The 57671-nt window shown below is 58.7% G+C and carries 49 protein-coding genes, 1 tRNA gene and 1 riboswitch (1 of these 51 only partly in view); of the genes, 36 read left to right on the top strand and 14 right to left on the bottom strand.

What is annotated here, in order from left to right:
• Positions 1 to 107 precede the first annotated feature (107 nt).
• Positions 108 to 710, bottom strand: a complete 603-nt coding sequence (locus tag FHK95_RS02835; RefSeq protein ID WP_150303089.1) for a lipopolysaccharide kinase InaA family protein — start codon at positions 708 to 710, stop codon at positions 108 to 110.
• A 200-nt stretch (positions 711 to 910) separates the two neighbouring features.
• Here FHK95_RS02835 and msbA point away from each other — a divergent pair, with 200 nt between their 5' ends.
• Positions 911 to 2698: a lipid A export permease/ATP-binding protein MsbA gene (gene msbA, locus FHK95_RS02830; protein WP_150303088.1), complete on the top strand. Its 1788-nt coding sequence runs from the start codon at positions 911 to 913 to the stop codon at positions 2696 to 2698.
• 40 nt (positions 2699 to 2738) lie between these two features.
• On the top strand, positions 2739 to 4169 hold the full coding sequence (gene hldE / locus FHK95_RS02825) for a bifunctional D-glycero-beta-D-manno-heptose-7-phosphate kinase/D-glycero-beta-D-manno-heptose 1-phosphate adenylyltransferase HldE (protein WP_150303087.1): 1431 nt from the start codon (positions 2739 to 2741) through the stop codon (positions 4167 to 4169).
• 18 nt (positions 4170 to 4187) lie between these two features.
• Here the strand turns inward: hldE and FHK95_RS02820 are convergent, their stop codons facing one another.
• From FHK95_RS02820 to FHK95_RS02810, 3 genes are read right to left on the bottom strand one after another with little or no spacing between them, the layout of a single operon-like run.
• Complete coding sequence (locus tag FHK95_RS02820; RefSeq protein ID WP_150303086.1) at positions 4188 to 5063, bottom strand: metal ABC transporter ATPase; 876 nt, start codon at positions 5061 to 5063, stop codon at positions 4188 to 4190.
• 14 nt (positions 5064 to 5077) lie between these two features.
• Positions 5078 to 5890, bottom strand: a complete 813-nt coding sequence (locus FHK95_RS02815; RefSeq protein WP_150303085.1) for an aldo/keto reductase — start codon at positions 5888 to 5890, stop codon at positions 5078 to 5080.
• The gene (locus tag FHK95_RS02810) at positions 5887 to 7062 is read right to left on the bottom strand and encodes an FAD-dependent oxidoreductase (protein WP_150303084.1); all 1176 of its coding nucleotides are present in this window, start codon (positions 7060 to 7062) and stop codon (positions 5887 to 5889) included. The genes FHK95_RS02815 and FHK95_RS02810 overlap by 4 nt, the downstream gene beginning before the upstream one ends.
• A gap of 100 nt (positions 7063 to 7162) precedes the next feature.
• Here FHK95_RS02810 and waaA point away from each other — a divergent pair, with 100 nt between their 5' ends.
• Entirely contained in the window at positions 7163 to 8428 is a 1266-nt protein-coding gene (gene waaA, locus FHK95_RS02805) for a lipid IV(A) 3-deoxy-D-manno-octulosonic acid transferase (protein ID WP_150303083.1), read from the top strand.
• 212 nt (positions 8429 to 8640) lie between these two features.
• Here the strand turns inward: waaA and FHK95_RS02800 are convergent, their stop codons facing one another.
• Positions 8641 to 10086: a TolC family outer membrane protein gene (locus FHK95_RS02800; protein WP_150303082.1), complete on the bottom strand. Its 1446-nt coding sequence runs from the start codon at positions 10084 to 10086 to the stop codon at positions 8641 to 8643.
• 190 nt (positions 10087 to 10276) lie between these two features.
• A riboswitch (TPP riboswitch) is annotated at positions 10277 to 10376 on the top strand.
• Positions 10377 to 10461: 85 nt separating this feature from the next.
• Between FHK95_RS02800 and thiC the strand changes: the two genes are divergently transcribed.
• The 7 genes from thiC (at position 10462) to parC (ending at position 19309) form a co-directional block, all read left to right on the top strand.
• Positions 10462 to 12345 (top strand): phosphomethylpyrimidine synthase ThiC, encoded by a 1884-nt coding sequence (gene thiC, locus FHK95_RS02795; protein WP_150303081.1) that lies wholly within the window; start codon positions 10462 to 10464, stop codon positions 12343 to 12345.
• Between the two features lie 76 nt (positions 12346 to 12421).
• The gene (locus tag FHK95_RS02790) at positions 12422 to 13045 is read left to right on the top strand and encodes an NUDIX domain-containing protein (RefSeq protein WP_150303080.1); all 624 of its coding nucleotides are present in this window, start codon (positions 12422 to 12424) and stop codon (positions 13043 to 13045) included.
• Positions 13045 to 13497 (top strand): DUF1249 domain-containing protein, encoded by a 453-nt coding sequence (locus FHK95_RS02785; RefSeq protein WP_150303079.1) that lies wholly within the window; start codon positions 13045 to 13047, stop codon positions 13495 to 13497. The genes FHK95_RS02790 and FHK95_RS02785 overlap by 1 nt, the downstream gene beginning before the upstream one ends.
• Before the next feature lie 89 nt (positions 13498 to 13586).
• Positions 13587 to 14399, top strand: coding sequence for a 3',5'-cyclic-AMP phosphodiesterase (cpdA, locus tag FHK95_RS02780; RefSeq protein WP_150303078.1), 813 nt, complete (start codon positions 13587 to 13589; stop codon positions 14397 to 14399).
• Positions 14400 to 14599: 200 nt separating this feature from the next.
• Positions 14600 to 16495 carry a DNA topoisomerase IV subunit B gene (gene parE / locus FHK95_RS02775; protein WP_150303077.1) on the top strand — a complete coding sequence of 632 codons (1896 nt, stop codon included), beginning with the start codon at positions 14600 to 14602 and terminating at the stop codon, positions 16493 to 16495.
• A gap of 72 nt (positions 16496 to 16567) precedes the next feature.
• Positions 16568 to 17050, top strand: a complete 483-nt coding sequence (locus FHK95_RS02770) for a retropepsin-like aspartic protease family protein (RefSeq protein WP_150303294.1) — start codon at positions 16568 to 16570, stop codon at positions 17048 to 17050.
• 9 nt (positions 17051 to 17059) lie between these two features.
• Positions 17060 to 19309 (top strand): DNA topoisomerase IV subunit A, encoded by a 2250-nt coding sequence (gene parC / locus FHK95_RS02765; RefSeq protein ID WP_150303076.1) that lies wholly within the window; start codon positions 17060 to 17062, stop codon positions 19307 to 19309.
• Here the strand turns inward: parC and FHK95_RS02760 are convergent.
• Positions 19306 to 20883: a hypothetical protein gene (locus FHK95_RS02760; RefSeq protein ID WP_150303075.1), complete on the bottom strand. Its 1578-nt coding sequence runs from the start codon at positions 20881 to 20883 to the stop codon at positions 19306 to 19308. The two genes, parC and FHK95_RS02760, sit on opposite strands and share 4 nt — an antisense overlap.
• 274 nt (positions 20884 to 21157) lie before the next feature.
• Here FHK95_RS02760 and serB point away from each other — a divergent pair, with 274 nt between their 5' ends.
• Positions 21158 to 22369: a phosphoserine phosphatase SerB gene (gene serB, locus FHK95_RS02755; RefSeq protein ID WP_150303074.1), complete on the top strand. Its 1212-nt coding sequence runs from the start codon at positions 21158 to 21160 to the stop codon at positions 22367 to 22369.
• Positions 22370 to 22447: 78 nt separating this feature from the next.
• On the opposite strand, the gene FHK95_RS02750 is transcribed toward serB, so the two are convergent.
• The 3 genes from FHK95_RS02750 to epmB all read right to left on the bottom strand — a co-directional run bounded on the left by FHK95_RS02750 (position 22448) and on the right by epmB (position 27591).
• Positions 22448 to 24514: an EAL domain-containing response regulator gene (locus tag FHK95_RS02750; RefSeq protein WP_150303073.1), complete on the bottom strand. Its 2067-nt coding sequence runs from the start codon at positions 24512 to 24514 to the stop codon at positions 22448 to 22450.
• 51 nt (positions 24515 to 24565) lie between these two features.
• A complete protein-coding gene (locus FHK95_RS02745; protein WP_150303072.1) occupies positions 24566 to 26356 on the bottom strand; it encodes a molecular chaperone in 1791 nt (596 codons plus the stop codon).
• Between the two features lie 212 nt (positions 26357 to 26568).
• Positions 26569 to 27591 (bottom strand): EF-P beta-lysylation protein EpmB, encoded by a 1023-nt coding sequence (gene epmB, locus FHK95_RS02740; protein ID WP_150303071.1) that lies wholly within the window; start codon positions 27589 to 27591, stop codon positions 26569 to 26571.
• A 118-nt stretch (positions 27592 to 27709) separates the two neighbouring features.
• Between epmB and efp the strand changes: the two genes are divergently transcribed.
• Positions 27710 to 28276 carry an elongation factor P gene (gene efp, locus FHK95_RS02735; protein WP_150303070.1) on the top strand — a complete coding sequence of 189 codons (567 nt, stop codon included), beginning with the start codon at positions 27710 to 27712 and terminating at the stop codon, positions 28274 to 28276.
• A 116-nt stretch (positions 28277 to 28392) separates the two neighbouring features.
• Positions 28393 to 29352 carry an EF-P lysine aminoacylase EpmA gene (gene epmA, locus FHK95_RS02730; RefSeq protein ID WP_150303069.1) on the top strand — a complete coding sequence of 320 codons (960 nt, stop codon included), beginning with the start codon at positions 28393 to 28395 and terminating at the stop codon, positions 29350 to 29352.
• 287 nt (positions 29353 to 29639) lie between these two features.
• On the opposite strand, the gene asd is transcribed toward epmA, so the two are convergent.
• A complete protein-coding gene (gene asd / locus FHK95_RS20010) occupies positions 29640 to 30512 on the bottom strand; it encodes an archaetidylserine decarboxylase (RefSeq protein WP_178114690.1) in 873 nt (290 codons plus the stop codon).
• Positions 30513 to 30522: 10 nt separating this feature from the next.
• Entirely contained in the window at positions 30523 to 31332 is an 810-nt protein-coding gene (locus tag FHK95_RS20005) for a rhodanese-like domain-containing protein (RefSeq protein ID WP_178114689.1), read from the bottom strand.
• A gap of 290 nt (positions 31333 to 31622) precedes the next feature.
• Between FHK95_RS20005 and motA the strand changes: the two genes are divergently transcribed.
• Both motA and motB read left to right on the top strand, forming a co-directional pair.
• Positions 31623 to 32477 carry a flagellar motor stator protein MotA gene (gene motA / locus FHK95_RS02720; RefSeq protein WP_150303068.1) on the top strand — a complete coding sequence of 285 codons (855 nt, stop codon included), beginning with the start codon at positions 31623 to 31625 and terminating at the stop codon, positions 32475 to 32477.
• Between the two features lies 1 nt (position 32478).
• A complete protein-coding gene (gene motB, locus FHK95_RS02715; RefSeq protein WP_150303067.1) occupies positions 32479 to 33522 on the top strand; it encodes a flagellar motor protein MotB in 1044 nt (347 codons plus the stop codon).
• Positions 33523 to 33561: 39 nt separating this feature from the next.
• On the opposite strand, the gene rsgA is transcribed toward motB, so the two are convergent.
• On the bottom strand, positions 33562 to 34587 hold the full coding sequence (gene rsgA, locus FHK95_RS02710; RefSeq protein ID WP_150303066.1) for a small ribosomal subunit biogenesis GTPase RsgA: 1026 nt from the start codon (positions 34585 to 34587) through the stop codon (positions 33562 to 33564).
• Between the two features lie 84 nt (positions 34588 to 34671).
• Between rsgA and orn the strand changes: the two genes are divergently transcribed.
• Positions 34672 to 35214 (top strand): oligoribonuclease, encoded by a 543-nt coding sequence (orn, locus tag FHK95_RS02705; protein ID WP_150303065.1) that lies wholly within the window; start codon positions 34672 to 34674, stop codon positions 35212 to 35214.
• On the opposite strand, the gene queG is transcribed toward orn, so the two are convergent.
• Positions 35204 to 36292 carry a tRNA epoxyqueuosine(34) reductase QueG gene (queG, locus tag FHK95_RS02700; protein WP_150303064.1) on the bottom strand — a complete coding sequence of 363 codons (1089 nt, stop codon included), beginning with the start codon at positions 36290 to 36292 and terminating at the stop codon, positions 35204 to 35206. The two genes, orn and queG, sit on opposite strands and share 11 nt — an antisense overlap.
• 76 nt (positions 36293 to 36368) lie before the next feature.
• Between queG and FHK95_RS02695 the strand changes: the two genes are divergently transcribed.
• The 12 genes from FHK95_RS02695 to FHK95_RS02640 all read left to right on the top strand — a co-directional run bounded on the left by FHK95_RS02695 (position 36369) and on the right by FHK95_RS02640 (position 49520).
• On the top strand, positions 36369 to 37874 hold the full coding sequence (locus FHK95_RS02695) for an NAD(P)H-hydrate dehydratase (protein ID WP_150303063.1): 1506 nt from the start codon (positions 36369 to 36371) through the stop codon (positions 37872 to 37874).
• The gene (gene tsaE, locus FHK95_RS02690; RefSeq protein WP_150303062.1) at positions 37867 to 38334 is read left to right on the top strand and encodes a tRNA (adenosine(37)-N6)-threonylcarbamoyltransferase complex ATPase subunit type 1 TsaE; all 468 of its coding nucleotides are present in this window, start codon (positions 37867 to 37869) and stop codon (positions 38332 to 38334) included. Before FHK95_RS02695 ends, tsaE begins: the two co-directional genes overlap by 8 nt.
• 42 nt (positions 38335 to 38376) lie before the next feature.
• Complete coding sequence (locus FHK95_RS02685; protein WP_235906703.1) at positions 38377 to 39771, top strand: N-acetylmuramoyl-L-alanine amidase; 1395 nt, start codon at positions 38377 to 38379, stop codon at positions 39769 to 39771.
• Positions 39761 to 41614, top strand: coding sequence for a DNA mismatch repair endonuclease MutL (mutL, locus tag FHK95_RS02680; protein ID WP_150303061.1), 1854 nt, complete (start codon positions 39761 to 39763; stop codon positions 41612 to 41614). Before FHK95_RS02685 ends, mutL begins: the two co-directional genes overlap by 11 nt.
• A complete protein-coding gene (gene miaA, locus FHK95_RS02675) occupies positions 41614 to 42606 on the top strand; it encodes a tRNA (adenosine(37)-N6)-dimethylallyltransferase MiaA (RefSeq protein WP_150303060.1) in 993 nt (330 codons plus the stop codon). Before mutL ends, miaA begins: the two co-directional genes overlap by 1 nt.
• Positions 42607 to 42876: 270 nt before the next feature.
• Positions 42877 to 43131: an RNA chaperone Hfq gene (gene hfq / locus FHK95_RS02670; protein ID WP_150303059.1), complete on the top strand. Its 255-nt coding sequence runs from the start codon at positions 42877 to 42879 to the stop codon at positions 43129 to 43131.
• A gap of 17 nt (positions 43132 to 43148) precedes the next feature.
• The gene (gene hflX / locus FHK95_RS02665) at positions 43149 to 44450 is read left to right on the top strand and encodes a ribosome rescue GTPase HflX (RefSeq protein ID WP_150303058.1); all 1302 of its coding nucleotides are present in this window, start codon (positions 43149 to 43151) and stop codon (positions 44448 to 44450) included.
• A gap of 110 nt (positions 44451 to 44560) precedes the next feature.
• Complete coding sequence (gene hflK / locus FHK95_RS02660; protein ID WP_150303057.1) at positions 44561 to 45751, top strand: FtsH protease activity modulator HflK; 1191 nt, start codon at positions 44561 to 44563, stop codon at positions 45749 to 45751.
• Positions 45751 to 46623: a protease modulator HflC gene (gene hflC, locus FHK95_RS02655; protein WP_150303056.1), complete on the top strand. Its 873-nt coding sequence runs from the start codon at positions 45751 to 45753 to the stop codon at positions 46621 to 46623. The genes hflK and hflC overlap by 1 nt, the downstream gene beginning before the upstream one ends.
• Positions 46624 to 46759: 136 nt before the next feature.
• Positions 46760 to 46954 carry a DUF2065 domain-containing protein gene (locus FHK95_RS02650; protein ID WP_150303055.1) on the top strand — a complete coding sequence of 65 codons (195 nt, stop codon included), beginning with the start codon at positions 46760 to 46762 and terminating at the stop codon, positions 46952 to 46954.
• Positions 46955 to 46995: 41 nt separating this feature from the next.
• Positions 46996 to 48177: an ATP phosphoribosyltransferase regulatory subunit gene (locus tag FHK95_RS02645; RefSeq protein ID WP_150303054.1), complete on the top strand. Its 1182-nt coding sequence runs from the start codon at positions 46996 to 46998 to the stop codon at positions 48175 to 48177.
• 53 nt (positions 48178 to 48230) lie between these two features.
• Positions 48231 to 49520, top strand: a complete 1290-nt coding sequence (locus tag FHK95_RS02640; protein ID WP_150303053.1) for an adenylosuccinate synthase — start codon at positions 48231 to 48233, stop codon at positions 49518 to 49520.
• A 261-nt stretch (positions 49521 to 49781) separates the two neighbouring features.
• Here the strand turns inward: FHK95_RS02640 and FHK95_RS02635 are convergent.
• A tRNA-Leu gene (locus FHK95_RS02635) sits at positions 49782 to 49868 on the bottom strand.
• 178 nt (positions 49869 to 50046) lie between these two features.
• On the opposite strand from FHK95_RS02635, the gene rnr reads away from it, so the two are divergent.
• The 8 genes from rnr to FHK95_RS02595 all read left to right on the top strand — a co-directional run.
• Positions 50047 to 52635 carry a ribonuclease R gene (gene rnr / locus FHK95_RS02630; RefSeq protein WP_150303052.1) on the top strand — a complete coding sequence of 863 codons (2589 nt, stop codon included), beginning with the start codon at positions 50047 to 50049 and terminating at the stop codon, positions 52633 to 52635.
• A 9-nt stretch (positions 52636 to 52644) separates the two neighbouring features.
• A complete protein-coding gene (gene rlmB, locus FHK95_RS02625; RefSeq protein ID WP_150303051.1) occupies positions 52645 to 53394 on the top strand; it encodes a 23S rRNA (guanosine(2251)-2'-O)-methyltransferase RlmB in 750 nt (249 codons plus the stop codon).
• Between the two features lie 238 nt (positions 53395 to 53632).
• Complete coding sequence (gene rpsF / locus FHK95_RS02620; RefSeq protein WP_150303050.1) at positions 53633 to 54100, top strand: 30S ribosomal protein S6; 468 nt, start codon at positions 53633 to 53635, stop codon at positions 54098 to 54100.
• Between the two features lie 42 nt (positions 54101 to 54142).
• Positions 54143 to 54373 (top strand): 30S ribosomal protein S18, encoded by a 231-nt coding sequence (gene rpsR / locus FHK95_RS02615; protein ID WP_150299626.1) that lies wholly within the window; start codon positions 54143 to 54145, stop codon positions 54371 to 54373.
• Between the two features lie 39 nt (positions 54374 to 54412).
• Entirely contained in the window at positions 54413 to 55288 is an 876-nt protein-coding gene (locus FHK95_RS02610; RefSeq protein ID WP_150303049.1) for a hypothetical protein, read from the top strand.
• Positions 55289 to 55326: 38 nt separating this feature from the next.
• On the top strand, positions 55327 to 55773 hold the full coding sequence (gene rplI, locus FHK95_RS02605) for a 50S ribosomal protein L9 (protein ID WP_150303048.1): 447 nt from the start codon (positions 55327 to 55329) through the stop codon (positions 55771 to 55773).
• Positions 55774 to 55937: 164 nt separating this feature from the next.
• Positions 55938 to 57344, top strand: coding sequence for a replicative DNA helicase (gene dnaB, locus FHK95_RS02600; RefSeq protein WP_150303047.1), 1407 nt, complete (start codon positions 55938 to 55940; stop codon positions 57342 to 57344).
• Positions 57345 to 57358: 14 nt separating this feature from the next.
• Positions 57359 to 57671, top strand: the start of a protein-coding gene (locus tag FHK95_RS02595; protein WP_150303292.1) for a YgiQ family radical SAM protein. The gene runs 1901 nt beyond the window's last position; only the first 313 of its 2214 coding nucleotides appear in the window; it begins with the start codon at positions 57359 to 57361; its stop codon lies beyond the right edge, outside the window.

Below are 57671 nucleotides of genomic sequence, written 5' to 3'. Positions count from 1 at the left end.
TTGTGGATTGGCCACGGATGTAATGAGTTTTGTCAATAAAGAAGTATCCAGGAATTGCAAATATATTTCCACTAAAGAATATTGTGTTTTTATTATGTAAATTTCTCTCATGAGGATGTGTTGGTTGCTGTTATGAGATGAAGCGCACCTTGGTCAATTAAATCCAAGTCTTCCTTGTAGCGCATTAGATGCCTGTAGTTTCTTTTTCGCAGTTTATTAGATAGTGGTTTGTCCAGGCAGCGCATGTCAGAAATATCAATGAGACCTAGCTCGCCTTCGGGAGTAAGGACGATATTTCCAAGATGTAGTGACCGGAAATACACGCCCCTATCATGAAGGCGTGTAATGAATTCGGCCAGTCGAGAGGATGTATCCGCTTGGTCTAGGTCGTTATTCTCTTTGAACAATTGTCGCAGAGTTATCCCAGCCAATGGCTCGTAATGGACTACCGAACGGTATGGTGCGCTCATCGTATAGACTTGGATAATCGTTGGGCAGGCAATCGCTAAGCGTTTTAGTTGGGTAGCATTATCAGCAAAGCGTTTGGCCGGTGGGTACAGCATGTTTTTCGAAAACCAGCTTTTGCGCCTGAATAGTTTCAAAAAGGTGCCGTCAGCCAGGCGCAGAACCTTCTCACCGTACCTGTCTTTCTCCAGCACGTCGGCGCCGATGCGCCATTTCTCGTAGAGGTCTCGGCTTAGTTTCTGCATTGATGTATTCCCGAACAAAACCGAAGTCTACCGGAACCTGATGCATTGCTCATCTATCGCGCATCTTCCGATTCGATAGCGCTGGCAACGGCAGCGTCGCTTCGGGTGCTAGCAGCGGCGTTGTGTTTGCTAACGATCGAGCCCTGATCTCCTGCAGCCCTGTGATAAACTCCGGCCTGGTTCAACTGTGCGAAGAGCGTATGTCGGATACTCAGAACGAAAGCTTTGCCCGCTCCAGTGTGAGGATTTACCTCCGCTTGCTGAGCTATGTCAAACCTTACTGGATACCTTTTGCTGTGAGTATCCTGGGGTTCATGATCTTCGCTTCAAGCCAGCCGGCGATGGCGTGGATGCTGAAATACTTTGTCGACGGACTCAACGCTGGCTCGAGCGGTGAGTTTCTGGGCTTCCCGCTTATCTGGGGTTTTCCGTTGTTTATCGTGTTGGTAGCGGTCTATCAGGGCATCGGTTCCTTTCTGGGGAATTACTTCCTTGCCAAGGTTTCTCTGGGCATTGTTCATGATCTGCGCACGGCGCTGTTCAATAATTTCCTGACCCTGCCCAACCGCTACTTCGACAACCACAATTCGGGGCATCTGGTGTCCCGGGTGACCTTCAATGTGACTATGGTCACTGGCGCAGCGACGGACGCGATCAAGGTGGTGTTCCGCGAAGGGATGACGGTTATCTTCCTGTTTGGTTACCTGCTGTGGATGAACTGGCAGCTGACCCTGGTGCTGATGGGGATCTTGCCAATTATCGGCGTGATGGTGTCCAGTACCAGCAAGAAGTTTCGCAAGCAGAGCAAGAAGATCCAGACGGCGATGGGCGACGTTACGCATGTGACCTCGGAAACCATCACGGGGTATCGGGTGGTGCGCAGCTTCGGTGGTGAGCAGTACGAAACCGAGCGTTTCAACGCAGCCAGTGAAGAAAATCGGCAGCGAGGTCTGAAAATGACGCGCACTGGGGCGGTGTTCACACCTAGTTTGCAGTTGGTGACTTACGGCGCCATGGCGTTTGTGATGTTCCTGGTGCTGTTTCTGCGCGGTGATTCAACCGCTGGTGATCTGGTGTCCTACATTACGGCGGCGGGGCTGTTGCCGAAACCGGTGCGGCAGTTGTCGGAAGTCAGCGCCAATATCCAGAAAGGTATAGCAGCGGCGGAAAGCATCTTCGAGCAGCTTGACGAAGACCCTGAGTCCGATATGGGTACCTACGAGTCAGAGCGAGTCAGTGGTCGGGTTGAGGTGCGGGGTCTGCATTTCAGCTATCCCGAGACTGATAAAGCCGTGCTGGAGGATATCAATTTCTCCGTCGAGCCCGGCCAGATGGTGGCTTTGGTTGGCCGCTCGGGGAGTGGCAAGTCGACGCTGATTAGTCTGATTCCCCGCTTTTATCAGCATAACCAAGGCCAGATCCTTGTTGATGGGGTCGAGGTGTCCGATTATCGGTTGCGTAACTTACGCAAGCACATCGCCCTGGTCACTCAGCACGTGACGCTGTTCAATGACACCATTGCCAACAATATCGCCTACGGCGATCTGGCCGGCGCGCCGCGCGAAGATATAGAGCGGGCTGCTGAGGCAGCATATGCCAAGGAATTCATCGACAAGCTGCCAAACGGCTTGGATACCATGGTCGGGGAGAACGGTGTGCTGCTGTCGGGCGGTCAACGCCAACGCCTCGCGATTGCCCGCGCATTGTTGAAAAACGCACCCTTACTGATCCTGGACGAAGCGACTTCGGCGCTGGATACCGAGTCGGAGCGACACATTCAGAGCGCCCTGGATCATGTGATGCAAGGGCGTACCACGCTGGTCATCGCGCATCGGCTGTCGACGATCGAGAAGGCCGATATCATCCTGGTGATGGATCAGGGCAAGATCGTCGAACGGGGCAGCCATGCTGAACTACTGGCTCAGAACGGCTACTATGCGCGCCTGCACAGCATGCAATTTCAAGATGATGACTCTTCTCAAGCATGAGTCTCAATCCAGCCGACTGGCTGACTGAACGGGAATATTTATGAAGCTGACCATGCCACGTTTTGATTCCGCGCCTGTACTGGTCGTAGGCGATGTGATGCTGGACCGGTACTGGCATGGACCCACGCATCGGATCTCACCAGAGGCGCCGGTGCCCGTGGTCAAGGTTAACCAGATCGAAGACCGCCCAGGCGGCGCGGGCAACGTGGCGCTGAACATTGCAGCGCTGGGGGCACCTGCATGGCTGATCGGGGTAACCGGCGAGGATGAAGCGGCTGTCAGTCTGCGGCAGACTCTGAACGCGGCGGGTGTGTACTGTGATTTCCAGTCCCACGCGTCCAGCCCGACCATAACCAAGCTGCGTGTACTGAGCCGTCATCAGCAATTGATTCGCCTGGATTTTGAGGAGTCTTTTCCAACAGACGGAGCGGCGATACTTGAATCCGTCCGTGGCTTGCTCGATAAAGCCAAGGTCATGGTGCTGTCGGACTACGGCAAGGGTGCACTGGTCAATCATCAGGAACTCATCGCCCTAGCGCGTGCGAAAAATATTCCGGTATTAGCTGACCCCAAAGGCACGGATTTCTCCATTTATCGAGGGGCGACCCTGATCACGCCAAATCTGTCTGAATTCGAGGCAGTGGTGGGGCATTGTGCAAGTGAGCAGGAGCTGGTGGACAAGGGCATGGCGTTGATTGATCAACTCGAGCTGGATGCCATGCTGGTGACGCGTAGCGAGCAGGGCATGACCTTGCTGAGCAGGGGGCAGCCACCCCTGCATTTGCCTGCCAGAGCGCGTGAGGTGTTTGACGTGACGGGCGCAGGCGATACGGTGATTTCCACGTTGGCCACGGCATTAGCTGCCGGTGAATCATTGCCCCATGCGGTTGGGCTTTCCAATCTGGCCGCAGGGATCGTTATCGGTAAGCTGGGTACCGCGGCTATCAGCGCGCCGGAATTGCGCCGTGCGGTGCAGCGCGAGCAGGGCAGTGAACGCGGCGTTCTGGGTATAGAGCAATTGCTGTTGGCGATAGAAGATGCCCGCGCACATGGTGAGCGGATCGTATTCACCAATGGCTGTTTCGATATCATCCATGCCGGCCACGTGGGCTATCTCGAAGAAGCGCGTAGCCTGGGTGATCGGCTGATCGTAGCGATCAATGATGATGCCTCGGTCGCGCGTCTCAAAGGCCCTGGCCGACCCATCAATGCGGTTGATCGGCGCATGGCGGTGCTGGCAGGGTTGGGTGCGGTCGACTGGGTCACTTCCTTCGCTGATGATACGCCTGAAGAATTGTTGAAGCAGATCAAGCCTGACGTGTTGGTCAAGGGCGGAGATTACAGCGTGGATCAGGTCGTCGGGGCGTCTATCGTTCAGGCCTACGGTGGCGACGTTCGCGTGCTGAATTTTGTTGAAAGTTGCTCCACCACTGCCATCGTCGAGCGCATACGCGAAAAATCCGATAGCTGAGGATTGCTCGGCTTCATCCTATAGCCTGGCCAGACCCTCTGGCCAGGCGCAACGCTCCGCTTCGATTACCCAGCCAGTCTGCTCGGCCATTGCTTCACTCAGCCAGAGCTGGGTCGGCTTTTCGATCACCAGCACCCCTTTCTTCAATGTATAGATATGCCCGGGCTGTTGGCGGTCGTTCATTTCGCATAGATACAGGTCAGGATGCTGTTCATCCAGGCTGGCTCTTAACTCGCCACTCTTACTATCCAGGATTTCGTCCGCATGTAGAGCCGTAAGGGTGCCGCATCGCTCCGGTAGCGTCACGCGTAGGGAATAGACCAGTTGCAGCGAATTGCTCGGCAGATGGACGTAGGCGCGGGGCCGTTCGATCAACGGTTGGGTGCCGCAGCACACCGGCCGAGTGTGGCCGCGGTCAGGCATAAGCTCGAAGTTCTGATTAGGGTCCACTGGCAGGTCCGCTGCATAGGGGGTTGGCAGCCAGGTCTGCTGATAGCGCCCCTGAAGCCAGCCGTGCGAGCATTCGAGCAACAGCTCTTCGGCAATTTCGGTCATGGCCGTGAGGAGCGGCACCCGTAACTCATGCGCGGGCACGTAACCGGAAATAAGCTTGAGCACCTCGTCACCCTGGTCCAGCCGCTCCTGACGCACCAGCAGTTTGAAGTGTCGTCCTTGCCACTCGAGGGTCAGGTCAACCGATACACCCATATTGGCGACGGTAATGTCGAACTGGTGTGGATCCGCAATCGAAATGGGCCGACGCAGGGCCTGCATTTGCACAAAGCTGAGCGGACTGCCAACGGGCGTATACCGCAGCGCCTCGGGGCTTGCTTGCACGCGAATCGCCTGGGTTTTGAAGACCACAGGATTTTTTCGGGCAATGATCCGAGGCATAGTGTTTTCCGTGGCTAGGAGTTTCCGGCGATTGATTCCAGAACGGTAGCCGCAGTGGTCACGTTCTGTTTTAGATGACCCGGGTTGATGGTGCCGATGATCGCGCTGGCAACCGCGGGATGATTAAAAATAAGCCGGAGCCCGGCCGTGATCGGGTCATTGCCTGCGAGACACAAATGACCGCTGGCCAAGGCTTTTTTGATCAGAATGCCTTTGCCGTGAGCCTGAGCATAGTCGAGAACCGGCCGTTCGCTCTGCTCGGTGGCGTTATAGGTGACCATGGCGCAGTCGCCGCGCTCCAGCGCTCTGATGCCTCCGGCAACTGTCTTGCCAGAGAACCCGAATGCTCTGATCAAGCCCTCACGTTGGCAAGCCTCGAGCTCGGCGTAGGCTCCCTGGGCTAGAACGTCGAGATCTTTGCCGTCCGAATGCACCAGCACCAGATCAAGATAATCGGTTTTAAGCCGCTTCAGTGAGCGCTGGATGGACTGGCGGGTATGGTTGGCGCTGAAATCAAATGAGGAGACGCCGTCGGTAAATTCTTCGCCCACTTTTGTGCAGATCACCCAGTCCTGACGCTGGCCTTCCAGCAGTGTGCCCAGACGGATTTCGCTGGTGCCGTATGCCGGCGCCGTATCGATCAGGTTGAGTCCCAGTTCACGCGCCAGAGCTAGTAAATCGAGCGCCTGGGCGTCGGTGGGCAGATCGAAGGTGCTGGGGTATTTGACCCCCTGATTGCGACCGAATTTCACCGTTCCCAATCCCAACGGGGAGACGGCAATGCCTGTGCTGCCCAGCTGTCTGTGGTGGTTGTGCAAGGTCTTCATGGGAAGCAGATATCCCAGACGGGGGTGGCTACATGCGGTTGTGGCAATACCACCTCAGGCTGCTGAACGCTGGGTCGGATCGCCTGCCGTTCAAGTTCGGCCAGCATCTGGTCGCTCAGATTCGGTGTTAGCGCAAGCTTGGTGGGCCAGCACACCAGCACGTTGTGTACAGCCTGCATGTACGCAGTATCCGGACGCACCAGCCCACTTTGTGCCGGTTCTGCGCGGTTCACTGGCAAGGTGGTCCAGCGGGTCTGGCTCAGGTCGACCCACGGCAACAGCTCTGCCAGTTCATTTCTGGCTCGGGCGATGAGTTCGTCGGGTGCCAGTCCGACGCCTTGCTCCGCCAACTCCCCGCCCAGATACCAGCACCATTGGCCATCGGCGCAGGGGTGTGTGGTTATGGTGACACGCGGCTTGGGGCTGCTGCCCAGGCAGTGGGCATAGAGAGCCGGAAGATCTGGTCCTTTGACCAGTACCATTTGCAGAGGCCGACGCTGCATGCTGGGCTGATCGACGCCCCAGCTGTTCAGTAGACCCTCGTTGCCTTCTCCTGCCGTCAGCACATAGCGTTGAGCCTTGATCAGATAATCATGAATGGCGATTCCCGCTATGCTGCCGTCCGGTCTGCGTTCGACATGTGGCGAGGCATCCACCACGAGACTGTTACCCGACAATTCCGCAAGACGGCGAATTGCATCGGGTACGTCGAGCACCAGTTCGGCCAGTCGATAGACCTTGCCCTTGAACGCAGGATTGTCGAAGACCGACGGACGCTCAGACCCTTTAACGATGTCGACCCGGCCACGCAGCGCTTTGCTGGCAAAGAATCCCGCCACATTGCTGATCAGGCTGCCGGGTGACCACAGATAGTGGTGCTCGGAAAGCAGTCTGACCCCAGTCAGATCAAGCTCGCCGGTGCCATCCAGACTGGCGCGCCAGCGCTCGGGCATTCCGCCAATGGCTTCGGCCGCCAGACTCAGTTTGCCATGCAGCGCGTATTTGGTGCCGCCATGGATAATGCCCTGAGATTTGCTGCTTTGACCGCCTCCCAGCGCGCCCCGCTCAATCAGCAGAGTGCTGTATCCAAGCTGTTGCAGCCGAGCATTCAACCATAAACCGGCGATGCCGCCGCCAAGGATGCAGATGTCGGTTTCGAGGGTTGTGCTCATAAATTCCGTGGTTGTCCTAAAAAGGTTCCTAGTATAGACACTGCCAGCGCTTCGGGTCACATCTGCTACTCTATGCCGCATTTCGTATAGGGACATCCACATGGTTCGCCTGATCTACAGTCTGGTTTTTACGCTGCTTTTGCCAGTGATACTCGGCCGGCTGCTGTACCGCGCCTGGCGTGCGCCGGCCTATGCCCGGCGCTGGCAGGAGCGGTTTGCGCTCGGCGGGGATGTCCGCCCAGGCGGCATCTGGGTGCATGCTGTTTCAGTGGGCGAATCCATTGCCTCAGCGCCGATGATCAAGGAATTGATGCAGCGCTACCCTGATCTGCCGGTCACTATTACCTGCATGACCCCGACCGGCTCGGCGCAGATTCGCAAGATGTTCGGTGATACTGTCGGGCACGCCTATTTACCCTATGACCTGTCATGGCTGCAGCGTCGCTTTATCAGGCGGCTCGAGCCGCGCATTTGCATCATCATGGAGACCGAGCTGTGGCCGAACCTGGTCGCTTGCTGCAAAGCCGCCGGGGTGCCGGTGATACTCGCCAACGCGCGGTTGTCCGAACGTTCGGCGCGCGGTTATCAACGCATCATTGCGCTGGTCCGGCCGATGTTCGCTTCGCTGGACTGGGTGGCGGTGCAAAGCCAGCCTGAAGCTGAGCGTTTCGCGGCATTGGGCGTGCCCGGCCAGGCGATGACTGTGACGGGCAGTATCAAATTCGATCTGAAACCTGACCCGGACAAACAGGCGCAGGCCGCCCAATGGCGCGCTGGGTGGGGTGGTCGGCCGGTGTGGATCGCGGCCAGCACCCATGCTGGCGAGGATGAGCAGATCCTTGAAGCGCATCAGGCCATTCTGCGTCAGCATACCGACGCGTTGTTGATTCTGGTGCCGCGCCATCCCGAGCGCTTCGACAGTGTCGCCCGACTGATCAGCGAAGCGGGGTTGAAGACAGCACGGCGCAGCGCCGGACGCATGCCTTCGTCCACTGATCAGGTATTTCTGGGCGATACCATGGGCGAACTGATGCAGTTTTTCGGTTGCGCCGACGTTGCTTTTGTAGGCGGCTCGCTGGTGCCGAACGGGGGGCACAACTATCTGGAACCTGCGGCATTGGGCTTGCCGGTATTATCCGGCCCGCACTGGTTCAACTTTGCGGAAGTCAGCGACTTGCTGGAGGAGGCCGGGGCGCTGAAGATCGTGCAGGATGCGGCAGCGCTGGCTGAGTGTGTGTCTCAGTATCTGGCAGACCCTGCCGGACGGACTAAGACTGGTCGCGCCGGACAGGCTGTGGTGTTGGACAATCAGGGCGCCCTGGCCCGCTTGTTGACGGGCATATCCGGATTTATTGAAAAACGGTAGAACAACTAGACCCGAATCCCCTAGTTCTCCTTTTGCAGTGGGGGAGCGGGCCGGGTTCGGACTCGATGGAGAGCTCGCCGCGGCGTCGGTGCCGCCGGCCAGCCGTGGTATGAGCTGGTGCTCAAACCTCCCGGGTACTGCTTCCAGCCTTAAACCCCTAGCTCTCGACGCACCATGTTTGATGCACGAGAGCGCGCATCGCTGACTACCGACTAGAAGCTGCGGCGCATCCGCGTCTGGTCGGAGGATTCCGGCCGCTGGCCCCCCATCGACATACGCTCGACTTCCTCATCACTGAAAGGCGGGATGAAATCCCGGTCCGGATCATAGTCGGGGTTGAGCCAGCGAGACAGCTCTCTCAGATCCTGGGGGCTGAGAGTGCCGGCCGCCTGTTTCAGATTCAGGTTGTTGATGATGTAGTTGTAGCGCACATCGTTGTAATCACGCACTGAGCGGTACAGGTTGCGCTGGGCCTCCAGCACATCGACCACATTGCGGGTGCCGACTTCGTAGCCAGTCTGGGTTGCGTCCAAAGCAGCGTTGGCGGAGATGATCGCCTGACGACGTGCCTCCACCTCTTCGACGCTGGACGTGACGGTGCGGAACAGGTTGCGGGTGCTTTCAACGACACGTCGCAGTTGCGCTTCACTCAGTCGCTCGGCCTGGGTCAAGCGAAAGTTGGATTCGCGCACGCGGGAAGTGGTGGCTCCGCCGGTAAACAATGGCAGATTGAGCTCGACGCCGATTGACGTGGTATCCCGATCACCGGTGCCAGTAGCTGCGGCAGGTCCCCCAAATGAGGCGGCGTCGCTTGAGTTGCTGCCATGACGCACAAAGGCATCAACAGTGGGTGCATGACCGGAGCGGCTGCTGCGCAGGGTTTCTGCGGCACTGTCAATGGCCAGGCGTGAAGCCTGTAATTGCAGATTCTGCACCGCTGCAGTATCAACCCATTGCTGCAGCACGCCTGGCGTGGGTGGCAGGATAGGCAGGTCATGGCTGATGCCAATCAGTTCTTCGTATTGCTGACCAGTCAGACGCGTCAACGCCTGATAACTGATGTCCAGGTTGGTTTGCGCGCTCAGCCGGGCGGCTCGCGCGGTATCGAACCCGGCCAGTGCTTCAAGTACATCGGTGCGTGCCGACAGGCCAACTTCGAACCTTTCGCGCGCCTGTTCCAGCTGGCGCTCAAAGGCGGCTTCCTCCGATCGGGCTGATGCGAGATTGTCCGAGGCGCGCAGCACGTTGAAGTAGGCTTCGGCCACTTCCAGAATTAGCGCCTGCTGCGTGGCGGAAAACTCGACCTGCGCCTGCTCACTCAGCGATTTCGCTGCCTGATAGTTGAACCAGCTTTCAGCGCGGAATAAGGGCTGCGTCAGACTCGCCTGGTAATAGTGAGTGGAATACCGGTCACTGCCCATGCCATCGATATCGAGACGTTCACGGGCGGCACCGGCTGTTGCGCCGATGTTTGGCAATAACTGTGCTCGGGCCTGGGGCAGGGCTTCCTGGCGGGCCTGTGTATCTGCTTCGGCTGCCGCCAGATCGGCGCTGTTGTCTACCGCTTCCTGGTAGATAGTCAATAGATCGGTCTTGGCCAATGCCTGGCCGGACGACAGACCCACCAGTAAAACAGCAAGATAAAGGGGGCGCAGCATGCAGACTTCCTTCGCATGGATTGAATAATCCGCCAAGGCTAATGAGCGCGTGGGCCCTGGTCAAGGACGAAGCGCAGCTGGAGCGCGCCGCAACGGCGTGTTCCAGTCAGATACCGTCTGTTAATGAGCGATTGTTGCCATCGCGCCAAGCTGTGCTTGCAGCATTTCACCGCGGACCCTAAGCTGTCAGCTCATCTTGACGGGGTGCCTTCTGTTCGCAGTTGGCTGAGATAACACCCGTTGAACCTGAACCGATTAGTACCGGCGTAGGAATCGAGATGCGGCGTTCTGTTGCGTTGCTCTGGGCTGCAATTGCCTGGGCGGGCAGGTACCGCTTCGGTTCCCTGCGCGTTTTCTCAACGCAGTGGAGCGATCATGAATAATAAATTGCCTGACAATGCCATCACTACCTCGGGCGCCGACGGCGCAGCAACCCGACCCTTCCCCAACTCCCGCAAAATCTACGTGACTGGCTCGCGCCCGGATATCCGGGTGCCCATGCGGGAAATCAGCTTGGCGGACACGCCGACCGAGCTGGGTGGCGAGAAAAATGCCCCCGTGCTGGTGTACGACACCTCGGGCCCCTATAGCGACCCCGCTGTGGCAATCGACCTGCGCTCCGGTCTGGCCGATGTGCGAGGTGCCTGGATCGACGAGCGTGGCGATACCGAGGTATTGCCAGGCTTGACCTCCGAATTTGGGCAGGCACGACTGGCCGATTCGTCACTGGACAGCATGCGCTTCGCCCACGTGCGCACGCCGCGCCGCGCCAAGGCCGGTTGTAACGTCTCGCAAATGCACTATGCCCGTCGAGGCATCATCACGCCTGAAATGGAATACATCGCGATTCGCGAGAACATGAAGCTGCAGGAAGCGCGTGAGGCTGGGTTGCTCGACCAGCAACATCCTGGTCACAGCTTTGGTGCGGCGATACCGCAGCAGATCACCGCGGAATTCGTCCGCGAAGAAGTCGCCCGTGGCCGCGCGGTGATTCCGGCCAACATCAATCACCCGGAACTGGAACCGATGATCATCGGCCGTAACTTCCTGGTGAAGATTAACGGCAATATCGGTAACTCGGCGTTGGGTTCCTCCATTGATGAAGAGGTGGAGAAAATGACCTGGGGTATCCGCTGGGGTTCGGACACGGTGATGGACCTGTCCACAGGCAAGAATATCCACGAGACCCGGGAATGGATTATCCGCAATTCGCCAGTGCCGATTGGCACGGTGCCGATCTATCAGGCCCTGGAGAAAGTGAACGGTGTGGCTGAAGACCTTACCTGGGAGATCTTCCGCGACACCCTGATCGAGCAGGCAGAGCAGGGTGTGGATTATTTCACCATCCATGCCGGCGTGCTGCTGCGCTATGTTCCCATGACGGCCAAGCGGGTTACCGGCATCGTCAGTCGCGGTGGCTCGATCATGGCCAAGTGGTGCCTGGCACACCATAAAGAGAGCTTCCTCTATACCCATTTCGAAGATATCTGCGAAATCATGAAGGCTTACGATGTGTCCTTCTCGCTGGGTGACGGGTTGAGGCCGGGTTCGATTGCCGATGCCAACGATGAGGCGCAGTTCGGCGAACTCGAGACGCTTGGGGAGCTGACCAAGCTGGCCTGGAAACATGATGTGCAGGTCATGATCGAAGGACCTGGCCACGTGCCCATGCACCTGATCAAGGACAACATGGACAAGCAGCTGGAGTGCTGTGATGAAGCGCCTTTTTATACGCTTGGCCCGCTGACCACGGATATTGCACCAGGGTACGATCACATTACCTCGGGGATAGGCGCGGCGATGATCGGATGGTTCGGCTGCGCGATGCTGTGTTACGTCACGCCCAAGGAGCACCTCGGTCTGCCCAACCGGGATGACGTAAAAACCGGCATCATTACCTACAAGATCGCGGCTCACGCAGCGGATCTGGCCAAGGGGCATCCCGGTGCTCAAATTCGCGACAATGCATTGAGCAAGGCCCGTTTCGAATTCCGTTGGGAGGATCAGTTCAATCTCGGCCTCGATCCGGATACCGCCCGTCTGTATCACGATGAAACACTGCCCAAGGACTCGGCCAAGGTCGCGCATTTCTGCTCCATGTGCGGTCCGAAATTCTGCTCCATGAAGATCACTCAGGAAGTCAGGGATTACGCGGCGGCGCAGCGTATCGAGGTGATCGACTCGGCGGTGGAGGAGGGCATGAAGGCCAAGTCGCAGGAGTTTCGCTCAACCGGGTCGCAGCTCTATCAAAAGGTCTGAAGTGTTGCCGTCCGGCCTGCAGGTATGCGAGTTTAGTAGGGTCTGTTGACGCTAAATAAACCGCAATCCTTTGGGGATGATATTGAAGACCTTTACCCGTGACGATGTCGAGATAGTCAGCCGTGAATCCGGCTTTAAAGGGTTCTATCGGCTGGATATTCTGACTTTACGGCATCGTCTGTTCCGTGGCGGCTGGGGACCAGAACTGCGTCGTGAACTGTTTGTGCGGCATGACGCCGTATGTGTGCTGCCCTACGATCCCTGGCTCGACACGGTGGTGCTGATCGAGCAGGTCCGTATCGGTGCCCTGGAGAAAACCAGGCACCCCTGGCTGCTGGAGCTGGTGGCAGGCCTCATTGACAAGGATGAGGCTCCCGAGGAAGTTGCCCACCGGGAAGCGAAGGAAGAAGCCGGGCTGGATCTGCTCGATCTCGTGCCAATCACCCGTTATTTTCCCTCACCCGGAGGCAGCGACGAGCGGGTACATCTGTTCTGTGCAACGGTGGACAGCCGGGGCGCAGGCGGTATTCATGGCCTGGAGGAGGAGGGCGAGGACATCCGCGTCAGCGTTTGGCCGCGCGCTCAGGCGCTGGCCGCCGTCGAGGATGGGCGGATTGATAACGCTGCGAGCATCATCGGTCTACAATGGCTCGAACTACATGCAGAACGCCTTCGACAAACAGCGGGGACGCAGCCCTGATGGTCGCTCTAAGACCGCGCTACCACATCGATCTTTCCCAGTTGCAGGCCATCTGCGAAGAGAACTATCTGCGGTTGAAAAAACTGATGCCGACGATGGCCGTGCAGGACGAACAGCGCATCATCATCGATGCCGGCGCTGGCCCTGACCAGGCGTTGGTCATGCGCGTACTGGAGCGCTGCCGCTATACCACCATGCTCCAATTGATTCACGAGCGCAGCCACGACTGGCTAGCTCCGCCCAGCATGGAAATACGTCTGTACCATGATGCCCGCATGGCGGAGGTGGTGGCGGCCTATAACCGTCGGCGTTTCATGGGCGTGTATCCTTATCCCAATGAACAGATGCTTCAGCCAGATGAAAAGTCCCAGCTCAACCGCTTTCTTGGGGAATGGCTTGGACATTGTCAGCGCTTCGGCCAAAGTGCGCAGCCGGTGCTTGTGGGCCGTTGAGAACCGTTCGGCTGTGAACCAGTCACTGGAATACTCGTCGCGGAATTGTCATCATTCCCGTTGGGATAGGGATCAGGAGTAGGCCGTCGATGCCGCCAGTCACAACAGCCGAAGCTGGATACGTCAGTATCGTTCAGCTTACGGACAGTCATTTGTTTGCCGACCACAGCGCCAGGCTGCTTGGTCTCGATACGTTTGCCAGCCTCAATGCGGTTATTGATCAGGTACTTGGTGAAATCGACCAGATCGATCTGGTCCTTGCGACCGGTGATATCACGCAGGACGGCTCCGCAGGGGGATATCAGCGCTTTATCGATGCCGTGGCGCGGCTGCCGGCCGAGTGCCGCTGGCTGCCTGGCAATCATGATGATGCACAGCTGATGGCCTCACTCGGGGATGCGTCAGGGTTCAATGCCGAATGGGTTGACCTGTCCAGGTGGCGGATCGTGTTGCTTGATTCGAGTGTGCCTGGGGCGGTACCCGGGCATCTGGGTACGCGTCAACTAGATCGTCTCGACCGTGCCCTGGACTCGGCGGATGGGCGCCATCTGCTGGTCAGCCTCCATCACCACCCGGTGGATATCCAGAGTGACTGGATGAATCCTCTGGGATTACAGAATGCCGAGAAGCTGCTGCAGCGCATTGATGACAGCAGCAGCGTTCGCGCGGTGCTATGGGGACATATTCACCAACACCTGGACTCCATGCGCGGCAACGTACGCCTGCTTGCCACGCCTTCAACCTGCATCCAGTTCGACGCGCACAGCGCAGGGTTCGCCACTGACACGCAGTCCCCCGGCTACCGCTGGTTGCGGCTATATGATGACGGATCGATCGAGACGGCTGTGTCGCGCTTGCCGGCCGGTCAGTTCGTAGCTGATCCGGGGGCCAGTGGGTATTAGATTCTCAGCTGGCACCGCCGCCCGGCACATGCTTGAGCCTCCGCTGTCCCGCTAGGGCATCAGGCATTGGCACGTCGTCCTCCGGGCGGATACTATGCATGCAGTTTCCAATCGATGCCGCCCGGTCATTGCCGCCTGTGCCTGTTCGATACAGGCGGTCGCCGGGTATGCATACCTTGTCAAGGATAGCCAGACCGTCTATGTCGCAATCGACCTATAACGCCGACGCACTCGAAGTACTCAGCGGCCTTGATCCGGTACGACGTCGACCGGGCATGTATACCGACACCACTCGCCCAAACCATCTCGCCCAGGAAGTCATCGATAACAGTGTCGACGAGGCACTTGCCGGTCACGCCCGGACGATTAGCGTCATCCTCTACGAAGACAATGCGCTGGAAGTCACCGACGACGGGCGGGGCATGCCGGTGGATATGCACGCTGAAGAGGGCGTTTCCGGCGTTGAGCTGATCCTCACGCGCCTGCATGCGGGGGGTAAATTCTCCAATAAGAACTATCAGTTCTCCGGCGGCTTGCACGGGGTCGGAATTTCCGTGGTTAATGCGCTCTCGCTGCGAGTCGAGGCGCGAGTGAAACGCGATGGCCAGGAGTATGCGATCGCCTTCGAAAATGGCGAGAAGGTCAGCGAGCTCGAAGTGGTCGGTACTGTTGGCAAGCGCAATACCGGTACCTCGGTCAAGTTTTGGGCTAATCCTGGCTATTTCGATACGCCAAAGTACAGCATCAGTCGACTCAAACATCTGCTCAAGGCCAAGGCGGTTCTCTGCCCCGGCCTGAAGGTGGATTTTGATGACCGGCAATCCAAAGAGCAGACTTCCTGGTACTACGAGGATGGGCTGCGCGATTACCTGACCGACTCCTGTATCCAGTGGCCGCGATTACCGGAAGAGCCCTTCACCGGCAATTTGTCCTCTCGCCAGGAGGCTGTCGAGTGGGCCATGTTCTGGCTACCCGAAGGTGGCGAGCTGGTGCAGGAAAGCTACGTCAATCTGATCCCCACGGCGCAGGGCGGAACCCACGTTAATGGCTTGCGCACCGGAGTGCTCGAAGCGGTTCGGGAATTTTGCGAGTTCCGTAATCTGCTGCCGCGGGGCGTCAAGCTGGCGCCCGAGGATGTGTGGGAGCGCGTCAGTTACGTGCTTTCGCTGAAAATGGGTGATCCGCAATTCTCCGGGCAAACCAAGGAGCGGCTGTCGTCCCGTGAATCGGCCGCTTTTGTCTCGGGTGTGATCAAAGATGCCTTCAGCCTGTGGCTGAATCAGCACGCTGACATCGGCCAGCAGTTGGCGGAAATGGCGATCAATCACGCCAGCCGACGCCTTAAGGCCGGCAAGAAGATCGAGCGCAAGCGGATTACCCAGGGTCCGGCACTACCCGGCAAGCTGGCCGACTGCGCCGGCCAGGACCCCCGACGTGCAGAGCTGTTCCTGGTCGAGGGGGACTCCGCCGGCGGCAGCGCCAAGCAGGCGCGTGACAAGGAGTTTCAGGCGGTGATGCCGCTGCGCGGCAAGATTCTGAATACCTGGGAGGTTGATCCGAGTCAGGTGCTCGGCTCGCAGGAGGTACACGACATCGCGGTCGCAATTGGTGTCGATCCCGGCTCCCCTGATCTGGCCCAACTGCGCTATGGCAAAGTCTGCATTCTGGCTGATGCGGACTCGGATGGTCTGCATATCGCTACCTTGCTGTGCGCCCTGTTCGTCAAGCATTTCCAACCGCTGGTGGAAGCCGGACATGTGTTCGTGGCAATGCCGCCGCTGTACCGAGTGGACGTCGGCAAGGAGCTGTTTTACGCCCTGGACGATGCAGAAAAACAGGGCATCCTCGATCGGATAGAAGCCGAGGGCAAACGCGGCAAGATTCAGGTCACGCGTTTCAAAGGCCTCGGCGAAATGAACCCCCTGCAGCTGCGCGAAACCACCATGGCGCCGGATACCCGCCGTCTGGTCCAGTTGACTGTCGACGATATGCCGCAGACCGAAGCCCTGATGGATATGCTGCTGGCCAAGAAGCGCTCGCCGGATCGCAAGAGCTGGCTCGAGAGTAAGGGCAATCTGGCCGAGGTCCTGCTTTGATCCCCGGTCTACCAATGCGATGCGGATTCTTTGGTGTCTGAAAGGCCGGCTTCGCGTCGCTTCGGGACGGTCATGCTGGTATTGGCATGGATCGCCGGGCTGGCGCTGGCTGCCAACTGGTTTGCTGGCCTCGAGGAGCGGCAACGCAACCCCAACCAGCAGCCGGACTCGGTGCGTACCGACTCGGTGATCGAGGTGCGGCTCGATAGCAATCGGCAAGGCCACTATCTGGTTGGCGGACAGATAAACGGCACGGATGTCACCTTCCTGCTGGATACCGGCGCAACCTTTGTGGCTATTCCCGCCGAGGTGGCCGACGGGCTGGGTCTCAGGCGCGGCCGACCGGTTATGGTCAGTACTGCAAATGGTTTGGCCGAGAGCTACAGCACACAAATAGACAGCCTGGCGCTGGGCGATATCCGTTTGCAGGATGTCGCTGCCGGCATCGTTCCCGGGATGACGGGCGACGAGATATTACTGGGCATGAGCGCTCTGCGGCAGCTGGATTTCAGCCAGCAGGGCGGACAACTGATTTTGCGGCAGAACCGCCAATAGAGGGTGAGTATGAGTGACAGCCTGGATCTGAGCATGGAAGGCGTGGAGCGCCGCGCACTGTCGTCGTTTACCGAGGAAGCGTACCTCAACTATTCGATGTACGTGATCATGGACCGGGCGTTGCCGAACATCGGCGATGGCCTCAAACCCGTGCAGCGTCGCATTATCTATGCGATGAGCGAGTTGGGGCTGTCTGCCACCTCCAAGCACAAGAAGTCCGCGCGGACGGTCGGCGACGTACTCGGCAAGTATCATCCCCACGGTGATTCCGCCTGCTACGAGGCGATGGTGCTGATGGCGCAACCCTTTTCCTACCGCTACCCACTGGTTGATGGACAGGGTAACTGGGGCGCGCCGGACGATCCCAAATCCTTCGCAGCGATGCGCTACACCGAGGCGCGTCTGGCGCGTTACAGCGAAGTCCTGCTGACTGAGCTTGGACAGGGCACCGTGGACTGGCAGCCAAATTTCGATGGCACCATGGACGAACCCATGGTATTGCCCGCGCGCTTGCCCAATTTGCTGCTAAATGGCACCACGGGCATTGCCGTAGGGATGGCGACGGACATCCCGCCGCACAATCTGCGCGAGGTGGCCGCGGCCTGCGTACGCTTGCTGGATGAGCCGGGTGCTGGCATCGATGAGCTGATGGAACATGTACAGGGACCGGATTATCCGACCGAGGCGGAAATCATCACGCCGCGCAGTGACCTGGTCAGGCTCTACTCCACGGGACGTGGCTCGGTACGTGCACGCGCCGTTTGGGAGCGTGAAGACAGCGATATTGTAGTGACCTCCCTGCCGCATCAGGTTTCGGGGTCCAAGATTCTGGAGCAGATTGCGGCGCAGATGCAGGCCAAAAAACTGCCGATGGTGGCGGACCTGCGCGACGAGTCAGATCATGAAAATCCGACCCGCATCGTCATCGTGCCACGGTCCAATCGCGTCGATGCCGAAGACCTGATGCAACACCTGTTCGCCACCACTGACCTGGAGCACAGCTATCGGGTCAACATGAATGTCATCGGAACGGATGGCCGACCTGCGGTGAAGGACCTGCGCAGCCTGATCAGCGAATGGCTGGGGTTCCGGATCAGCACGGTACGTCGTCGCCTGCAGTATCGCCTCGACAGGGTGCTGAACCGACTGCATCTGTTGGACGGCTTGCTGGTTGCGTTCCTCAATCTGGATGAAGTCATCCATATCATCCGTACCGAGGATCAGCCGCGCGCTGAACTGATGTCCCGTTTCGCGCTCAGCGAGCCTCAGGCCGACTACATTCTGGATACCCGGCTGCGGCAGTTGGCGCGGCTTGAGGAAATGAAAATCCGCGGCGAGCAGGATGCGCTGGCGGCCGAGCGTGATCAGCTTCAGAAGGTGCTGGGTAGTGAGAAGCGCCTGCGCAACAAGGTCCGCGATGAGCTGATCGCTGACGCCGAAACCTATGGTGATGATCGCCGTTCGCCGCTGGTCGAGCGCCGGGAAGCCCGGGCACTGTCTGAGACCGAGCTGGTGACCGCCGAGCCGGTAACGGTGGTGTTGTCTGAAAAAGGCTGGGTGCGCTGCGCCAAGGGCCACGAAGTGGATGGACCTTCCTTGTCTTATCGTTCCGGGGACAGCTTCCTGGGGCAGGCAGCTGGACGGTCGAATCAGCCGGCGGTATTTATCGACTCGACCGGGCGAAGCTATTCGGTCGCAGCGCACACGCTGCCGTCGGCTCGGGGACAGGGTGAGCCTCTGACCGGGCGGCTGAGTCCACCGCCAGGCGCGGCCTTCGAAGCGGTATTGATGCCGGATGATCAGGCGCTGTATCTGATAGCGTCGGATGCCGGTTATGGCTTTGTCGCTCAGGGTGCGGATCTGCATGCCAAGAACAAGAACGGCAAGGCGTTGCTCAGCGTGCCGGCTGGTGGGAAAATTATCGCGCCAGTGGTAGTGACAGATCAGGCCAGCGATTCGGTGGTGGCGGTCTCCAATGAAGGGCGTCTGCTGGTGTTCCCGATTGCCGAGTTGCCACAGCTGGCGAAGGGTAAAGGCAACAGGATACTGTCGATTCCTTCGGCCAGGGTGAAGTCCCGGGACGAATTCCTCGCTGGGTTAACGGTGCTGCCTGCCAACGCCAACCTGGTACTGGTAGCGGGCAAGCGCACCTTGACCCTCAAACCCTCGGATCTGGAACACTATCGGGGTGAACGTGGACGGCGCGGCAACAAGCTGCCGCGCGGATTTCAGAAGATTGATTCAATTACGGTGGACTAGGCTGAGGGGCGGCGCTGGGTGTACAAGGCATTCAGCTGCCGTTCCAATAACGTCTGGTGTGGATCTTTCAGTCGCTCGACGCAATACACTCCGGACTGGCTAGCCAGTCGCCTGACCACCGCGCGCTGGGTGAGCGGCTCGCTGGTTGCCAGCGGCGCATCCAGCAGCAACAGGTTGCGGCTGAATTGCAGCCGCTCCAGCATCTGCTTGCAGTCCGGCTGTTCGGCATACTGGCTTTCGTCCAGCTGATCGATATTTTCGGTACGGCAGGCAGCCAGCTGCAAATGCAACGCGATCCCGGTGTCGGCAATTTCGATTTGCAGATCGTGACCCAGAACACGCAGCAGCTCGCCACAGCTCAATACCGTGCTGAGCTCTTCGGCATCGTTGTTACCGTCTTTATTAACGAATGCAATGACGCTGGTGCCGTCGTGCAGGGTGTGCAAGGTTCCCTGATAAATCTCCGCTGCCTGGCTTACGTACTCCTGATAACGCCGCAACAGTGACAACAAGCGTGGGCGGGCCAGACGACGAAGCGCATCCTGATTGCCAAGCCGTACTGCCAGTACCGCGCTCGGCACTGCTGGCGCAGGCGGCGTCACGACCGGCTCAATGGGCGTTTCTGGCTCGTCGACGGATTCTGCAGGCGTCGCCTCCGCACTGTCGGTGTCGGCCAGCAATTCGTCCGATCCTTCGGCTAAAGGTTTGTCGTCGTCAGCAATGGGTTCTTCATGCTGGGCTGTTGTGGCCTCTGCGGCAAAATCCTCATCCAATGACGCGTACGGAGAGGTTCCGAATACGGTGTCCGGGTCAGGCACCGGATCGAGCGAAGCAGCGTCGAGTGGACTGTCTAGCTCGTCTATCTCGTCCGATGCGGTGATTGTCGGTTCCCGCAGCCCGAAACCGTATTCGTCTTCCAGTTCTTCCAGCTCCCCTGGCTCTTCCTGCTCTTCCGGTTCGACAGGAGCAGGCATGTCGATTATGCGGCGTTCGGTTAATCGTCGGGCAAGCGCGCCCAGTTCATCCGCACGATCTACACCTGCTGGGGGGGGATCAATGTCCCCGCGCCAATCGGCCAGGTCGTCCAGCACTTTGCGCATTCCCCCAGCCATCCGCCAGGCCAATAGCGTGGCTAGCAGCGCGAGCCCGAGCAGGCTCCACAGCAGATGACGCAGCAGGGCTTGTCCCGGGGCGCTAAAAGGCTCGGCTGCCAGACTCAGGCGCAGCTGTCCTGCCAGCACGTCTTGTACATGTACCGCCGTGACGAAGCGGCCTTGCCCAGGTGCCAGCTGCTCGTCAGAGACCTTGCTGCCTGCCTCGGCAACGATGCGATTGTCCGGCGTGTTCAGGCTGGTGTGCGCGATAAGCGGATTCTGATTCCACTGCGCCAACAGTATATTCAGGCTCAGATGGTCACCGGCGGCGAGCGGGTCGGCGACCGAAGCAGCGACCTGGCGCGCGAGCTCGGCGCCGACAGCATCAGCCTGGGCTGCAGTGTCGCGCTGAAGTTGATACTGGCCAAACCAGATCAGTGCTAGCAGGACGCCAAATAAGGGGGTCAGGACGAGCAGCATCAAGCTGCCCCGCAACTTTATGCTCTGGTCACGCCAGGCGGCATAGCAGCGAAGGAATACATTGTCGGAGTGCGATGAGCGATTCAAGATAAAACTCGATATTGAAGGTGAAAGATCCGGCGAGCGAAGGAGCTATCCCGGTTGAATTGAACCTCGCGCCTTCGAAGGGCCTGAGTATAGCCATTCCACCAGAGGGTAAAAAGCGCGCATCTATTAAGTGGACACTTAAATCCGGGTAGAATGGCGGCCCAGTCTTGTCAGCGGAGCGGCCACCTTGAACGAAATTGTCCTGATCAACATTACGGGGCCTGACCGGCCGGGCCTGACCGCCGCGATCACCAGCATCCTGGCCCGGCAGAACGTGCGGATTCTCGATATTGGTCAAGCAGTGATCCACGATACATTGTCGTTCGGTATTCTGGTCGAGATGGCGGGCGATACCGGAATGTCTGATGTATTAAAAGACGTTTTGTTCCGCGGATATGAGCTCGATCAGCAGGTGCGCTTCACACCGGTCAGCGCTGAAGAATACAGCCGCTGGGTGACCGGTCAGGGCAAGCCGCGGCACATCGTAACCTTGCTGGCGCGGCGCATTACCGCCGAGCATATTGCGCGGGTCAGTGATATCACCGCGCGCTTCAATCTGAACATAGACCACATCGACCGATTGTCCGGGCGTATTCCGGAGGGTTTGCCAGCTGATCAGGGTAAGGGCTGTATCGAGTTTTCTGTGCGTGGCGAGCCGGGCGATCCCGCCGCTCTGCGCGCTGAATTCCTGGCGATCGCGCAGGAGCTTAACGTTGACATCGCCTTCCAGCAGGACAGCATCTTTCGCCGGAATCGTCGCCTGGTAGTATTCGATATGGACTCGACGCTGATCGATGCCGAGGTGATAGACGAGTTGGCCAAGGCCGCCGGGGTAGGGGATCTGGTTGCGGAAATTACCGAGCGGGCGATGCGTGGAGAGCTCGATTTCAAGGCCAGTTTCCGTGAGCGTATGGCGCTGCTCAGAGGGCTCCCGGTGTCAGTGCTGGAAGAGATCGGTGCCGGCTTGCGGTTGACCGAAGGTGCGGAAACCTTGATCGCTCAATTACGACGCCTGGGTTACAAGACCGCAATACTGTCTGGCGGCTTTAGCTATTTTGCCGAGCAATTGCAGCAGCGCCTGGGCATCGATTATGTCTACGCCAACGCCTTGCCCGTGGAGAATGGGCTGGTCACCGGGGAGGTACAGGAGCCGATCGTCGATGGCCAGCGTAAGGCGGATCTTCTTCGCGAGCTGGCTGAGCGTGAGGGGATCAGCCTCGAGCAGACGATTGCGGTGGGCGACGGGGCTAATGATCTGCCAATGCTGGCCATAGCAGGTCTGGGCGTAGCATTTCGGGCTAAGCCGCTGGTCAAGCAATCAGCCAAGCAGGCGATCTCCACGCTGGGCCTGGACGGCATTCTGTATTTATTGGGCTTTCGCGACCGGGACGAATACTAACCGTCATTGCGGGGAGTAGAGCTGGGATGCAGCCACTGTGTGGTTGGAATTAGGCGCCCGTTTCGGGCGCCGAGAATATCAGTCCGCCGAGAAGTCGTAGTTCATCGTTTCGCTGGGCGCTTGCAGATAGAAGCCCTGGATATAATTTACCCCCGCCTGCCACAGTGTCGGCATCATGGCGGCACTGTCGACAAAGGACACTATGGTCAGCTTACCCTTGCTGTGCAGGGTGGTGACGATGTCCTTGAGCGCTTCCACTGATTCGGGCGTGGACAGATCCCGACTGAATGAGCCGTCGAGTTTCACGTAGTCAACGTGGACGTGTTTCAGCGCCGCATAGGGATTCAGGGCGCAGCCGAAATGGTTTAAAGAAACCTTGCAATGAATGCCTCGCAGCGCCTCGGTAAAGGCCCGCGCCTGCTTGAGGTAGGTATTCACATCCGCGTCGTTGAACTGGAACACCAGCGCATCCATCGGCAAGCGTGATTCCTTGAGCAGCTTCGAAATCCAGGGCACCAGATCAAGATCCTGCAGGCTGGCGCTGTTCAGATTGAGAATCAGCCGGGTGTCGGCACCCTTGCTGCGGTGCGCCACCAGCATCCTGACCGCCTTGCTGATCATCCAGCGATCCAGTTCGCTAGCCAGCCCGGAATCGATGGCTGCCTCGAGGTACTCGCCGGCAGGCACTTCCTCGCCCTGACTATTGAGCAGGCGGAGATAGGTTTCATACAGCTCCGAACTATCCCCGCGCAGGCTTATCACCGGCTGGAACTCAAGTTTCACCGCGTCCGTTTCGATGCTGTGGCGAATCAGTGCTATGAGGTTGCCACGGTTGGCCTGGTGGGCCAGTTCATCCAGCGGATTGAACACCTTCACGGCATTGCCGCCGTCCTGGCTGATCTGGTCGGACAGGCGATGAGCGCGGTCCACGGCCTGAATCGGGTCGGGACTGGTCTCGCTGATCGTTGAGACGCCCATGCTGACGGTAATTTGCACGGTGCGCCCGTTCGCCTCGAACAGATTGCCCTCGATTTGCCGGCGCAGGGCGTCCAGCGAGTCGAGAATGCTTTCCGGCTCTTGAGCATCCAGCAGAATGCTGCAGGCGTCATCGCTGAAGCGCGCCATCAGCGTCTCTTGCGCAAAGGTCTGCCGGAGGATCTGCGCGATATCGGCCAATACCAGGTCCGCACCGCCAATGCCGACGTCGGCCTGCAAGGCGTGGAAATTATCGATGCTGAGATACACCAGCGTGCTGAGCTGTCCCTGGCGCACAGCCTGTTCGCTGATGCTTTCAAGCTGCTCCTGAAAATAGGCGCGGTTGAACAAGCCGGTTACCAGATCCTGACGGGCCATGCTCTTGAGCTTTTCTTCGAACTCGGCGCTTGCGGTCTCGGCGCGGATCACCACCTGGGTGCAGGGCTCGTTGTCATAGCTGGCCGGGGAAAAGGTCAGCATGATCGGGAATTCCTTGCCATCGACGTCTACGCCGCTGCAGCGCATTTGGTTCTGGTCGCCCCGGTCGATGTAGTGCCGCAGGAAGTCCTTGAAAACCGCCTGATCCTTCGCCGCAATCAGGCCTACCATTGGCTCTGCAGCAAGGTCATCGACGTCATCGTAACCAAACAGACGCGCATAGGAGCGGTTGGCATAGATATGCATGCCGTCATGCACATAGGCGATAGCGTCGACCGAGCTGTCGAGCAGCAATTGGCAGCGTTTTTCCGCTTCGCGCAGCGATTGTTCGGCGATGCGCTGGTGCCGTCGCGCTGCCAGACTGGTCAGTTCGCGCTGGGCAACAAGCGTCAGCAGGGCATCGGAATCGACCGGAATGGCGTCTTTCATGCCGCTGCGCAGCGCTTCAACCAGCGTCTCGGTGTCTGGCTCGGCCAGGCGGAGGATGAACGGAACGTCGCGGTCGGGCCCGATCAGGCCGAAAGCCTGCCGAGCGGACATGAAGCTGGTATCCGGGGTGGCAACGCAAAGATCCCAGGTTTGCTGTAAACATTCCTGCAAATCTTCCGCGGAGGTGATGCGATGAGCGCGGGTGGCGTGGCCTGCATTGCGCAAGACGCTGACAATGCGCTCAGCATTGTTTTGCGAATCATCAAGAATCAACAGCCGTATCGCCTGCGTTTCGGTGCCCATAGTCTTCCATGTTTAGGGGCCGGAGAAAGGCAGCCCTGACGTGACTGGAATCTACAACGTCTTCCACAGAGAGTCAAAATCATCCTCACCACCAGTCGGCGTGTTCAGGCCTTCTCCGGCGGGGCGGGTGGCACTTCCAATCGGGTCGAGGAGCCTGTGCTCGAACTGACTGAAGCTGGCAGTCGCTGTGATGCGATCGACCAACTGGGCGCGTGCTTCCTTGTGGCCTTGATAGATCACAACCTTGCTCCCGACCTGAAAGGGAAGGCGCGGCGTAATGATGGTCGGTGGGCGCTCGATGGCCGTCACTGCCGGTACCGTCAGCGCGCGCAGATACTGGCTGGGCTCTTCTGACTTGCGGATCAGTTTGATCGCGCAGGGGGTGCAGTGTGGCGCAACAAGCTCGATACCCATCTGTGTGCCGCCGCCGCGCACTTGGCGGATCCAGCGAACAACGGCGAGACTCCAGTCCTGACCATTGACCTCCTGAACACCCAGTAACTCGCCTGCCTGAAGCTGTTTAGGAACATCCCTCGGCCAGGTCAGACAGAAGCCTCCCGGGCTGTGATTGACAATATTGAGGGTATGCGTCGGATACTGCTCGTCCTCGCTCTGCCGGGTGGCCGGCTTGGAGGTGGGAGCGGTGTAGTCGATCGTCTCCATGTTCGACGGCGCCCAGTCGATGCTCTGGTCGGTATCGAAAGCGCTGTCCCAGCCTTCCTTGCGGGCCCGTCTGGCGGCATCTGAGAAGGGGTTTTGCTCTGCCTCATCGGCGGCAGTGAAATGTGAAAAGCTCATCCCGGCAATCCGGTAGTGGGTTGCGCTCATGCCGATACTCAGTCGGATTGCGCCGTTGCCGGGCACGCGATTGAAAGTCCGTTCCGCCAGGTCGCCCCAGGATTGACTGACGTGCTGCAGGAGCTCGACACCAAAGTCATCAGGTACTTGCAATGAGCTGCCGGCGTTGGCCCCATTGAGCATGTAGTCCTTGATGTCTTCGACCAGGCCGCGGGTGGCCAGCCCGACGCTGGCGCTCATGTCTTCGTCACGAATCAGCGAGCGGTATCGCGGTGCGCAGTCCATGTCGGGATTGATAATAAACAGCGCGTCCGGATCTTCGGCATCCACCAGGTGGGCCCGTCTGCTCCAGTCTTCCAGCGTGGCGAAGAGTTTGCCCATGGCACTCTGGCGCATCTGGTTGGGCCGGGCAGCCCCCATCAGCAAGGCCATGATGTAGCAGTGCCTGATGGTTAATGCGTGCCCGCCAGCGTTTTCAGCGTCAGTAATGGGCTGTTTATGCAGGCGCCGCCTGCGCGCCAGTTGATACAGTTGATGCATTTCCAGCCAGACTCCATCAGCCACCGGGCAATACAGCTGATAGGCGCGCAGCAGAGGGCCGCAGAGGCTGCGTATGGAGCGCTCAAGGGCTAATGCCATGGTCGCGGCATGATCCTTCGGGCGAATGCTTTTTTCCTGCACGACGATGATCTTGTAGCCGTTGGCCAGGTGATTTTGCAAAGACTGCGAGAGATTGGCGACCTTGCGCGGCTTGTCTTCGAGGACAATAGACTGGCCGAGATAATAGCGGGACAGTGCGAGGCAAACGTAACGTACTTCCGGACGGATAAGCTCAAGCAATGTCAGACGCTTTTCAGGCGCGATGATCAGCTGATTCAGCTCGATCAGGCCTTTGTAAAGCTGCCGGGCAGTTTCTCCGATGTTGGCCTTGGGCAAGTTGCCCAGCCATTGGGAGATTCCTTTCTCCGACGCCTCTGCAAAGCTGAGTGTTTCAAGCGTCTGCAGCGGTACGCGCAAATTGAGCTTATGCGTTGTGCTATTCATGTAATTCCCAGTATCAAGGCCCGGTTGCCGCGTTCCCGGGGAAGGCAACGCGTCAGCAGCACCGTACGGTCCAGGACACTCCCTTCGATCAGTATCAAGGCGGTCAGCTGGGCCGTAATCAGAACCTATTCGCTCACTCTAGCAGTTTATGGCCCTGCAGTTGTGCTCTTGACGATGGGAGGCCTGCCGAGTCCAGCCTTCAGCAACCCTGGTCAGTCAACAGGCTGCACAAGTAGTGGCACCTTGCTGCGTTCTCCGGCCACCTCTCGAACCAGGCGTGGAACCAGGAAGCCCGGGAGCCGTGTGAGCATCTGGCCGACCAGTTTGATGGCCTCGTGATCCTCGACAAGAAAATGACGCGCTCCTTTGACATGGTCAAGAATATGGAGATAGTAGGGCATAATGCCATTATCGGCTAGTCTTTCACTCAAGGCTATCTGATCTTCCAGCCGGTCGTTTACACCACGGAGCAGGACCGCCTGATTGAGCACCATCATCCCGGCGCTGCGCAGGGTTCGAACGGCCTGGCTCAGGCTGGCGTCCAGTTCATTGGCATGATTGCAATGCAGCACCATGGTGACCGGCAAGCGGGTGCCACATAACGCCTCAATCAGCTCAGACGTAACCCGTTGCGGGATGACTACGGGGAGGCGGGTATGCACGCGTAGACGCGCCACATGTGAAATGCTTGCGAGTTCCCGGGTCAACCAGGCCAAGCGTCGATCGTTCGCCGCTAGCGGGTCGCCACCGCTGTAAATGACCTCGTGAATGCTGATGTCAGCGCGAATGTAGTCCAGAGCATCCTTCCACTCGGCGGTGCTCAGATTATTATCGTCGTAGGGAAAATGCCGGCGGAAACAATAGCGGCAATTCACTGCGCATCCCGCGCTGACCACCAGCAGTAATCGGCCCTTATATTTGTGAATGATCCCCGGTCGGGCATTAGCATGCTGTTCACCCAGTGGATCAGTCACGTAGCCAGGTTGATCCAGGAGCTCTTCGCCGATAGGCAGTACCTGTCTGAGCAGGGGGTCATGGGGATCGCCGCGGCGCATTCGGTCGATATAAGGTCGGGGGACGCGCAAAGGGAAATCGTGGGCCGCCGCCGTGGCTGGATCGAGCAATGCATGGTCCAGTTGCAACAGATCAAGTAGCGCTGCCGGGGCGGTAATGCTGTGCGCGAGCAGAGTTTGCCAAGTGTCAGACTCAACAGGCGCTGAAGATACATGTATCATTGCGTTTTTCCGCGCATGGGTGGCAGGGCATCCGTCTGGCGTTATTGTCTACGCCGGGCTGTAACCATCGGTCAGCGCGCTTTCGGATGATTCCGTTCAAACTGTAAGTGGGAAATGTATGGCCAATTATTCTACCAATGAATTCAAGCCGGGTCTTAAGGTGATGCTGGATGGTGATCCTTGCGCGATCCTGGAAAACGAGTTCGTCAAGCCAGGCAAGGGGCAGGCGTTCAACCGGGTCAAGGTACGCAACCTGAAAAACGGCCGGGTAAACGAACGAACCTTCAAATCAGGCGAAAGTCTTGAAGGTGCCGATGTGATGGACCGTGAAATGGAATATCTTTACAGCGATGGCGAGTTCTGGCATTTCATGGCCACCGATGGCTCCTTTGAACAGGTCGGCGCGGATGAAAAAGCGGTTTCTGACGCCAAGAACTGGCTCAAGGAGCAGGTGATTTATCAGGTCACTCTGTACAACGGAGCGCCGATTATCGTGACGCCGCCCAACTTCGTTGAACTGGAAGTGGTTGAGACTGATCCAGGCGTGCGGGGCGATACCTCCGGTGGTGGCACCAAGCCCGCCAAACTGATGACCGGTGCCGTAGTCAAGGTTCCACTGTTCATCAACATTGGGGATGTTCTCAAGGTGGATACGCGCACCAGCGATTACGTCGGCCGCGCATAATTTCTGCCAGCACAAAAGCCGGGGCCTGAGCCCCGGTTTTTTGTGTGCGTCATTCGGTGCAACGATTTTGCCGAGCGAGTCCGGATCGACTCGCCGCCCTCCAAGTGAGCCTGAGAATGCACGACTGGCAACCCACCGCTTCAATCGAAAGCCTCCGACGCCGCGCCGGCATCATCAATCAGATCCGGCACTTCTTTGCCGAACGCGATGTGCTGGAGGTCGAGACACCCGCATTGTCTGCGGCGGCGGTGAGTGACCCGCATCTGTTTCCTTTCACAACGGATTTCATCCCGGAAGGTGGCGGCGCATCGCACCCTCTATATTTGCATACGTCTCCTGAATACCCGATGAAGCGTTTGCTGGCGGCCGGCAGCGGGCCGATCTGGCAACTATGCAAGGTGTATCGCAACGGTGAGAGCGGGTCGCGGCACAATCCGGAATTCACCATGCTCGAGTGGTACCGCACAGGGTTCGACCACCACAGTCTGATGGAAGAAGTCGATCAACTGGTGCGCTCTGTACTGGGTTGCGCGCCCGCGCGGCGAGTGACCTACGCAGATTTATTCAGCGATCTGCTGGTAACGGATATTCATAGCTGCGATACCCCAGAGCTGGCGCGGCTTGGACGGGAGCGCTGCGGATTTGTTGGCGAGCTGGATCGCGACGGCTGGCTCAATCTGTTGTTTTCCCATTTGATCGAACCTCAGTTGATCGAGCCGACTATGGTCTATGCCTTTCCTGCATCCCAGGCGGCTTTGGCGAAAATTGTCGATTCCGATGACAGGCTGCCGAGCGCGGCACGCTTCGAGTTATTTATCAATGGCATGGAGTTGGCCAATGGTTACTTCGAGCTGACCGATGCGCTGGAGCAGGCGCGACGCTTCGAAGCTGATCAGAAGCTGCGCAAGGCATTGGATCGGCCTGTGCTGCCGGTGGATGAACGTCTGGTACAGGCGCTGCAGAGCGGTTTGCCCGAGTGTGCCGGTGTGGCGTTAGGTGTGGATCGCCTGGTCATGTTGGCAGTGGGGGTAAATAGTATTGATGAGGTAATAGCCTTTCCTGCGAGTCGCGCCTAGCCAGGCGCCAAGAGCCAGGCGATTTGCACACCCAGGTAAGAACGCAGGCTGGGTTTGGTAATAATCCGAAGTCGGCTGCCGCGAGCCGTCAGGGCTGCGCCGACACGCTGCAAGTACATCCCTGTAAGCTCGTCGATGACATCCCTGTCATCGGACGGTCGGCTCAGTCCTGTCGCCCCGCTTCGCGTGATCATTGGCGTTTTCTGACAGGAAAATCAAAAGCGAGAGCAGTTTTTAAATCTCCGCCTCACGTCATCCTGACGACCGGCAGGCGATCAGCCCCGGCCTCATGCTGATTCAAACCCAGTTTTTTGCAGTTGTTTGCCGAGCTTCTGACCCATTTGCACGAAATCACCAGCGCTCAGGCCGTGGTCCCAGTCAACTTTTCCCGGACCAAAGAGTACGATGGCAGTGGAGCCGAGTTTGAAACGGCCCATCTCGGCGCCGCGATCCAGGCTCGGCGCTGCTTCGTTGTAGTCACGAGCATGTATCTGCCGACGGTGCGGTGCAACCAGCCCGGCCCAGACGGTTTCCACCGAGGCAACGATCAACGCACCAACCAGCACCAGACCCATGGGGCCGGCCGGGGTGTCGAAGATGCAGACTACGCGTTCGTTGCGGGAAAAGAGCCTTGGCACGTTTTCGGCCGTGATCCGGTTGACCGAGAACAGGTCTCCCGGAACATAAATCATGTCGCGCAAGGTGCCGCCCAGGGGCATGTGCACCCGGTGATAATCCCGCGGAGACAGATAGACCGTCGCGAACTGGCCGCCCTGAAACAGCTCGGCGTGTGCCATGTTCCCACCAACCAGCTCTTGCACACTGTAGTTCTGACCCTTGGCCTGGAATATCCGTCCATGCTCGATTGCCCCCAGCTGGCTGATCACGCCATCGGCAGGGCTCAGCACCGAGTCAGATTCCGGGTCAAGCGGGCGTGCGTCGGGCGTGAGCGCGCGAGTGAAGAAGTCGTTGAAGCAGGCGTAGGCTGTGGGGTCGGGCTCGACTGCCTGACGCATATCGACCTGATAGCGCTTGACGAACCAGGTGATAAACGGATTTTTTACCCATGGCCAGGTGCAGTTGGCCAGGCCGCCGGCGGCGCGGGAGAGCAAATGTTGTGGCAACAGATACTGCAGAAAAATGAAAAGACGACCTTGCATTGACGAGTCCTTAGCTTTCAATAGGGGTATCAGGGTGATTGCCCCATTCGGACCACGAGCCGGCGTAGGCTTTGACTCGCGGGTAACCGAGAATCTTTGCCGCCAGGTAAGTGAATCCGGAGCGGTGATGGGTTTGGCAGTGCGTGACAACTTCCTTGTCCGGGGTGATACCCAGCTTGGCAAGTTTGTCAGCGAGATCGGCGCGCAGCCGCAGCCCGTGTTGCGGGTCCATGCCGGCAGTCCATTCGAAGTTTATCGCGCCGGGAATATGGCCAGCGCGAGCGGCAAGCACCTTTTCGCCTCGATATTCCTCGGGCGAACGAGCGTCCCAGATTACCCGATCCGAACTCCCCTGTTCCTGGACCAGTGTGGAAAGCTCAACAGTATGGTCATGATTGAGCCGGATCTGCGGCTGAGTCGGTTCAACTGCCTCCTGTCCAGTCGCCAGAGGTCGGTTCTCCGCGTTCCACGCCTTCAGGCCGCCATTGAGGTAGGAATAGTGGATATGGCCGATGGAATCTAGCAGCCAGATGAAACGGCCGGCCCAGCCACCGCCTTCATCGTCGTAAACGATATAGTGCAGGTCCGCGTGATGTCCCAGGCGGCCGAATAACTGCTCCAGTCGCTCCTGCGCAGGAAGTATTCCGGGTACCGGCGCTGGAGCGGTAATCTCCAACGGCTCTACCGCCACGGCACCGGCTATATGGCCGGTCTGGTATTCCTCAGCCTTGCGCAGGTCGACAAGGCGGTACACTGCGGGATCCAGTTGTGCCGGCAGCTGGTCTGGTTCGATTAATAAAGGCAGGCGGGGTTGGGACATGTCTGGTTCCTGATCGATATTTTTCCAGGGTGTCTGTTGCGCCGCTCCGGCATTTATCGCTCGCTGAAAGCGTGTCGCTGGGAGCGTTAAAAAATTTGAGCATCATTGTACTCAGGGTTTTACCCGCATTGCCGATAAAGTCTCTGTAGCAGGAATCGCTTCGTTTGCTACGCACTCATCATAAGCTGGCGGTTCGGCTGATCGTCACTATAACCTGATCGCCAAGGTGTCGTCGCCTGAAGTGCGGCTGTTAAGTATCCCCATTTTTCTGATTTGGATCTCACGCGTACATGCTAAAAATTGTCGGATTTCTCGTCGTCATCGTCAGTGTCCTGGGCGGGTTCATATTGTCCGACGGTCAAGTGGCTGCGCTGTGGCACCCCTTTGAAATCCTGATCATTGGCGGCGCGGCGCTTGGCGCTTTTCTCGTCGCCAATAGCATGTCGACGGTCCGCGATACCTTCGCCAAGATCCCGCAGATCTTGTTCGGCCACCGCTTCGGTAAGCCGTACTTCCTTGATGTGCTGGGGTTGCTGTATGAAATCCTGAATAAATCCCGCCGTGAGGGGATGATGGCAATCGAGGCGGATATCGAGGAGCCGCAGGAAAGTCCCATATTCAGCAAATATCCGGCAATTATCAAAGATGAGCGCATGACCGCTTTCATCTGTGATTATCTGCGCATCATGTCCACCGGCAACATGGCTCCGCATGAGCTGGAAGCGCTGTTCGACGTGGAGATCTCCAGCCTCACCGAGGAGCTGCAGACGCCTTCCCATGCGGTCAATCGTGTCGCAGACGCGCTGCCAGGCTTTGGTATCGTGGCCGCAGTGCTGGGCATCGTGATCACCATGGGGATCCTCGGAGACGCGGATAATGCTCAGATAGGCGAGAAGGTGGCGACCGCGCTGGTCGGGACTTTCCTCGGTATTCTTGCCGCCTATGGTTTTGTCGGCCCCTTCGCTGCGGCGATGGAGCACGAGGCTACCGAGGAGGCGAATACCTATGAGGCGGTGAAGATGTGTCTGGTCGCCAGCGCCCAGGGCTTGCCGCCTGCACTGGCGGTTGAGTTTGGACGCAAGGCTCTGCTGTCTGCCCACCGTCCAAGCTTTGTCGAGCTGGAAGAATCGGTGAAGGGCCGCTGAGATGAGCAGTGATCAGCCGATAATCGTCAAGCGTATCAGCCGCAAGGCGGCCGCTCATCATGGCGGATCCTGGAAGATTGCCTTCGCCGATTTCGCGGTGGCGATGATGGCCTTCTTTCTGGTCATGTGGTTGGTCACTGTCGCCACGCCGGGGCAACTATCGCTGGTCTCAGGCTATTTCAATGACCCGATTGGATTCTCCGAGGGTGGCAGTCCCCACGCGATTGATCTGGGCGGCTCGCCGACAGTGGCTCCGCAGAAGACGCTGAATGATATTCCCGAGGATGTTGCGCCGCCGTCACTGGACAGCGAAACCATCGCTGATCTGGCCGAGATGGCCGAACAGAAAGAGCTCGATCTGTTGCTGCAGGAGCTGCAGAACAAGATTGATGCCGAGCCTGTATTGCAGCGGTTCAAGGATCAGATATTGCTGGAAATCACTCAGGATGGCCTGCGCATCCAGATCGTGGACGCGGAGAACCGGCCCATGTTTGCCAGTGGAAGTCCGCGGTTGCAGCCCTACTTCGAGGATATTCTGCTGGCCTTGGCCGATACCATTTCCAGCGTGCCGAAGAAAATCAGTATCGGTGGGCATACAGATGCGAAACCCTTCACCGGCCGCCTGAGCTACGGCAACTGGGAGCTGTCAGCTGAACGCGCCAACGCCGCACGTCGCACCCTGGTCGTGGCGGGATATCCTGAAAGCCAGATTGCGCGCGTGGTGGGGTACGCCGATTCGGCGCTGTTTGACCGAAAGAACCCGACCAACCCGATCAACCGGCGGATCGATATTGTCGTGCTCAACAAGCGTGCTGAAGCGCAGATACTGGACGGCTTGGCCGATCAGACTGGAACGGACACCAGGGGGGATGACATGCTCCGGCCTGACCCGGAACAAGACAGTTCAGCGCCGACCGACGCGCCGACTGGACAGGGGCAACCCAGCGCGATGCCGACGCCGATCGAGCGGGAAGCTGCACCGGAGACTCGGCCAGCCAATCTGTTCGATGATCCCGGTTCACTCAGACGGTTGGGTGAACCCTGACAGCCACTGGCGCTCGCGATAGGGAACGCCAGTGGCCGTCTAGGGCTTGGTGATGCCCGAGAGGATATATCGGTAACTGCGCATGCGGGTTGCCGAGATATCGCCGCGCTCGACCGCTGCGAGCAAGGCGCAGCCGGGTTCGTGCAGGTGCTGGCAGTCGCGGAATTTGCAATGACCGAGGAACGGGCGGAACTCGATAAAGCCTTCCAGCAGTTCGTCGTGGGTAATATGCGTAAGGCCAAATTCGCGTATACCGGGCGAATCCACCAGATCACCGCCTTCGGGGAAATGAAAGAGCTTGGCGGTGGTTGTGGTGTGCATGCCTTTGTTGGTCGCGTCTGACAGCGGCCCTACGCGCAAATCCTCGCCGGGCAGTAATACGTTGATCAGCGACGACTTACCCACACCAGACTGTCCAACAAACACATTGATATGGTCCTGCAATTCCTGGCGCAGTGCATTCAGACCATCACCGGAGTCGGCGGACAGGCAAAGCGTGCGATAGCCAAGCTTGGCGTAGTCGTCGAGCCAGCCGCGCAGGGAGGCAAAGTCGGCCTGATCCAGCAAATCGGCCTTGTTCAGTACCAGTAAGGGCTCCAGCCCTGCCTGCTCGGCGGCCACCAGATAGCGATCAATGAGGTTGCTATGGGGGGTGGGCAGTGGGGCGAAGACGATAATCAGGCGGTCGATATTGGCCGCGACCGGTTTCAACTGGCCACGATGGTCAGGGCGAAACAGCTCGGTGCGGCGGGGCAGCTGGGCAACGATCACGCCGCCGTTCTGGTTGTCAGCGCGCCATACGACCTTGTCGCCAGTCACCAGGGCAGGCAGGTTGGCTCGCCTGTTACAACGTCTGACCAGTCCTGCCTGCGGGCCGCTGGTGGCCTCGACATCAACCTGAACGCCAAAATGCGCTATAACCAGGCCTTCCTGTTCGGAGCCGAGATCGCCGCCGAGCAAGCTTTCTTCGGCCATATCAGCACGCCGGGCGGCGCGTACACTGCGCTCGTCCTGGATTTTCTCAATGCGCCAGTTCTGGCGTCGGGTAAGGTGTCGCTTGGCCATGGATTACACATCTTGGGAACCAGCCGCAGTGTAACATGCAGGCGTATACTCCCTTCACTACATACTTTGAATACAGGACCTTGCATGCAGAACCCCGATAATCTGATCTGGATTGACCTGGAAATGACGGGTCTGGATTCCGACAACGACGTCATTATCGAAATTGCCACCGTGGTGACCGATGCCCAGCTCAACACCTTGGCCGAGGGTCCGGTGCTGGCGATCAAGCAGCCAGATGCGGTGCTCGAAGGCATGGATGAATGGAATACGCGCCAGCATGGAAAATCCGGGCTTACCCAGCGCGTCAAGGACAGCGTGATTGATCTGGCCGAAGCCGAGCGCCAGACGCTGGCTTTTCTGCGTGAGTGGGTGCCGGAGGGGCGATCGCCCATATGCGGGAACAGCATCTGTCAGGACCGGCGCTTTCTGTATCGCGGCATGCCCGAACTTGAACGGTATTTCCACTACCGCAACCTGGACGTGTCAACACTCAAGGAGCTGGCCGCGCGCTGGGCGCCGGAGGTGAAGAACAGTTTCACCAAGCAGAGCAGTCATCTGGCATTGGACGATGTATATGACTCAATCGCCGAGCTCAAGCACTATCGCGAGCACTTCATCAAGTATTGATTGTGGTCAGGCCGGCGCGGTCCTGATGACGCGCCAGGGCCCATTGCACGTGTTCGGCGACCAGTGGCGAAGGGTGCTTCTGGCGCGCCTGCAACGCCTGAATGACCGGCAGACTCGATGTGGCATTACCCAATCCCACGGCCAGGTTGCGCAACCAGCGCTCGTAGCCGATCCGACGTATCGGTGAGCCTTCGGTGTTCTTCAGAAAGGTTTGTTCATCCCAGCGAAACAGCTCGATCAGGTCCGCCTGGTCGAGGCTGTGGCGCGGGGTGAAGTCGGCTTCCAGAGTGTCCTTGGCAAAGCGATTCCAGGGGCACACCAGCTGGCAATCGTCACAACCGAACACGCGGTTGCCCATCAGCGGTCGCAGCTCCTGCGGAATGGCTCCCTTCAGTTCGATGGTCAGGTAGGAGATGCAGCGCCGCGCATCCAGCACATGCTCGCCAACGAAGGCATCGGTTGGGCATTTGTCCAGGCAGGCACTACAGCTTCCGCAATGATCCTCGGTATAGGGCTGATCGACCGGAAGGGGCAGATCGGTATACAGCTCGCCGATAAAGAAGAAGCTGCCTGCCTTGCGGTTCAGCAGCATGGTGTTCTTGCCGATCCAGCCAAGACCGGACCGGGTGGCCAGTGCCCGCTCCATGACCGGCGCACTGTCGACGAATGCCCGATAGCCGAAGGGGCCGGCCAACTCCTGCACCCGATCCGCCAATTGCTGCAGCCTGCGCCGGATCAGTTTGTGATAATCACGTCCCAATGCGTAGCGCGAGATATAGGCCGCGTCGGGGTTCGCCAGACGCTTGGCCATGCTGGTATCGGTGGGCAGATAATTCATGCGCACGGAAATCACTCGCTGGGTCCCCGGAACCAGTTCGGCGGGCTGGGTTCGCTTGGTTCCATGGCTGGCCATCCATTCCATTTCCCCGTGGTAACCCGCGCGCAGCCAGCTATCCAGCCAGGCTTCATGCTGGCCAATGTCCGGTTCGCTGATACCGGTTTGCTGGAATCCCAGCTCGCTGGCGATCAGGCGGATCTGTTCAACCAGTTTGGTGTAATCGATAGTGGAATCAGACATGAGGGGAGGGGAGACCCTAGGGACTGTGGCGGTCAGGACGTATAATTCTGCCAGACATTCGAGCCGGTAGCATGCCATGACTTCAGAAATGCCATTCGAGATATGTTCGGCAGCCCAGACGCGCGAACTCGACGCCCGCATTATCGCGGCAGGAACCCCGGGTTTTGAGCTGATGCAGCGTGCGGCAGATGCCGTTTGGCGAGCCGTCAGTAAACGCTGGGCTGACACCGGTCAGCTGACTGTGCTTGCCGGTAGCGGCAACAATGCCGGGGACGGGTATCTGGTGGCGAGGTTGGCGCATAGCGCTGGATGGCGGGTGCGGGTGCTGGCAGTGAAAGCGCCGGAGCGCTTGCAGGGCGATGCGGCCAGGGCTTGGCAGGCGGCGCTGGAAGCGGGCGTGGAGGTGGTCAACTGGCAGGCTTCCACAGGCCTGGAAGGCGTGATTGTCGACGCCATGCTCGGCACGGGTGTGACGGGCGATGTCGGCGAGCCCTATGCGGGTGCTATCGAGGCAGTCAATCGGTCCGGGTTGCCAGTGGTGGCGGTGGATCTGCCGAGTGGTCTGGACCCTGATCGGGGCATCGTCCTGGGGCGAGCCATTCAGGCAGATCTCACGGTTACCTTCATTGCTCTCAAACTAGGCTTGTTCACTGCGCAGGGGCCGGACCAGGCCGGTGAGGTCGAATTCGCTCAGCTTGAAAACATTCCCGGTGTGCCGGTAGAGCCTGTGGCGGAACGGCTTGCACTAAACAGGCTGGCCTGCACGCTTCCGAAGCGTATAAAAGCGGCGCACAAAGGCCTGTTCGGGCACGTGCTGATTATCGGTGGCGATCTGGGCATGGGCGGGGCGATCATGCTGGCTGCGCAAACGGCTCTGCGCAGTGGTGCTGGGCGGGTCAGCGTCGCTACACGCGCGGCGCATGTGGCACCACTACTGGCCCGGTGTCCCGAGGTGATGGTCCACGCTGTCGAAGCCCCAGAGGCCTTGGCGCCGCTGCTGAAGCAGGCGACTACCCTGGTCATTGGGCCGGGCCTCGGCCGTGCCGAGTGGGGCAGGCAGATGCTCGATCAGGCTCTGACAAGCAGTCTGCCCAAGGTGCTTGATGCCGATGCGCTGAATCAAATTGCCCAGCAATATCCTGATGGGCTCGCACTCGGCGAGCATTCAGTGATCACGCCACATCCGGCGGAAGCCGGGCGCCTGCTGGGCAGCTCGACGGCCCAGGTGCAGGCTGACCGTTTACTCGCGGCCTCCGGCCTGGCAGACCGGTTCGGTTGTGCGGTGATACTGAAAGGGGTTGGTAGTCTGGTTGCAGGTCCGGCATGCTTCGCCGCGCCGGTGGGTCTGTGCACCGACGGCAACCCAGGAATGGCTGTGGCGGGGATGGGGGATGTACTGTCCGGGCTGGTGGGTGGGCTTCTCGCGCAGCAAGTGCCGGCCGGCGCGGCCGCGCGTTACGCCACGCTGGTGCATGCACAGGCGGGTGACCGTGCTGCAGTTTCCGGTGAATACGGTATTCTTGCGAGCGACCTGATCAGGCATATTCGAACCATTCTCAACAGCAAGGACTCATATGAGTGACAGTCTGTTTGCAGCGGATGAGCAGGCCATGGAGTCGCTCGGTGCCGCTATCGGCAAGGCGATGGGCTTTCGCGGCGTTGTGTACCTGGACGGTGATCTGGGCGCCGGCAAGACGACCCTCAGCCGAGGTTTGATTCGCGCGCTGGGTCATCGCGGTGCGGTAAAAAGCCCAACCTTTACCCTGGTTGAGCCATATGAGCTGGACGCGGGAACGGTATATCACTTTGATCTGTACCGCTTGCTGGATCCTGAAGAACTCGAGTTCCTCGGCATCCGCGATTACTTTACGCCGGACAGCCTGTGTCTGATCGAATGGCCGGATAAAGGTGCAGGTGTTTTGCCAAGTTCGGACCTGACGATTACCATTGCAACAGAAGGCGACGGGCGACGGCTGCATATGGCAGGGCATAGCGCGCTCGGTCAGACGGCCTGCCGACAACTGCGCGACAAACAGGAGTAAAGCAATACTGTGATCGGATTCACCCTGGGACAAGGTAAGGCTCTGGCCATCTGGGCGCTGGTAGCGTTGTGTGCGCTGGTTACCGGCACGGCGAGCGCTGCCGAAATCGAGAACGTGCGTGTCTGGCGAGCGCCTGACAACACTCGCGTGGTGTTCGATCTGAGCGGTCCGGCCGACCATAAGCTGTTTACTCTGAGCAGCCCGGAACGCATCGTGGTCGACATCGCGAATGCAAATTTCAGCGCCGCGACGGATGCTTTGCCGCTGAGTGATACGCCGCTCAGCGGTTTGCGATCCGCTCAGCGCAATGGAACGGACCTGCGCATCGTCATCGATCTGAAGCAGGGGGTCACTGCCAAGAGCTTCACCTTGCCGCCCAACCAGCAGCATGGGCACCGTCTGGTGCTGGATCTGTTCGACCAGGGCCAGCCGCAGAACCAGTTGCAGTCACAGACCGCGCCCCGGCCCTCGGCATCTCCCTTGCCGCAACGGCCCACGCGTTCGGCCAGTGAAATCGGCAGTCGTGACATTATCGTCGCGGTGGACGCCGGCCACGGTGGCGAGGATCCTGGCGCAGTGGGCCACAAGAACGCCTACGAAAAGCATGTGGTGCTGGCGATCGCGCGCGATCTCAAGGCGCTGATAGACGCCGAACCGGGATTTCGCGCTGAGCTGGTCCGAACCGGTGATTATTTCATCCCGCTGCGCAAACGGACTGACATTGCACGCAAACATAATGCGGACCTGTTCGTATCGATTCATGCCGATGCCTTTGTGCGAACCAGTGCTTTTGGCGCCTCGGTGTATGCCCTCTCGGATAATGGCGCCACGTCCGAAACCGCCCGGCTCTTGGCCGATAAGGAAAACCGTTCCGATCTGATCGGTGGAGTCGGGGGTGTGAGTCTGGGCAACAAGGATCAGGTGCTCGCCAGCGTATTGCTTGATCTGTCGATGACGGCATCCCTCTCCGCCAGCCTTGATGTCGGTAGCCAGGTCTTGACCTCTATCGGCAAGATCACCCCGCTGCATAAGCGCCGAGTCGAACAGGCGGGTTTCATGGTGCTCAAGTCGCCGGATATCCCGTCCATCCTGATTGAGACCGGTTTTATCTCCAATCCGGGTGAGGCGCAAAAGCTGGTCACCCGCAAGCACCAGCAGTCCCTGGCGCGGGCCATCCATCAAGGTATCCACGGCTACTTCCTGCGTAACCCGCCCCCCGGGACGCGTGTCGCGTCGCTCAAGGCCAATGGCAAGATTGCTCAAGGCCCGCGCGAACACACCGTCACCCGTGGCGACACGCTGACGATGATCGCGGCGCGTTACAACATCAGTCTCCAGAGCCTGAAACAGGCGAACCGGATTGGTAACGACGAAATCCGGATAGGCCAGGTGCTCAAGGTGCCTACCGGTAGCGTGCTGGTACAGAATGACTTCTGAGATGTCGCGCATTCAGTTGCTGAGCCCACGCCTGGCGAACCAGATTGCAGCGGGAGAGGTGGTTGAGCGCCCGGCATCGGTAATCAAGGAACTGCTGGAAAACAGTCTCGATGCCGGGGCGTTACGAATCGATATCGACGTCGAACAGGGCGGTGTCAAGCTGCTGCGCGTGCGCGACGACGGTGTAGGCATCGTTGAAGGCGACCTCCCGCTGGCGTTGTCGCGTCATGCGACCAGTAAGATTCGCGATCTGGACGATCTGGAACGGGTGGCTACGCTGGGCTTTCGCGGAGAAGCGCTGGCCTCGGTCAGCTCGGTGTCCCGCCTGACGCTGACGTCCTGCGCAGAAGGCGCTGACCAGGCCTGGCAGGTCGAGACCGAAGGACGCGATATGGCGCCGCGCCTGCAGCCTGCAGCGCACCCGCGCGGGACCACGGTGGAAGTCCGCGATCTGTTCTTCAATACACCCGCCCGGCGTAAATTCCTGCGAACCGAGAAGACCGAGTTCTCCCATCTTGAAGAAGTGGTCAAGCGACTGGCGCTGTCACGCTTCGATGTGACCTTCAATCTGCGACACAACGGGCGCACCGTGCTCGGACTGCGCCCGGCGCATACCGAACAGGAGGCCCGGCGGCGCGTCGGGAGTATATGCGGGCCGGCGTTTGTCGAGCAGTCACTGAGTATCGACAGTGAGCGCGAAGGGCTGCGCTTGTGGGGCTGGGTGGGCATGCCGACCTTTTCCCGCAGCCAGGCCGACCTGCAGTACTTCTTTGTCAACGGCCGCACGATCAAGGATAAGCTGGTCGCCCATGCCGTGCGTCAGGCATACCGTGATGTCCTTTTCAATGGGCGGCACCCGACCTTTGTGCTGTTCCTGGAAGTCGATCCGGCCGTAGTGGACGTCAATGTGCACCCGACCAAGCACGAAGTGCGCTTTCGTGACGGGCGCATGGTGCATGATTTCCTGTTCAGTACGCTCTACCGCGCATTGGCCGATCAACGCCCCGGCGAGCAGGCGCAGGCTGTGCCTGAACCGTCGCCTCAAGTCTTGCCGGTCGCCAATGGCTTGGCTGTCGGCGTGTTTTCCGGTCAGACGCATATGCCGCTGGCAGAGCCTGCTGCGGCCTGGAACGCGAGCTCCTCCCAGCTTATGCCGGAACGTCCTACGGCAGCCGCCCTGGCTGGTGCAGCCCAGGCGTATGGCGGCCTGTATGGCTCGGCACCTGAAGCGGCTGGGCACTTGGCCAATGCGCAGGAGATTCCGCCGCTGGGGTACGCCGTTGCTCAGCTGCATGGTGTTTATATTCTCGCCGAAAATACCCTCGGGCTGGTGGTCGTGGATATGCATGCGGCGCACGAACGCATTACCTATGAACGGCTCAAGCTGGCCATGGACCAGGAAGGGTTGCGCAGTCAGCCGTTGCTGGTGCCCGAGTCGATTGCGGTCAGTCAGCGCGAAGCCGATTGCGCTGAGGAGTACGCCAGCTGGTTCGTCCGCCTCGGATTTGCCCTGCAACGCATGGGGCCTGAGAGTCTCGCTATCCGTGAAATCCCTTCGCTACTACGTCAGGCGGATGCACCTCAGCTGGTTCGGGATGTGCTGGCAGACCTGATGGAGTATGGCACCAGCGATCGTGTTCAGGCACACCTGAATGAATTGTTGGGAACGATGGCGTGCCATGGGGCCATCCGGGCTAACCGGCGCCTGACACTCACCGAGATGAACGGTCTGCTGCGCGACATGGAGCAGACTGAACGTAGCGGTCAATGCAATCACGGCCGTCCCACCTGGACCCAGATGAGTATGACCGAGTTGGATAAGCTGTTTCTGCGTGGTCGTTGATGGCCAACCTTGATGCGGTACAGGATTCGGCTTTGCCGCCGGTAATCTGTCTGATGGGCCCCACGGCTTCAGGCAAGACGGAGTTGGCCCTGCACCTGGCCGATCATTTGCCGTGCGAGCTGGTCAGTGTCGATTCGGCTCTGATATACCGTGGCATGGATATAGGCACGGCCAAGCCGGATGCCGCTACGCTCGCCGCCTATCCGCATCATCTGGTGGATATTCTTGATCCGGCCGAAGCCTATTCGGCAGCCCGATTTCGCGATGACGCGATCGAGTTGCTGGCTGCGATTGTCAGGCGCGGGCGCATTCCGTTATTGGTTGGCGGCACCATGCTCTATTTCAAAGCGCTCTCGGGCGGCCTGGCGCACATGCCGTCCGCAGATCCGGCGGTGCGGCAGCGCATCACCGATTCAGCCAATCAACAAGGCTGGCCAGCAGTGCACGCAGCGTTGGCCAAGATCGATCCAGCGTCTGCTGCACGCATCCACCCCAATGACCCCCAGCGCATCCAGCGGGCCTATGAAGTGTACCTGCTGTCGGGCGTGCCCTTGAGCGCCTGGCACGCTCGCCAGGCCCAAGAAAAAGCTGAGGCCGGCGCGCCTGCGCAACAGAATTTACCCTATACTATGCACCACCTGGCGATAGCTCCCGCAGAGCGCCGTGTGCTTCATGATCGCATTGCGCAGCGTTTTACCTCGATGCTTGAACAGGGCTTCATAGAGGAAGTCGAGACGCTGCGCGCCAGGGGAGATCTGGATACCACTATGCCGTCCGTGCGAGCCGTAGGTTACCGGCAGGCCTGGGACTATCTAGAGGGAAATCTGAGCTATCAGGAAATGGCCGAGCGGGGGATTATTGCAACGCGCCAACTGGCTAAGCGGCAGTTCACCTGGTTGCGCGGATGGGATGCTGAGATCGAATGGCTCGACAGCCTCGATCCAAAAAGATTCGAGGGGGCCTTGAAACGTCTGCAGCGGATCACAATATAGTTTACAAATGTTCTGCTAACCTTGTTTTTGCAGTCATAAGGACACTGCCTGCTCGTCTTAAGGATAATAGACAGGCCGGCAAAAAACGCATTTTAATGCATGAGGAATCTCTGGAGCTTCAGCTAGCGAAGGTCAGGCAGAGCGAAATCGAACTACGGGGTCCACTCTTCTACTCCGAGCGGGCGTTTAACGCGATATCGAAGCAGCATGACTCAGTGCCGGAAGGTTCAAGGGTTTCATATAAACGGTTCCCATTTAAGGAGTGAGGTAATGTCAAAAGGGCATTCGCTACAAGACCCTTACCTGAACGTTCTGCGCAAAGAACGTGTTCCGGTATCAATTTATCTTGTAAACGGCATCAAGCTGCAGGGTCAGATCGAGTCTTTTGATCAATTCGTTATCCTGTTAAAGAACACTGTCAGCCAGATGGTTTACAAGCATGCAATTTCGACAGTAGTACCGGGTCGTCCGGTGCGCCTACCAGTGCAGCCTACAGGCGACGAGGCTGAAACTGACAATCCTTGAGAATTGCGGAGGCCTGATTGTTCTTTGAACGCCATGAAGGGGGTGAGCGAGCTGTGCTTGTTCATCTCGAGGGCATGGATGAGTCCAGCCGAGAAGATCCCCAGGAGTTTCTTGAGCTGGTCGCGTCTGCAGGAGCCGACATAGTTGCTTTCCTCACCGTTAACCGGTTTCAGCCGAGCCCACGATTTCTGGTGGGCGCTGGCAAGGTAGACGAACTACGTGAACTGGTCGCCAGCCATGAGGGCGATCTGATCATCTTCAATCACACCCTCTCCCCTAGTCAGGAACGTAATCTCGAGCGTGAGCTGCAGTGTCGCGTTGTCGACCGTACCGGACTGATCCTCGATATCTTTGCTCAGCGCGCACGGACTCATGAAGGCAAGTTGCAGGTCGAACTCGCCCAGCTGGACCATCTGAGCACCCGCCTGGTGCGGGGCTGGACGCACCTTGAACGGCAGAAAGGTGGCATCGGCTTGCGCGGCCCGGGCGAAACCCAGCTTGAGACCGACAGACGTTTGTTGCGCGCTCGCATCAAGCAGATATCCCAGCGTCTGGAGAAGGTTCGCAGCCAGCGAGAGCAGGCGCGCCGGTCCCGTCAGCGTGCGGAAATTCCCGTCGTGTCATTCGTTGGTTATACCAATGCGGGCAAATCCACGCTGTTTAACGTGCTCACCGAATCCAGCGTGTTCGCTGCTGACCAGTTGTTCGCCACGCTCGATCCGACCCTGCGCCGAATTGAGCTGGCCGAGATTGGGCCGGTGATTCTGGCCGACACAGTGGGTTTCATCAGGCACTTGCCGCACAAGCTGGTAGAAGCTTTTCGCGCCACCCTGGAAGAGTCCAGTCAGGCTGATCTGCTGTTGCACGTCATTGATGCGGCGGACGAAGAACGCGCCTCGCACATCGAGCAGGTGCATCTGGTGCTGAGCGAGATTGGTGCGCTGGAATTGCCCATTCTGGAGGTCTACAACAAGATCGATTTGTTGGAGGACTTCGAGCCGCAGATTCAGCGTGACGAGCAGGGTAAGCCGGTACGCGTATGGATCTCCGCTCAGAACGGGCAGGGTCTGGAGCTGGTTGCCCAGGCCCTTGCCGAGCGGTTGGGCGAAGACATGATGCAGGAATGGCTGCTCATCGAGCATGCGGAAGCGCGCCTGCGCGCGCAGTTGTACGATGCAGGCGCGGTGCTCGGCGAGCGTGTCGCAGAAGATGGCCGTCAGGAGCTCGAGGTGCGGCTCCCGCGCAGCGATTTCAACCGATTGTTGAAGCGCGAGGGGTGGCAAATGGATGACTTTCTCAAACAACACACTCTGCAATAATGCCAAGGGCAGCGGTTCGCGCTGCCGTAGGCTTTTGCGGTAAGATTGCCCGGATCCGCGTCGGGCATGCATGACTTCGCGACGTAACGTTTCAAACAACGGAGAACGCTATGGCCTGGAATGAGCCTGGTGGTGGTAACAATTCGAATAACCAGGATCCCTGGGGAAGTGGCGGAAACCGAGGCGGCAATCGCGGCGGTAAGCAAGGTCCGCCCGATCTCGATGAAGCTTTGAAGAAGCTTCAAGATAGCCTCAACAAGATGTTTGGGGGCAAGAAAGGCAGCGGTGATCGCGGCAAAGGAACTGGCGGCGGTGCCGGTATTCCGAAGGCCATGTGGTTTGTTGCCGGTCTGATCATTCTGGCAGTGTGGCTGTTCAACGCGGTTTATATGGTTGACGAGCAAGAGCAGGCGATTGTGCTGCGTTTCGGCGAGTATAACCGTACCGTAGAATCAGGCTTGCACCTGTACTTCCCGCCCGTTGAGCGCAAGTTTCAGCGCAACGTGACTCAGGTTCGTTCGTATCGCCAGCAAGGGCAGATGCTGACCGAAGATGAGAATATCGTGGAAGTGCCATTGGCTGTGCAGTACCGCATCTCCAATCTCGAAAACTTCGTGTTGATGAACGAGGATCCTGAAACCAGTCTGCGTCATGCGACCGAAAGCGCCTTGCGTCACGTGGTCGGTTCGACATCGATGCACCAGGTGCTCACCGAAGGTCGTGAGCAGATGGGTGTCGAGACGACCGAGCGGCTTCAGCGCTATCTTGACTTGTACAATACCGGTATCACGGTGGTGCAGGTGAACATCGAAAGCGCTCAGGCGCCGAATGAAGTGCAGGACGCGTTTGATGACGTTATCCGGGCCCGTGAAGATGAGGTCCGCGAGCGTAACCAGGCTGAGTCCTATGCCAATGGCGTTATTCCTGAAGCACGCGGTCAGGCTCAGCGGCTTATGGAAGAAGCCAATGGTTACCGCGATGAAGTCGTCGCCCGTGCCATGGGTGAGGCCGAACGCTTTAATCTGCTGGTTGCACAGTATCAGCAATCGCCTCAGGTCATGCGTGAGCGTCTGTACCTCGAAACCATGCAGGACGTGCTGAGCAGTACCAGCAAGGTTCTGGTGTCAGGCGGCGAAGGCAGCAACAATCTGTTGTACCTGCCGTTGGATAAGTTGATGCAGCAGGGTGGTTCTGGCAGTTCGTCATCGAGCTCAACCAGTTATTCGTCTGGCGCCGATGCTTCTGCACGCACGCCAGTGCAGTTGCCGCCACGCGATCCGCGCGCTAGGGAGACTCGTTAATGAGTAACAAGTCGATGTTTGGACTGATTACCGCACTGGTTGTATTGGTGGTTGGCTGGAACAGTTTCTTCGTAGTCAGTCAGATTGAACGGGGTCTGGTGCTGCAGTTCGGTAAGGTGGTCAAGGCTGACCTTGAGCCTGGGCTGCACTTCAAAGTGCCTTTTGTTCAGGACGTGAAGAAATTTGATTCACGCTTGCTCACCCTGGACACAGCGACTCAACGCTTTCTGACGTTAGAGAAGAAAGCGCTGATGGTGGATTCCTACGCTAAATGGCGGGTTGCGGACGTACAGCGTTACTACACCTCCACTTCCGGGCTAAGAACCCTGGCGGAGGAGCGTCTGTCTCGTCAGCTCGAATCAGGGCTGCGTAATGAAGTCGCCCGTCGCACCCTGCATGAAGTTGTCTCCGGCGAGCGCGATCAGCTGATGGCCGATATTACCGATTCGCTGAACACAAGCGCGCAGCGGGAATTGGGTATCGAGGTATTGGACGTTCGCGTGAAGGCTATGGATCTGCCGAGCGAGGTCAACCGTAGCGTGTTCGAGCGGATGAGCTCCGAACGTGAGCGGGAAGCCCGTGAGCACCGCGCCAAGGGTCGCGAGCTGGGTGAGGGGATTCGTGCAGATGCTGATCGTCAGCAGCGCGTTATCCTTGCCGAGGCGTTCCGTGAAGCCGAGGAAATCCGCGGTGACGGTGATGCGCAGGCCGCCTCAATCTATGCCGATGCCTACACCAAGGATCCTGAATTCTATTCCTTCTACCGTAGCCTGCAGGCTTATCGCGAGAGCTTTTCGGATAAGTCGGACATTCTCGTCCTGGATCCGGGAAGCGAGTTCTTCCAGTACTTGCAGCGCGGTCAGAGCCGCTGAACCCAGCCTCAGCCGCACCTGCTACGTAGCGGGTGTGGCTGGCTGAAAACATGCTACAATCGCGCAGCCGGGCCCGCCCGGCTTTTTTGTGACCGGCACTCCGCTGGTTGTTGCCTGAGACGGCTGATCGTCAAGGATGCAGGGTGTGTTGCTAGGCTTTGCGACAGCAGTGTGCTTGATGCTTATCATCGAAGGCATGATGCCCTTTCTGGCTCCGGCGCGCTGGAAACAGCTGCTAGCCAGTCTCGGCCAGCTTACCGATCGCCAGGTCAGACTCTCAGGCTTGGCGAGCATGTTGATCGGAACCGCATGTCTGTATCTGCTTCGTTAGCGGGTGCCGGCGTCCATTGCGAAAGTAATAAGGTTGTGAAAATGCCTACTGTTGATCGTTGGCTGTTGCCCGACGGGATAGAAGAGGTGCTGCCTGAAGAGGCCGCACGCATCGAGACCGCCCGTCGCCAATTGCTGGATCTGTTTGCCAGCTGGGGTTATGACCTGGTCATTACTCCGCATATCGAATACCTCGAATCCCTGCTCACCGGCGCCGGGCATGATCTGGATCTGCAGACCTTCAAGATGACTGATCAGCTATCCGGGCGCATGCTCGGTCTGCGTGCTGACATCACTCCGCAGGTCGCCCGGATCGATGCCCACACTCTCGGTGCCGAAGGCGTCAGTCGCTTATGCTACTGCGGCAGTGTGTTGCACACCCGGCCACGTCCACTGTCTACCTCCCGAAGTCTGATTCAGCTCGGCGCGGAGTTGTATGGTAATGCGTCCTGCGCGAGCGATATTGAGGTTATCTCACTGATGCTCGAAACTCTGGATGCCTGTCAGGTCGAAGGCGTTCATCTGGATATCGGACATGTCGGCATCTATCGCGGGCTGGTTCAGGCGGCGGGTCTCGATGCGTCGGTGGAGCATTCGCTATTCGATGCCTTGCAGCGCAAGGCGGTGGATGAGGTGAGGGCGATAACCGCGGGATTTGAGCAGTCATCTGTCGCCGCTATGTTGTCCAGTCTGGTCGAGTTGTCGGGGGGCACAGAAGTGCTTGAGCGCGCCCACGTGTTGCTCGACGGCGCGCCCGAATCGGTGATGGCCGCGCTGGATGATCTCGCAGAGCTGGCCCAGACCTTGAAGCAGCGATATCCGTCGATCCCCTTGTATTTTGACCTGGGTGAGCTTCGCGGTTATCACTATCACACGGGTGTCGCGTTTGCCGCCTTCCTGCCCGGCGTCGGCCAGAGCATCGCTCAAGGCGGACGGTATGACGATATCGGCAAGGATTTTGGCAGAGCCAGACCGGCTACCGGGTTTTCTACTGATCTCAAGCTCCTGGTTGAGCGCGGCAATATCAGTAGTCGCCGAGCCGCCGGGATTTGGGCGCCCTTTACCGACAAGGCAGACCTCCAGAGTCAAGTCGTCGCGCTGCGGCGTCAGGGCGAGCGCGTAATAGTCGCGTTGCCGGGTCAGCTGGAAGGTGATGCTGCAGAGTATGGCTGTGACCGGATCCTGCGTTACGCGGGTAACGGTTGGCAGGTCAGCGCACTTTAATTCGATTTACGGCCTGCCAGGCCGCCACTTAACAAACGAGGCTAGAGCTGAACATGGGTAAGAATGTTGTCATCCTGGGCACCCAATGGGGTGATGAGGGTAAAGGCAAGATAGTCGATCTGCTGACCGACCAGGTAGCGGCCGTTGTGCGCTATCAGGGCGGACACAATGCAGGTCACACCCTGGTCATCGATGGCGAGAAAACCGTATTGCACCTGATTCCGTCAGGCATCCTGCGGGAAAACGTCACCTGTTTCATCGGCAATGGCGTGGTGTTGTCACCTGAAGCGTTGCTTAAGGAGTTGGGTGAGCTGGAGGCCAAAGGTGTGCCGGTGCGCGATCGTCTTCGTATCAGTCCGGCGTGCCCGCTGATTCTGCCTTATCACGTGGCGCTGGATCAGGCCCGTGAAAAAGCGCGCGGCGAAGCCAAGATCGGCACCACCGGTCGCGGCATTGGTCCGGCCTATGAAGACAAGGTTTCCCGCCGCGGGCTGCGTGTAGCCGATCTGTTCAACCCTGAACGGTTTGCGGTCAAGCTGGCCGAAGTACTCGAATATCACAACTTTGCCCTTGAGCATTACTACAAGGTCGAGCCGGTTGATTTCCAGAAGACGCTCGACGAAGCCATGGGTTACGCCGAATGGCTGAAGCCGCTCATGACTGACGTGACCGCGCGCTTGCATGAGCTGCGTCGTGAAGGCGCGAACATCATGTTCGAAGGGGCGCAGGGCTCGCTGCTGGACATCGATCACGGTACCTATCCCTACGTCACCAGTTCCAATACCACGGCGGGTGGCACGGCTACCGGCTCGGGTTTCGGGCCTCTGTATCTCGACTATGTGCTGGGTATCACCAAAGCCTATACAACGCGTGTTGGCTCGGGTCCTTTCCCGACTGAACTGTTCGATGCAACGGGCGCCCGTCTTGCTGAGCGCGGTCACGAGTTCGGCTCTACCACTGGGCGTGCTCGCCGCTGTGGCTGGTTTGACGCGGTGATCCTGCGTCGCGCCATCGAGGTCAACAGTATCAGCGGGCTGTGCCTGACCAAGCTGGATGTGCTCGATGGTCTCGAGACTATCCAGATCTGCGTAGGGTATCGTAACGCCGATGGAGCAGTGCTCGAGATGCCCAGCGATGCTGACAGCTACCTGGGTCTTGAACCGGTGTATGAAGAGATATCCGGTTGGAGCGAGTCGACGCTGGGCGTCAAAACTCTGGATGATCTGCCTGCCAATGCGCGCGCCTATATTGCCCGGATCGAAGAGTTGGTCGGCGCGCCGATCGATCTGGTGTCAACCGGCCCGGATCGTCACGAGACCATTATTCAGCGGCAGATTTTCTGAGCTGATGATGCGTTAGCGTCTGCAGTCAGGCTGCAAGGCTGCAAGGCTGAATGCGTTTCAAAAAAACCCGCAGAAATGCGGGTTTTTTGTTCTCTGGGGGCGGATAACTGCCAAGGTGAGACGGTTGCAGCGCGGTCGGGCTCGCCGATGGAGCGCTGTCCAGAGGCTGACTCGATTAGGGAAGGCGATAATCATGAAGCGTGGGGGGTATTTATCGAACCGTAAAAACCAAAAAACCGGACATTGTCCGGTTTTTGTAATTGGTGCCCAGGAGAAGACTCGAACTTCCACGGCCTTGCGGCCACTAGCACCTGAAGCTAGCGTGTCTACCAATTTCACCACCTGGGCGCGTCATCGACAACGAGTGCTAAGATGAACGCTGGGTTCGTTCTTGCCAACCGTTGTCGTGTTGACGGCGCGAATAATACGAACCCTGCGAAGGTCTGTAAACCCCTGTTTGCAAAAATAATTGTATATCGACGGAAACAGGTGCAAGTGGAGCGGATTCGCGGTTCAATAGGCGCCTATGACTAAAAAGACCAAACCCCAAGACCCGACATCCTTGTCGGGCAACGCTTCACGTTCGGGCTCCGGACCCACCGATTGGATCAATCAGGATCCCGCAGCACAGCGCGAAGCAGAGAAGTACGACAATCCCATCCCAAGCCGTGAACTGATTCTGCAGTTGCTGGAAGAGCGCGGCGCACCTGCCACCCGCGCGCAGCTGCAGCAGGAATTCGGGCTCGACGATGAAGATGCAATCGAAGCCCTGCGCCGTCGCTTACGCGCCATGGAGCGCGACGGCCAGCTTATCTATACCCGCCGCGGCGCCTACGCCCCTGTCGACAAGCTCGATCTGATCCGAGGCCGCGTACAGGGTCATCGCGACGGCTTCGGCTTCCTGGTGCCCGAGGACGGTGGCGACGACCTGTTCCTCGGGCCGGCGCAGATGCGTCTGGTGTTCGACGGTGACAGGGCGCTGGCGCGGATAACCGGCGTGGACCGACGTGGCCGCAGCGAAGGCGCGATCGTGGAGGTGATCGAGCGTGCGCACGAAGTGCTGGTCGGGCGATATTACGTCGAGAACGGTATCGGCTACGTGGTCGCAGACAATGCCAAGATCAATCAGGAAGTATTGATTCCGCCCGGCCTGGACGGCGGCGCGGAGCACGGTCAGTACGCTGAAGTGCGCATCACCCAGTGGCCGGCAATCCACCGGCAGGCGCAGGGCGAGATCATCGAGGTCGTCGGCGACTACATGGCGCCAGGGGTTGAGGTCGAAGTTGCGCTACGTAGCTATGACATTCCCAGCGTCTGGCCGTCAGCTGTTCTGGAGGAGGCGGGTCGTCTCAGTGATACGGTGGAAGAGAAAGACAAGCTCAAGCGCGTTGATCTCAGGCACCTGCCATTGGTCACCATTGACGGCGAGGATGCGCGCGACTTCGACGATGCCATCTACGCCGAACCGCACAAGGCCAGTGGCTGGAGATTGTTCTCTGGCGGCTGGAAGCTGTACGTCGCCATCGCTGACGTCTCTCACTACGTTCCGCTTGGCTCGGCGCTGGATCAGGAAGCCGAGCTGCGTGGCACCTCGGTCTATTTCCCGAGCGAAGTGATCCCCATGCTGCCAGAGGCCATTTCCAATGGCCTGTGTTCGCTGATGCCGAATGTGGACCGTCTTGCGATGGTGTGCGAGATGACCGTATCCAAGAGCGGTGAGCTAACCGATTTCCAGTTCTACGAAGCGGTTATTCATTCCCACGCGCGTCTGACCTACAACAAGGTCTCGTCGATGCTTGAGCATCCGCGTAGCAAGGAAGGCAAAGCGCTCAGCGATGAATACGCTGAAGTACTCCCGCATCTGAAAAACCTGTATGAGCTCTACAAGGCGCTGGCCAAGGCCAGGCAGGGGCGTGGGGCGATTGATTTCGAGACGACCGAGACCCGCGTCATCTTTGGCGAGAATCGCAAGATCGCTGAGATCCGTCCGACTACTCGCAACGATGCGCACAAGATCGTCGAAGAAAGCATGCTGTGTGCCAACGTGGCGACCGCGCGGTTCATGCAGGAGCTCGAAGTGCCCTCGTTGTATCGCGTCCACGATTCGCCGAAGCCCGAGAAGATCGAGCGTCTGCGCGAGTTTCTGGCGTCCATGGGTATGACCCTGAGTCGCAAGGGCACCGATCCAACGCCGGAAGATTACAGTGCGGTGTTGCAGAAAGTGCAGGGTCGGCCAGATGCTCAGCTGATCCAGACAGTCATGCTGCGCTCGCTCAGTCAGGCCGTCTACAGCCCGAATAACGCTGGGCACTTTGGCTTGAATTACGAAGCTTATACCCACTTTACCTCGCCGATTCGTCGCTATCCTGATCTACTGGTGCATCGGGCTATCCGCAGCGTTATTCGCTCAAGGAAAACAACCGATCGGGTCAAGCGCAGCGGTGGAGCCGCCGTTCCCAAGGCTGCAATATATCCATACGATCTTCCGACACTCGAGCGTCTTGGCGAGCAGTGCTCGCAGAATGAGCGGCGAGCGGACGAGGCGACTCGGGATGTGCTTAGCTGGCTGAAGTGCGAATTCATGCAGGACCGGGTAGGCGACAACTTCGACGGCCTGGTAACGGCTGTGACCGGGTTCGGCCTGTTCGTCGAACTGACCGATTTCTACGTCGAGGGTCTGGTGCACATCACGGCTTTGCCGGCCGATTACTATAACTTCGACGCTGTGCATCACCGTCTCACGGGCGAGCGCTCCGGCAGGACCTTCCGCCTGGGTGATTCGGTTCGCGTACAGGTTGCACGGGTTGATCTGGATGACCGCAAGATCGACTTCGAGATGGCCAAGGATCAGCCGGCCACTGTCGGTGGGGCCAAGGTAGATGCCAGCCGGGCTGCACGCAGCAAATTGATGAAAGACGCTAAGGGTGCGGCCTCCACCGACGCCAAGGGTCGCGGCAAAGGGAGTAAGACGAAGTCGCCACGCGCGCCGGAGAAGCGCACGGCCCGTGCGGCTGAGCGCAAGTCCGGACGTGGTACTGCCGAAAGCAAGCCTGCGGCTGCTCCTCAGAATGTTCGTCCGCCGCGCAAGCGTAAGGCTCGGCCCGAGAAAGGTTAGATCGATCGAATGAGCGATAAGGAATATGTATACGGCCTGCATGCCGTACAAGCGATGCTGCAGCACGCCTCCAAGCGCGTAAAGCAGCTACACCTGGTGCGTGGGCGGATCGACGCCAGGATGCAGGAGTTGGTGGATCTTGCGCAGCAGCACAAGGTGGCTATTCAGCACCTCTCGCCGGAGGAGCTGGACAAGCTGGCTGACGGTGGTGTTCATCAGGGTGTAATTGCGGTGGTTGCACCCAGTCAGTTATGGTCCGAAGACATGCTCGGCCATATGCTCGATGAACTGGAAGGTGTTCCGCTGTTGCTGGTGCTCGACGGTGTCACTGATCCGCATAACCTCGGTGCCTGCCTGCGAAGTGCTGATGCTGCGGGCGCGCATGCGGTGATTATTCCCCGCGACCGCTCCGCCAGTTTGTCGCCCACCGTACGCAAGGTTGCCTGTGGTGCCGCTGAGACCGTACCCCTGGTCGCCGTAACCAACCTGGCTCGCACGCTCAAGCAATTGCAGCAGCGCGGCTTATGGGTGGTGGGCGCTGCGGGGGAAGCTGAGCAGTTGCTGTATACGGTCGATCTCAAGGTGCCTAGTGTCATTGTGATGGGTGCCGAAGGCAGCGGCATGCGCCGTCTGACCCGCGAGCATTGTGATTACCTGGCCAAGCTGCCCATGGGAGGGACTGTCAGCAGTCTCAATGTCTCGGTCGCCGCCGGCGTGTGTCTGTTCGAAGCAGTCCGCCAAAGAACCCAGGCTCGCTAGAGTCTCAATCGAGCACCCGACTGGACTCCCTGGGTTTGGTCGGGTTTCGCGGTCGCTTGAGCGCTATCCCGTGGCGCGCCGTCGACAAGAGGCTTCCCTTCCGATTTACAGCTGCGCGCTTATCGCAGTGCTGCCCTTGCTAGTTGTCTCCGCCTTCCCTAGAATAGCCGCCCCAAACTGGAGTTCTACTCCTTGCCAGACCATTTGGGTGGCTGGCTACAACCCGTAAGGAGCACCAATGCGTCATTACGAAATCGTATTTCTGGTTCATCCGGACCAGAGCGAGCAGGTTAACGCGATGGTCGAGCGTTACACCAAGCTGATTGAAGAAGACGATGGCAAGATCCACCGTCTTGAAGACTGGGGCCGCCGTCAGTTGGCATACCCGATCGACAAGATCCACAAAGCCCATTACATCCTGATGAACGTTGAGTGCAGCGCCAAGGCACTGGATGAGCTGACCGAGAACTTCCGTTACAACGATGCCGTGATTCGTAACATGGTTATCCGTCGTGACGAAGCCGTTACCGAACAGTCCGACATGATGAAGCCCGAAGATACTCGTGGTGGTGATCGTGGCGAGCGCGGTGAACGCGGTGAGCGCAGCGATCGTGGTGAGCGTAGCGAGCGTCGTGACGACAACGAGTCGGATGATCGTAACGCTGACAACGAAAGCCGCGACACCAATGACGGTGACGACGAGTAATTTCTTTTCGGTCCCCATTTCAGATTCCAAGGAGACGCTGCCATGGCACGTTTTTTCCGTCGTAGAAAGTTCTGCCGTTTCACTGCAGAAAATGTAAAAGAGATCGATTACAAAGATCTCAACACTTTGAAGGCCTATGTCACTGAAACCGGCAAGATCGTACCTAGCCGCATAACCGGTACCAAGGCCAGATACCAGCGTCAGTTGGCAGTTGCCATCAAGCGCGCCCGTTATCTCGCCCTGCTGCCGTTTACCGACAGTCACGGTCGTTGATCTGAGCTGAAAACATGTAATCAGGGGTACTGAATCAGCATGCGCGGTCTGGCCGAATACATCATGGGTGGTAGCAAGCAGGCCACCCTGGTGGTGGCTGTTACGGCTGCGATACCGTTGCTATTCTGGTTCAGTGCCGCGGCCCTGGCGCTGGTTATCCTGCGCCGCGGTCTGAACGAAGCGCTCTCTATCCTGATATGGGGTATTTTGCCGGCCCTGGCCTGGGCAGCAATGGGTGATTTGACGCCCTTGCTGGTCATTCTGGGAAGTGCGTCGCTCGCCGTGCTGCTACGCCATCGTAACGACTGGGCTGTTGTAGTACTCGCTGCTGTGCCCTTAGGGGTGCTGTATGCGGTAGTGCTGCAGACGGTCCTCAATGAACCGCTGGTGGCACTGGCCGCGCAGATCCAGGAGATGCTCCCGGAAATGCTTGCCGGCATGAACGGTGCACTCGATGAGGCCGGTATGGCTCAGCTCGAGGCGCTGCTCGTACCAGTACTGGCGGGGTTGATGGGTGCGGTGCATGCGGTGATGGTGTTGGTCAGTCTGATGATAGGCAGATCCTGGCAGGCCCGGCTGTATAATCCGGGCGGATTTCGCGAGGAGTTTCACCAGTTGCGGTTGTCGCCCTGGGTGGCGATCGGACTGTTGGTGCTGACCGTTCTCGGACCGCAGTGGCCGGCATTGGCAATTGTGGCGCCTGTAGCCAGTATTCCGTTGTTGCTGGCAGGCCTGGCCCTTATGCACGGCATTGTCGGCATCAAGAAAATGGGCACTGTGTGGCTGGTAGGGCTGTATGCGATGTTTGTTTTCGTCGCCCAGTTCGTCTATCCCCTGATTATGTTTTTAGCGTTTGTTGATAGCTTGTTCGATATTCGTTCCCGCCTGCGGTCGCCAGACGGCCCGGCAGATTGAATCGAACAGCCAAGGTTGAATTTCAAGAGGTCATCGTTATGGAAGTTATCCTGCTCGAAAAGATCGCGAATCTAGGTAATCTGGGCGACAAAGTCGCTGTTAAAGCAGGTTACGCTCGCAATTTCCTGTTGCCGTTCGGTAAGGCAACTCCGGCCAACGCCGCAAACGTCGAAGCCTTTGAAGCGCGTCGCGCTGAACTGGAAAAGATCGCTGCAGAGCGCAAGGCCGAAGCAGAAGTACGTGCCGAGAAGCTGGCTGAGCTGACCGTGACCATCACGGCCAACGCTGGTGAAGAAGGCAAGCTGTTCGGTTCCATCGGTACGCGTGACATCGCCGATGCCGTGACTGCCGCTGGCGTCGAACTGGAAAAAAGCGAAGTCCGCTTGCCAGAAGGCCCGCTGCGTAACGTCGGCACCTTCGACGTTGCTGTGCACCTGCACACCGACGTGGAAGCGACTGTCAAGCTGGAAGTCGTTGCTGGCTAACGGGAGCTTCCCGGACTGCCTGGCAGCGTTTGGATCGTCACGGTGCGGCTGATTGCGTCGCTGGTGATCTAACGCAGCTTTGCAGTTAGACTTACCAACACGGTGCATGTCCCAGACATGCGCCGTGTTGTCTTTTCTGTCTCCGCCGTTTCGAGCCCTTGCCCATGAATGATTCTGTCTATAGCGCTACTGCTGAGCTTGACCTGCAAACCACTGCATTAAAGATTCCACCCCATTCCATCGAGGCGGAACAAGCGGTGCTGGGCGGTGTGATGTTGGAGAACAGCGCATGGGAGCGGATTTCGGAGCTGGTCAGCGAGACTGACTTCTATCGGCATGATCATCGCCTGATCTTTCGCGCGATGGTCCGGCTGGCGGCGCGCAACCAGCCATTTGATGTTGTGACTCTGGCTGAGGACCTTGACCGCGAAGGCCTTGCGGATCAGGTTGGTGGCCTGTCTTACCTCGGCCAGCTGGCGAAGAATACCCCCTCCGCTGCGAATATCAGCGCCTATGCGGCCATCATCCGCGAGCGTGCCACCCTGCGTCAGCTGATCAGTATCAGTTCGGAGATCGCAGACACCGCGTTCAATCCGAAGGGTATGCAGGCCGCTGACGTGCTGGATGATGCCGAGCGCAAGATTTTTGCCATCGCCGAAAGCCGTCCTAAGACCGGCGGGCCGGAGTCGGTGAATACGCTGCTGACCAAGGCCATCGATCGTATCGATACGTTGTTCAACAGCGATGGAGCAATTACCGGTCTGTCGACTGGCTTCACTGATCTGGACGAAATGACCTCGGGTCTGCAGCCTGCCGACCTGATCATTGTGGCCGGACGTCCCTCGATGGGTAAGACGACCTTCGCCATGAACCTGGTCGAGAACGCGGTAATGAACAGTGAGAAGGCGGTGTTGGTCTTCTCGTTGGAGATGCCAGGCGATTCATTGATCATGCGTATGCTGTCTTCGCTGGGCCGGATAGATCAGACCAAGGTGCGTTCAGGCCGTCTTGAGGACGAGGATTGGCCACGACTGACTTCTGCGGTCAACCTGCTGAACGACCGCAAGCTGTTCATCGACGATACGGCCGGCCTGTCGCCTAACGAGATGCGTGCACGGGCACGCCGGGTGGTGCGTGAACATGGGGATCTGGGTCTGATCATGATCGACTATCTGCAATTAATGCGGGTCGGCGGCACCAGTTCGGAGAACCGTACCAATGAGATTTCCGAAATTTCGCGCTCGCTGAAGGCCCTGGCCAAGGAATTCAATGCGCCGGTTGTGGCATTGTCGCAACTCAACCGCTCGCTTGAGCAGCGTCCCAACAAGCGGCCAATCAACTCGGATCTGCGTGAATCCGGCGCGATCGAGCAGGACGCTGATGTGATCATGTTCGTCTACCGTGACGAGGTGTACCACCAGGATTCGCAGGACAAGGGCATCGCCGAAATCATCATCGGCAAACAGCGTAATGGCCCAATCGGTACCTCACGCCTGGCGTTTTTGGGCAAGTTCACCCGTTTTGAAAACCTGGCGCCCGGTTCTTATTCCGGCTACGGGGATATGGAGTAGATATGGCTCTCAGTATGCCGGCTGCCAAGCCGCTGTTTGATTATCCGAAGTATTGGGCCGAGTGTTTTGGCCCAGCACCCTTTCTGCCAATGAGCCGAGAGGAGATGGACCTGCTTGGCTGGGACGGCTGCGATGTCATCATTGTGACCGGTGACGCCTATGTGGATCATCCGTCGTTCGGCATGGCTATCATCGGGCGTTTATTGGAAGCGCAGGGCTTTCGCGTCGGCATCATCAGTCAGCCGGACTGGCACAGCAAGCATGATTTCATGAAGCTGGGCAAGCCGAATCTGTTTTTCGGCGTTGCGGCGGGCAACATGGATTCGA

Origin of the sequence: Pseudomonas saliphila, from assembly GCF_008638345.1 — a bacterium.
GTDB classification, from domain to species: Bacteria; Pseudomonadota; Gammaproteobacteria; order Pseudomonadales; family Pseudomonadaceae; genus Halopseudomonas; species Halopseudomonas saliphila.
This window is presented reverse-complemented; position numbering and strand designations above follow the sequence as displayed.

Excerpts from the sequence above, each read along its gene's own strand:
- FHK95_RS02835 (WP_150303089.1), bottom strand. The coding sequence starts at position 710 with ATGCAGAAACTAAGCCGAGACCTCTACGAGAAATGGCGCATCGGCGCC.
- msbA (WP_150303088.1), top strand. The coding sequence starts at position 911 with ATGTCGGATACTCAGAACGAAAGCTTTGCCCGCTCCAGTGTGAGGATT.
- hldE (WP_150303087.1), top strand. The coding sequence starts at position 2,739 with ATGAAGCTGACCATGCCACGTTTTGATTCCGCGCCTGTACTGGTCGTA.
- FHK95_RS02820 (WP_150303086.1), bottom strand. The coding sequence starts at position 5,063 with ATGCCTCGGATCATTGCCCGAAAAAATCCTGTGGTCTTCAAAACCCAG.
- FHK95_RS02815 (WP_150303085.1), bottom strand. The coding sequence starts at position 5,890 with ATGAAGACCTTGCACAACCACCACAGACAGCTGGGCAGCACAGGCATT.
- FHK95_RS02810 (WP_150303084.1), bottom strand. The coding sequence starts at position 7,062 with ATGAGCACAACCCTCGAAACCGACATCTGCATCCTTGGCGGCGGCATC.
- waaA (WP_150303083.1), top strand. The coding sequence starts at position 7,163 with ATGGTTCGCCTGATCTACAGTCTGGTTTTTACGCTGCTTTTGCCAGTG.
- FHK95_RS02800 (WP_150303082.1), bottom strand. The coding sequence starts at position 10,086 with ATGCTGCGCCCCCTTTATCTTGCTGTTTTACTGGTGGGTCTGTCGTCC.
- thiC (WP_150303081.1), top strand. The coding sequence starts at position 10,462 with ATGAATAATAAATTGCCTGACAATGCCATCACTACCTCGGGCGCCGAC.
- FHK95_RS02790 (WP_150303080.1), top strand. The coding sequence starts at position 12,422 with ATGATATTGAAGACCTTTACCCGTGACGATGTCGAGATAGTCAGCCGT.
- FHK95_RS02785 (WP_150303079.1), top strand. The coding sequence starts at position 13,045 with ATGGTCGCTCTAAGACCGCGCTACCACATCGATCTTTCCCAGTTGCAG.
- cpdA (WP_150303078.1), top strand. The coding sequence starts at position 13,587 with ATGCCGCCAGTCACAACAGCCGAAGCTGGATACGTCAGTATCGTTCAG.
- parE (WP_150303077.1), top strand. The coding sequence starts at position 14,600 with ATGTCGCAATCGACCTATAACGCCGACGCACTCGAAGTACTCAGCGGC.
- FHK95_RS02770 (WP_150303294.1), top strand. The coding sequence starts at position 16,568 with ATGCTGGTATTGGCATGGATCGCCGGGCTGGCGCTGGCTGCCAACTGG.
- parC (WP_150303076.1), top strand. The coding sequence starts at position 17,060 with ATGAGTGACAGCCTGGATCTGAGCATGGAAGGCGTGGAGCGCCGCGCA.
- FHK95_RS02760 (WP_150303075.1), bottom strand. The coding sequence starts at position 20,883 with ATGCTGCTCGTCCTGACCCCCTTATTTGGCGTCCTGCTAGCACTGATC.
- FHK95_RS02750 (WP_150303073.1), bottom strand. The coding sequence starts at position 24,514 with ATGGGCACCGAAACGCAGGCGATACGGCTGTTGATTCTTGATGATTCG.
- FHK95_RS02745 (WP_150303072.1), bottom strand. The coding sequence starts at position 26,356 with ATGAATAGCACAACGCATAAGCTCAATTTGCGCGTACCGCTGCAGACG.
- epmB (WP_150303071.1), bottom strand. The coding sequence starts at position 27,591 with ATGATACATGTATCTTCAGCGCCTGTTGAGTCTGACACTTGGCAAACT.
- efp (WP_150303070.1), top strand. The coding sequence starts at position 27,710 with ATGGCCAATTATTCTACCAATGAATTCAAGCCGGGTCTTAAGGTGATG.
- epmA (WP_150303069.1), top strand. The coding sequence starts at position 28,393 with ATGCACGACTGGCAACCCACCGCTTCAATCGAAAGCCTCCGACGCCGC.
- asd (WP_178114690.1), bottom strand. The coding sequence starts at position 30,512 with ATGCAAGGTCGTCTTTTCATTTTTCTGCAGTATCTGTTGCCACAACAT.
- FHK95_RS20005 (WP_178114689.1), bottom strand. The coding sequence starts at position 31,332 with ATGTCCCAACCCCGCCTGCCTTTATTAATCGAACCAGACCAGCTGCCG.
- motA (WP_150303068.1), top strand. The coding sequence starts at position 31,623 with ATGCTAAAAATTGTCGGATTTCTCGTCGTCATCGTCAGTGTCCTGGGC.
- motB (WP_150303067.1), top strand. The coding sequence starts at position 32,479 with ATGAGCAGTGATCAGCCGATAATCGTCAAGCGTATCAGCCGCAAGGCG.
- rsgA (WP_150303066.1), bottom strand. The coding sequence starts at position 34,587 with ATGGCCAAGCGACACCTTACCCGACGCCAGAACTGGCGCATTGAGAAA.
- orn (WP_150303065.1), top strand. The coding sequence starts at position 34,672 with ATGCAGAACCCCGATAATCTGATCTGGATTGACCTGGAAATGACGGGT.
- queG (WP_150303064.1), bottom strand. The coding sequence starts at position 36,292 with ATGTCTGATTCCACTATCGATTACACCAAACTGGTTGAACAGATCCGC.
- FHK95_RS02695 (WP_150303063.1), top strand. The coding sequence starts at position 36,369 with ATGACTTCAGAAATGCCATTCGAGATATGTTCGGCAGCCCAGACGCGC.
- tsaE (WP_150303062.1), top strand. The coding sequence starts at position 37,867 with ATGAGTGACAGTCTGTTTGCAGCGGATGAGCAGGCCATGGAGTCGCTC.
- mutL (WP_150303061.1), top strand. The coding sequence starts at position 39,761 with ATGACTTCTGAGATGTCGCGCATTCAGTTGCTGAGCCCACGCCTGGCG.
- miaA (WP_150303060.1), top strand. The coding sequence starts at position 41,614 with ATGGCCAACCTTGATGCGGTACAGGATTCGGCTTTGCCGCCGGTAATC.
- hfq (WP_150303059.1), top strand. The coding sequence starts at position 42,877 with ATGTCAAAAGGGCATTCGCTACAAGACCCTTACCTGAACGTTCTGCGC.
- hflK (WP_150303057.1), top strand. The coding sequence starts at position 44,561 with ATGGCCTGGAATGAGCCTGGTGGTGGTAACAATTCGAATAACCAGGAT.
- hflC (WP_150303056.1), top strand. The coding sequence starts at position 45,751 with ATGAGTAACAAGTCGATGTTTGGACTGATTACCGCACTGGTTGTATTG.
- FHK95_RS02650 (WP_150303055.1), top strand. The coding sequence starts at position 46,760 with ATGCAGGGTGTGTTGCTAGGCTTTGCGACAGCAGTGTGCTTGATGCTT.
- FHK95_RS02645 (WP_150303054.1), top strand. The coding sequence starts at position 46,996 with ATGCCTACTGTTGATCGTTGGCTGTTGCCCGACGGGATAGAAGAGGTG.
- FHK95_RS02640 (WP_150303053.1), top strand. The coding sequence starts at position 48,231 with ATGGGTAAGAATGTTGTCATCCTGGGCACCCAATGGGGTGATGAGGGT.
- rnr (WP_150303052.1), top strand. The coding sequence starts at position 50,047 with ATGACTAAAAAGACCAAACCCCAAGACCCGACATCCTTGTCGGGCAAC.
- rlmB (WP_150303051.1), top strand. The coding sequence starts at position 52,645 with ATGAGCGATAAGGAATATGTATACGGCCTGCATGCCGTACAAGCGATG.
- rpsF (WP_150303050.1), top strand. The coding sequence starts at position 53,633 with ATGCGTCATTACGAAATCGTATTTCTGGTTCATCCGGACCAGAGCGAG.
- rpsR (WP_150299626.1), top strand. The coding sequence starts at position 54,143 with ATGGCACGTTTTTTCCGTCGTAGAAAGTTCTGCCGTTTCACTGCAGAA.
- FHK95_RS02610 (WP_150303049.1), top strand. The coding sequence starts at position 54,413 with ATGCGCGGTCTGGCCGAATACATCATGGGTGGTAGCAAGCAGGCCACC.
- rplI (WP_150303048.1), top strand. The coding sequence starts at position 55,327 with ATGGAAGTTATCCTGCTCGAAAAGATCGCGAATCTAGGTAATCTGGGC.
- dnaB (WP_150303047.1), top strand. The coding sequence starts at position 55,938 with ATGAATGATTCTGTCTATAGCGCTACTGCTGAGCTTGACCTGCAAACC.